We start from the raw sequence: 48,977 nt of genomic DNA, 5'->3' as shown, positions 1-48,977 counted from the left end.
TTATGGGGAGTAACCACACTTTATAGGCTCCGCCTTGCCTAAAAACCAAACACACTGCTGCAAATTCAACCATCAAGGATCAACACGCCCTATTATATTGATTAAAGACCGTTTTTAATAATCTCTTGTGCTAACTCATCGGCAATTAAATGCGTTGATTTTTGCTCTTTTTCGCTTCGAGCAAAAATTTCAGTCAAAGTATCAAAAATCACCTCAACATGCTTATTAGATGCAGCTTTACTGTAACCTTCAGGTGCTGTTTCGTAATAAACATTAATAATACCGCCAGCGTTAATTACGTAATCTGGTGCATATAGAATGCCTTTTTCACGAATAACTTCACCGTGGCGAGACTCTGCCAGCTGATTATTAGCACAGCCTGCAATAATCGTCGCTTTTAAACGCGGAATCGTTAAGTCGTTAATCGTTGCACCTAACGCACAAGGCGCATATACATCAACATCTAAGTCGTAAATTTCATCAATACCAACCGCTGTTGCATTAAAGTCATTGACTACTCTTTCAATAGCGTCTTGGTTTATATCAGTAACAAACAACTCTGCACCTGCATCAGATAAATACTTACACAGCGCATAAGCAACTGAACCTAAACCTTGTACAGCCACTTTAATACCTGCAAAGTTTTGATGACCGCGTTGATGCTGTAATGCGGCTTTAATTCCTAAAAATGTACCGTAAGCAGTAAATGGCGATGGGTTACCACTTTTACCTTCAAGACCCAAAACGTAGTTTGTCTCTTTATTCATCAGGGCAACATCGTCGCAAGTGATATTTACATCTTCTGCACAGTAATAGCTACCACCTAACCCTTCTAGCTTTCGGCCAAAAGCACGAAATAACTGCTCTGATTTAATTTCTTTAGCGTTACCAATAATAACTGACTTACCACCACCAAATGGTAGGCGTGCAACTGCATTTTTATATGTCATGCCTTTAGCTAAACGCAACACATCGTAAACTGCATCGTCGTCATTTGCATAATCCCACATTCTACAGCCGCCAACAGCAGGGCCTAAATTGGTATTATGTACAGCAATAATTGCTTTTAAGCCTGACTCTTCATCAGAACAAAAAACCACTTGTTCGTGGTTATCAAATTCAGCTTGGTTAAATACAGCCACTTTAAATACTCCGAAAAATGAACCCGTGAGAGGGTATACGCGCTGGAAATTCACGAGACTTTACCACTTCATATTCAGGTTCGCCACACTAATGGATGATAAACCCAATGAAAACATCAAGCTTAAATTAAACAACCCAACAAAAGCCGTTTTAAAGATAAAAAAACCCGAATAAACAACTATTTTAATTTTAAAAACTAAATCAATAAAAACCACAACAACTTACGCTTACGTAAACGAGAGGAAACTAATAGATGTAAAGTTTAAAGTACAAGTGCCAATTATACTGCAATGCGCACAGTGTATAGGTTTATGAAAATTAGAGGGGTGTAATCAAAACTGGTCTGAGGTGTTAAATTAGTTGATAAGAGAATTTATAATACTAAAAAGCGAGCCTAAACTCGCTTTTTAAAATTAACGGCTTATTTTAATTTACCGTCTAACTCTTCAATTTTAGCTTTCCAAATTGCTGGGCCTTGCGTATGTGCATTTGCACCTTCGCTATCTACAGCAACTGTTACTGGCATATCTTCTACTTCAAATTCGTAGATTGCTTCCATACCTAAATCTTCAAAAGCGACAACACGTGCTTTTTTAATCGCTTTAGATACTAAGTAAGCTGCGCCGCCTACAGCCATTAAGTAAACTGATTTATGCTCTTTAATAGACTCAACTGTAGCAGGGCCACGTTCGGCTTTACCAATCATGCCTACAATGCCAGTTTTTTCTAGCATCATATCGGTAAATTTATCCATACGTGTTGCTGTAGTTGGGCCTGCTGGGCCTACGGCTTCATCACCAACGGCATCAACTGGCCCTACGTAGTAAATAAACTTGTTATCAAAATCTACGCCCTCAGGTAAACCTTCACCTGAATTGATCATGTCTTGCAAACGTTTATGCGCAGCATCACGGCCTGTTAAAATAGTGCCTGAAAGTAAAACGGTTTCACCCATTTTCCATTCTTGAACATCTGCTTTTGTTAATGTATTTAGATCAACACGGCGAGTACCCTCACCTACTTCAAATGTTACTTGTGGCCAATCTTCAAGTTTAGGTGCTTTCAAGTCAGCAGGACCTGAACCATCTAAAGTAAAGTGTACATGGCGAGTTGCAGCACAGTTAGGGATCATTACCACAGGTTTTGATGCAGCATGCGTAGGTGCTGTTTTAATTTTAATATCAACAACCGTAGTTAAACCACCTAAGCCTTGCGCGCCAATACCTAATTTATTAGCACGTTCAAAAATTTCTAAACGCAGTTTTTCTTCCGTAGTTTCTGCGCCGCGCTCCATAAGCTCATGAATATCAACCGGGTCCATTAACGACTCTTTTGCCATTACCGCTGCTTTTTCAGCAGTGCCACCTATACCTATTCCTAGCATGCCTGGCGGACACCAACCAGCACCCATTGTAGGTAATGTTTTTTCAACCCATGCAGCAACGTCATCTGATGGGTTTAGCATTACCATTTTACTTTTGTTTTCAGAGCCGCCGCCTTTAGCCGCAACCATTACTTCTACTTCACCACCAGCGACTAAATCAATGTGTACAACTGAAGGTGTATTGTCTTTCGTGTTTTTACGTGTGCCTGCAGGGTCTGCAACAATAGAAGCACGTAGTGGGTTATCTGGGTTCAAATACGCACGGCGAGTACCTTCATCAACCATTTGCTGAACTGTTAAATCTGTTTTATCCCACTTAACATCCATACCTACTTTTACAAAACACGTAATAATACCCGTGTCTTGACACAGTGGACGTTTGCCCTCAGCCGACATACGCGAGTTAATTAAGATTTGAGCTATTGCATCTTTTGCCGCTTTGCTTTGTTCTTTGTTGTAAGCTTTTTCTAAGGCTTGAACAAAATCAAGTGGGTGATAAAAAGAGATATATTGCAACGCATCTTCAATGCTATCAATAAAGTCTTGCTGACGGATTGTACTCATTAGTGGTTCCTTAAGTTACCGTTACGCATAGTCGCGTAATCTATATCAAACCGGTGACGGTGGTTTGCACTGTTTAATTACAGCGCTTTTACTTAAACGCTGCCAAAAAAATTTGACTTATGATACCCTCCCAGCCCGTTTCGAGCCAGTTCTTAAAGGGGCAGTAAATGCTAAACAATAAAAAAAATTGTACTAAATTAGCCATAACGCAAAACTGCATTGACGTTTTTGCGCATTTTTCGCATTTGCCTTACGCAATTCTTTTAGACTCAGCTAATAGTAATCATATTAATAGCCGTTTTGATATCATTGCTATTGAGCCGCAAAGTACCCTTGAAGTAAAAAATAACCAAAGTTATTTTAATAATATTGAAAGTAATCAATCATGCTTTGAAATTATGAACAGTGAGCTTTTAAAGCTCGATTGCACAAAAGCAGATTACGACTTGCCTTTTAATGGTGGCTGGCTTGGTTATTTTGGTTACGACCTAGGTCGTACAATTGAGAGTATGCCAAGTAAAGCTATTAATGATATTAACTTACCCCAAATGGCTATTGGCCTTTATTTAGATGCCCTAATTTACGATAAGCTTCAGCAAAGTTGGTTTTATGTATCTCAGCCAAACGTTGATCGCTTAGCCTTGTATCAGCAATATTTAGATAAAAGCGTGACAAGTAAAAATTTTGCTCTTAACAGCCAGTGGCAATCTAATATGAGCCAAGCAGACTACGCTTCTAAATTTGCAAAAATCGAAGATTATTTAAAAAGTGGTGACTGCTATCAAATTAATTTAGCACAGCGCTTTAGCGCTCACTACAAAGGCTCACCATGGAGCGCTTATATAAAATTGCGCGAGGCTAACAAAGCCCCTTTTTCAAGCTTTATTAATCATCCGCAAGGGGCCGTATTATCCATCTCCCCTGAGCGTTTTATTTGGGTAAATAATAACAAAGTTGAAACCAAACCCATTAAAGGCACCCTACCACGCAAAGCCGATGCGCTTGAGGACCAACATCAAGCTAATTTACTGGCCAACTCAGCAAAAGATCGTGCAGAAAATGTGATGATTGTCGATTTACTGCGTAACGATTTAGGTAAAGTTGCAAAACCAGGCTCTGTAAACGTGCCGTCTTTATTTGCTATTGAAAGCTTTCCGGCAGTACATCATTTAGTAAGCACCGTTACCTCAGAGCTCGATGAAGGTAAAACAGCGGTTGATCAGTTAAAAGCGGCCTTTCCGGGCGGCTCAATTACTGGCGCTCCTAAAATTAGGGCTATGGAAATAATTGAAGAACTCGAGCCACATCGACGCAGTATTTACTGTGGCTCTATAGGGTATTTAAGTGCCTGCGGTAATATGGATACCAGTATTACTATTCGTACTTTAGTCTGCCATAACCAACAAATTTACTGTTGGGCCGGCGGAGGGATAGTGGCTGATTCTAAAGTCGAATTGGAATATCAAGAAACATACGATAAAGTGAATAAAATCCTTCCTTTATTAACACAGTAGGTGGCTTTGAATAGTGAACATATTAGAGCGCGGTTTCAATTAAGCCCAATTACTGCGCCTAACCAGCTAAAAGATACACGTAAAAAACGCGCCAGTGCGGTCATGCTGCCGATTATCGATATAGACAATCATGCGCATATTTTGTTGTGTAAACGCCCTACTTATTTGCACCATCACCCTGGGGAAATTTGCTTGCCCGGTGGAAAGTATGAACAAAGCGATATTAAACTTCGTACGACTGCACTTCGTGAGCTTAAAGAGGAGCTTAATATTGCGCCAAGTAATGTAACTGTGCTTGGGCAACTACCTGAATACTCTACTTTAACTGGTTTTAGTATTAGCCCCTTTGTTGGTTTACTTAATAAAGCAACTAAATGGGAGAACGATCATAATGAAGTTCAAGCTAGTTTTTTACTTTCACTTAGCGATTTAAGTAACGACGCAAATTGGCAGCCTTTGCCTTTTCAACGCTTTGGTAAAACAATTACCTTACAAGGCTTTGCAACTCAACACGGACTACTTTGGGGTGCAACGGCAAGCATTATAAAAAACTTTACAAAACAGCTTGCCCTACCAGTTTAAATGTTCACTATTGTTGGTTACATGCTAACAATTCCACGTTATTATACTCGACCGTTCAAAGAACAGCCCCGTGCTGAGAAAACAAAGTAGAGACACACATTATGATCAGTGCATTTGATATGTTTAGCATTGGTATTGGCCCTTCTTCATCACACACTGTTGGCCCAATGCGCGCATCACGCTTATTTGTTAATGACTTACAAGAACAACAATTATTAGCAAATGTTACCGATATAAAAGTAGAGTTATACGGCTCATTAGGGCAAACAGGCGTAGGCCACGGCTCTGGTAAAGCGGTAATTTTAGGCCTTGCAGGCTACGACCCAGAAACAATAGATGCTGATTTAGTTGACGATATTTTGGCCACTATTGAAAATGAGCAAGTTATTTATCTAAACCAAACACATAAAGCTAAATTCCCTAAGCAAGGTGCAATTGTTTTTCACCGTCGAAAAACACTGCCTAAGCACTCAAATGCAATGGAAATTATTGCCTCAAACAATGGCGAAAAAATTTATAGTAAAGTTTATTACTCAATTGGTGGCGGCTTTATTGTTACCGATGAAGAGTTTGAAAACGAAAAACAAGCTGCGCTTGATATTAGAGAAGAAAACCCTGCCCCCTTTCCATTTGGCAGTGCCAAAGATTTGCTAGAAATGTGTAAAGAGTCAGGCTTGAGTGTATCTAGCTTGATGATGAAAAATGAAAAAACACTACGCAGTGAAGATGCAATTAAAGATGAGCTTTTTAATATTTGGCAAGTAATGAAAGCCTGCATTGAGCGCGGTATGCGCACCGAAGGTATTTTACCCGGTGGCCTAAAAGTTAAACGCCGTGCCCCTAGTTTATATTTAAAGCTTAATGTTGAAGTAAGTAACGACCCTCTTCGCGCAATGGATTGGGTTGATTTATTTGCCCTTGCTGTAAATGAAGAAAACGCAGCCGGCGGCCGTGTTGTTACCGCGCCAACTAACGGCGCTGCTGGTATATTGCCCGCTGTACTTATGTACTATCACACATTTATTAAAGAAGTGGATCGCGATATAGCAACACGCTACTTATTAACAGCTGCGGCTATTGGTATTTTATACAAAAAGAATGCTTCGATCTCAGGCGCTGAAGTAGGCTGTCAAGGTGAAGTAGGTGTTGCGTGTTCAATGGCTGCGGGTGCACTTACTGAAATAGTAGGCGGTAATGTTGTACAAGTTGAAAACGCTGCTGAAATTGGCATGGAACATAACCTAGGCCTTACCTGCGACCCTGTTGGTGGCTTAGTGCAAGTACCCTGTATTGAACGCAATGCAATGGGCTCTATTAAGGCAATAAACGCATCACGCCTTGCTATTCGTGGCAGTGGTGAGCAAAAGGTATCGCTTGATAAAGTAATTAAAACGATGCTTGATACCGGTAATGACATGAAAACTAAATACAAAGAAACCGCACGTGGTGGATTGGCTGTAAATATTATTGAATGTTAAATGCGATAAAATCAAAAAGCCGCCTATTGTAAAATAGGCGGCTTTTTATTATTCGTTCAATTTAATTATCCAGAGCTTGGGTTAATTAGGCTATTTAACGGGTAACTCTATGTCTTCAAAAAGTTTATCTACGTCTTCTTGATTGCGCAGTAAACTTGCTCGCTCTACTCGCTCTTTCGTTAAGTGCGGGGCAAAACGTTCAATAAAATCATACATATAAGTACGTAAAAAGCTGCCCTTTCTAAAGCCAATTTTAGTCGTACTTGCTTCAAACAAGTGACTAGCATCTATACACACTAAATCTGTATCGCTTAACTGATCAATAGCCATAGACGCAACAACGCCTACACCGAGCCCTAGCCGTACATAGGTTTTAATAACATCTGCATCGGTTGCGGTAAATACAATGTGTGGTTCAAGACCATGAGCACTAAATGCCTTATCAAGCTCCGAACGACCCGTAAAACCAAATACATAAGTAATTAGAGGGTATTGTGCAATATCAGAAACCGTTAAATTATCTGCTTTTTTGGCAAGTGGGTGATCTTTAGCCACCACTATACTGCGATTCCAATGATAACAAGGCAGCATAACTAAATCTGAATATAAATGCAGTGCTTCAGTGGCAATTGCAAAATCTGCATCACCACGTGCTGCAGCATCAGAGATTTGCTGAGGTGTGCCTTGATGCATATGCAGTGATACCGCAGGGTATTTTTTCATAAACCCTTGAATAACATTTGGTAAAGCATAACGAGCTTGAGTGTGTGTGGTTGCAATGTTTAACTTACCTTGATCAGGTAATGTGTGTTCGTTTGCTACCGCTTTAATCCCTTCAACTTTAGATAATATTTCACGAGAAATATTAATAATATCTTCGCCAGCACCTGTTACATGCGTTAAATGCTTTCCGCTACGACCAAAAATTTGTACACCTAACTCATCTTCAAGCATTCGTACTTGTTTAGAAATACCCGGCTGTGAGGTAAATAAGCTCTCAGCGGTCGCTGAAACATTTAATTTATGATTTTGTACTTCTACTATGTATCTGAGTTGTTGTAATTTCATGGCTGCAAATTTTAACGTTGTTATTCATATTATTTATAAAGGCAATACCTGTTAAAACCAAGTGTTATTTGAATAAAAAGCCACATTAGTGCTTAAGGTATGCAATTATCTGATTAGTACTCAAGGCTAGCATAATAAATATGCTTGAGGTAGCGATGTTTATTCAGGTTAATCTTATAATCCCTTCGTCTTACAACACTTTAAGAAAGCTAAACCCTAATTAACTGGGTATTTTTAAGTTTATCAACGCAAAGCTACACAGTTAACGTATAATTAATGTAAGATTAAGCAAATTAGATTATGAATCAGAGAATTAAAAGATGATTGTTTCTATCATAATAATACTTATAGTAGCGCTTATAGTAATAGCACTATGGGTAAGTGCTGTGCAGCAACATAAAGAAAAACAAGAAGCTGAACGCCGCAAAGAGTTAACAAAGCAAAAAGCAATTATTGAAGAAACCGAAGAAGCACTTATGAATAGTGCAAATATTCCTTTATCCGAAAATATAATTCGCGCATTACAACGCCGCGTATATGAAGCATTAAATACAATGGTTTCAAACTCGCCAAATTCTAAAGCGCTTAAAAGTAGATTAAGCGAGTCAAAAACTCACTTATCAAACCCTGTACAAGGTAATAATAGCGAGTCTTTAGCATTACCAAGTAATGATAAACAGCTAGTAAGTTTGATTCAAGGTATAAAAAAGCTGCGTGCAATTTTACGCTCTGAGCACAGTAAAGGTCGTATTGATAGTCAGGTTTTTTCTGTAGAGGACAAACGTCTTGAAAAATTACAATTACGCATAAATATTGAAAGCCAAATAAAACGAGGTCTATCGGCTCGCTCAGCAAGCATGGTTGGCTCAGCAAGACAGTATTTTGAAAAAGCATATGCAACGTTAAGTGCTATTACCTACTCTGATGAATATGTAACATCAAAACGCCAAGAAGTTGAAGGCTACCTAGAAGCAATTAGTGTTGAATTAAGAGCCTCTAATGCAAGTGCCCTTAAAAAGAAAGCCGAAGCCGAACAAGACGACCTGGATGTTTTATTTGCCCCTAAAAAGAAATGGTAAATTAGATTTGCCAGATAATATATGGTGTTAATAAAAGCGATAACTTAGCGACTATTTATATCCATGCTACAAATATTAAAAAACCCATACAAAGCAATTTGTATGGGTTTTTTATCACTACCGTTTTATTCTATTATGATAAGAACGCAAATTTAATGACAAATAATGCCGTTAAAATCCAAACGCTAATGCTAATTTGATCTTGCTTACCACACAGTACTTTAACCGCAGTGTAAGATATAAAGCCAAGCGCTATACCATGTGCAATAGAAAAAGTAAGTGGAGTCATTAACAATACAACAGTAACAGGAATTGCATCAGTCATATCATCCCAATTTACAAACTTTAGGTTTTGTAGCATTAATACAGCAACGTAAAGAATTGCGCCTGCTGTTGCATACGCCGGTACCATTTGTGCAAGGGGTGCAAAAAACATCATTAATAAAAAGCATATGCCAACAACTACAGCCGTTAAGCCTGTACGTCCACCAACAGATACACCCGCTACTGACTCAATATAAGACGTTGTAGTTGAAGTACCAAGCATTGCTCCGGCAATTGTTGCAGAGCTATCTGCACTTAAAGCACGACCCAAACGCGGCATATTCCCTTTCTCGTCTGCGAGTCCTGCTTTTTGAGTAACAGCAACTAAAGTGCCTGAGGTATCAAATAAATCAACAAATAAAAATGCAAAAATGACACTTAGCATCGAAAGCTCAAAAGCCGCGGCAAAATCTAGTTGCATAAAAGTAGGCATAATTGAAGGCGGCATAGCTATCACACCATGATATTCAACAAGCCCTAAACTTAAAGCAATGCCAGTCACTAATAAAATACTAATGAGTACACCACTTTTAAAATCGCGGTATAAAAGTGCTGCGATAACAAAAAAGCTTAATATTGCTAATAATGGACCTGCCGATGTGATATCACCCAATTGAACAAGAGTTGCAGGACTTGCGACAATAATACCTGCATTTTTTAATGCAATTAACGCTAAAAAAGCACCAATACCAGTTGCAATGGCTCTTTTTAATACCAAAGGTATAGCGTTAATAATCCACTCTCTGACTTTAAATAAGCTCAAAAATAAAAATATACACCCCGACATAAATACAGCTCCTAACGCAGCTTGCCAGGTATAACCCATCCCCAATACAACACCATAAGTAAAAAAGGCGTTTAATCCCATGCCAGGAGCCAGCGCTAATGGGTAATTTGCCCATAATCCCATAATAAAACAGCCTATTGCGGCAGCAATACAGGTAGCAACAAATGCAGCTCCTTGATCCATTCCAGCCTCTGCAAGCATGGCTGGGTTTACAAATACAATGTAAACCATAGTGATAAAGGTAGTAAGGCCAGCCACGCATTCGCGTTTAACTGTTGAGTTATTTTCGCTAAGTTTAAATAAGGCTTCGAACATAATAAGCTTGTAATAGTAAAAAGTAGTGAGATTTTATCATAAAAATCATCTTTAACAGGACATTTTACCTTGCGATATACTAAACTATTGAAGCAGTTAAAATAACAAATGAATCAATATGCTTAAAACAACACCCAGCGGGCACGACTTAGAACAACAATTAGATAATATTTTAGGCTTTGTTACTCAACCCGATAACAACCCTGCAGTAGCTAACGCTAAAAATGATGAGCAAAGCACACTAAATAAAGCACTGTATTATTTAAAAAATAAACAAGCTCCATTAGCTGCAAAGTGGATGCGCCTAGCGGCAATGGCAGGTAATCAAAGAGCACAGTTTTATTTAGGTCTGTTTTTTGTAAAAGGTGAAGGCGTGCCACAAAGTGTATTTCATGCTGCGGCTTGGTTAAGCCTTGCTAGCAGCCAGGGTTATGAACCCGCTACCGCTGCAGTTAACGACCTAAGAAAGCATATAGAAACTAAACGATTTAAAGATGCTCAATGCTATGCCGCCAGTCTATACGAACAAATTCATCAGCTGCAGTACGCACACCTTATTCCTAATACTCCTCAAATCGATTAATTAATCATTTGCTTAATACTGTATAGAGCATAAAACACTGTATAAAAATATCTATCTCTACCCGCCATCGCATTTTTGACAAAAATATCAGCGAATATAAATATTATGACTCACTTCAAATTAAGCACTAAGCAATTGATTTAAAGTGATTTATTTTTAAATTGTTAATTCCACTAGTTTTAAACTGAATAACTGTACAAATAAATAGCAAATATCTCTTGCACGAAAGCACTGTATAAACTACTGTATACATGTACTGTATAAAAACCCAGTGAGTGAGATATTTATGTTACAGCCTATTACCGTAAGAACAGTTAAAAGTTATAAGCAAGATGATAAACGTGATTGTGTAAACTTAATTCAAATTGAAGATGAGATATCAGCAACGTTTGAGCTTTTAAAAGTGCTACACCATTATAATAGTTCTAACGCATGGACGTTATTGATTGCTCCTGATCATGTTCCTAGTAGAGCATTACTCGACTCGTGCTCTATTGATACAAGTAAATTGCTAGTGATCAGACAAAAACACCTAGTAAACTTAGAGTATGTTTTAAGTTCTGCGTTGAATAATGGTAATTTTGCAGCTGTAATAACGTGGACCGATATAGTAAATAATCAATTGCTTACCAGCCTTTCTTTAGATTTAAGTAAAACTGCAACGAAGCTTTATTGCTTTACAAAAAACTCGACAATTACAGAGATACCACTCGCTCAATAAGCTTGATAAACTAATGTTTTAAACTCTGTATTGTTATTATGATTTTACCAAATACCACTCAATGTTTTTGCGGTAGCGGGCTGAGTTATGCTCATTGCTGCGAGCCTCTTCATATAGGGGCACAACAAGCCGCTAACCCTGAGCAATTAATGCGTTCTCGCTACAGTGCTTATGTTACAAAAAATGCAAAGTATGTTTATCATACTTATGCTTCTGAAAAAAAAGCGGAAAACCCTATTAAAGAAATTAAAGATTTTGCAGATAGTTGCCGGTTTGTAGGTTTAGACGTAGTAAGTACAAAGCACGATGACTCTCAAGGAAGTGTTGAATTTAAAGCGCATTATTTTTATCAACATTTATATTGTGAGCTTCACGAACACTCACGATTTATAAAAGAGGATGATAATTGGCGTTATATCGATGGGACTATATTTCCTGTAGCTGATATTAAGGTAAGTAGAAATGATAACTGCCCTTGTGGCAGTGGTAAAAAATACAAAAAGTGCCACAGCATATGACTCTTTCATAACAAAAATCATAATTTTAGAGGGGGCTAAAAACTAACTTGGTTACGCCCTTGAAACTTAGATTGATACATTCTTTCATCTGCTAACTGTAATGTATTTTTACTATTGTCGCGCGTTTGTAATGTTGCGCCACCAATACTAATTGTTACAAACTCATGCTCTGAGTGCTTATGTAATATACCGAGTTGCATTACATTATTTTTTATTTTGTTTGCTACGTAATTAGCCCCTTTACTGCCTGTGTGGGGAAGTACAACAACAAATTCCTCCCCTCCAAATCTTGATACAAAATCTGCAGGGCGTTGTAAGCTTTTAGTAATTGTTTGGGCAACTAAGTTTAAAACAGTATCTCCCTGTAGGTGGCCATAAGTGTCATTGTATTGCTTAAAGTAATCTATATCGATTAATAGCAGTGCACAGTCTGCATTTTCACGTAGTGCACTTTGTTCTATTTTTATAAAATGGGTATCAAAGTAGCGTCGGTTATAAATTTGAGTTAAGTCGTCAATAAACACCTTTTGATTTAGTAAATCATGTTGAGCCTTAATCATTAAGTGGGCCCTCACTCTTTTAAATAGTGTTTCTGGATTTGTCGGTTTTTTTATAAAGTCTACGGCACCGGCTTCCCAACACGCCGCCTCTTCGCTTTCGAGTGACGTAATAAATATAACTGGGATATCTCGGGTTTCGTAGGTATTTTTTAGTTTTAAACAGGTTTCTATCCCATTAATACCTTCTAAATTGATATCTAAAAGTATTAGGTCGGGCGGATCTAACTTACATAAATCAATAGCTTCTTCACCACGTCTAGAAGTCATTACATTAAAACGATCCGACAATGCCTTTCTAAGTATAATTAATGTTAGTAATTGGTCTTCCACAATAAGTACCTTAGAACTTTTTAAACTTAGTTGTAGTGCATGATCTGAGTAATTTATTGGCATAATCTGCGATACTTATTTTTATTATTTTACACACACTATAATACTGCTTTATGTTATGCAAATGTTAACAGAGATATAAGAGGCTAAGCTTATGTAGTGTAGTGAAGCTAAGGTGGTAATAAAATATAAATAAATGCATTGTTACTTTGCTAGCGAGTTGAATAAAGTTACAGTTAAAAGGTATGTAGGAAAATTCGACTCACTGTGTTTATTTTTAAAAATAAAAGCTATAACTAAGGCACATATCTAGTTGACTAGATATTCAATGAAAGTAAATTCTATGCAGTTAGCGCTTAAAATAGCTGCTAGAGATAGGTTTATTATCCAGATTTCAGATTTGTTACCTTACCTTCCAGGTAATCACGTAACGAATGCTAGGTATAGCACTTCAAAATGATTGAGGGTTATTTAGATTGGCATAAACAAAGAGCGGTTCATAAAAACAAAAAATGGGCCACTTAGGCCCATTTCATAATTTACAAATTAGTTTCAAACTAACTTTTTACTCGTCATCATCAAGGTCTAACTGTTGACGCTGTGCAGGTCGAGCTAAAATCTCTACATAGAAAGAAGTTAAACCTTGCTTTTCAATTTCGCCAATTTGGTTGTTTAATTCAGCAACATGCACAACCTGTGCTTCTTCTGCTGTATTACCAAACTTACAGTCAAATGCCCAATAATCAGCATCTTCAGGAAGCGTCTTGTTACGCTCTCTTTTCAAATATTTTTTCACTTCGTGCTTTGCAGCATCAACCATACGAGGGTATTTGATTTTCTCGTGATTTAGCGTGAATGTTTTCTTCATTACGTTCCTAATTACCTTGGTTTAATGATAACGGCATTTAATGTCATACCATTTGTCGCCATTATAGCAATTGCATTTAATTTTTGGATGCTTTTTTTACATTAAATCAATTATTATACCAATCTGCTTATATATGGGGTCTATTTAACGTAAAAAAAATTACGCTAGAACTAGGCAAAAATTTTTATATCTAGTTGTTCTAAATAAAAAATTTTTAACGACGTTATAGTGCAATTTAATTCGTTAAATTGATCAAAGATTTATGCAGGTTGGTATTAGACATTATATAAAGCAAAGCTTGAATAAAATGTATTCTACAGACTTTTTATTACAAGAAAACTATAGAGAGGATGCATGTTTTCATGCAAGGTGATTACAAGTTAAACCGCTATCAAATGAAGTGGTTGATGAAGTGAATCGTCGTTTAAACTATCGTAAAAAGCACCTGCGTCAATAGGTGGGTTTGCCAACTGAGTATATTCACTTTTAATCCGTCGTCTAACCGCTATCTCGCAGTTATCTAACACATTAAGTGGAATATGCTTGTCATCGTCTCTAATTGTGAGTGGCTCGGGCTTTAGGTATTGATTAAGCTTAATGCTTTTCATACCCATTTGCGCACCATGCTCTGAGATTAAAGCTGCATTAAACCGCCCTATAAGCATATCAAACTCATCGGGGGCTAGCGATTGTTTAGGCCCAGCACCAAATTTTTTTCTCAAAAAGTCTTCAGACTCAGCCGTATTGTTAATTTCTGTTTTTGGCAGATGAAATTGACTGAAGTCTAATGCATCATGCGAAAGCATCGCTAATAGAAGTGCAAACTCGCCTCGGCGATTTTCATGCACACTATTATTAAGTTTGCTATTTAGCTGACCCTCTGTGATTAACAAATCATCGATTTGCATAGTCTTTAGCCGATTGTGGTAACTGATAGATATTTATCGGCTTTATTTCAATTTTCTTTAGCTTTTTTCTTTACTTAAATACGCAGTTTGCTATTATCAGCGCCGTTGCATTGGAGGGGTTCCCGAGCGGCCAAAGGGATCAGACTGTAAATCTGACGGCTCAGCCTTCGCTGGTTCGAATCCAGCTCCCTCCACCACTTTTCTTACCGCTAAGTTAAGTGGGGCCAAATGTAACAAAAATAGTGTGGAGGGGTTCCCGAGCGGCCAAAGGGATCAGACTGTAAATCTGACGGCTCAGCCTTCGCTGGTTCGAATCCAGCTCCCTCCACCACTTCTTTTTTATTCCTATATTCCTATATTCCTATATTCCTATATTCCTATATTCCTATATTCAAATTAACTTAAAAAACCCATTGTAAACCCATACTATTTTGCTTTAGCCATTTTGATGATGCTTTATAATCAGAAAAAAAACACTCAACATGCTGCCAAAATGCTTTGCTGTGGTTTAGGTGACGTAAGTGCGCTAACTCGTGAACAATCACATAATCAATAGCATGATAAGGCGCTCCGATTAAATGCAAATTAAAGGTTAACTCGCGTTTGCTATTACAACTTCCCCACTTTCGCTTATAAATGGCGATTTTTAAACGCATTGGTAACTCTTCGCCCATTTTTTCGCAAAAGTACGCTAAACGCATTTCTATATATGCCGTTAACTGCTCTTTTAGGTATTCTTCAAGAAGTTGCTGATATTTTTGTCCAAGATTTTTAACGCGTGAAGAATGAGTAATAAGCAAATTGTTATCACACTTTATGACCTCTGACTTAGCACCCTGCTTAAATTCAATATTTACAACTCTATCAAAAATTAAAACTTGCTTATCTCTTAGAGGGTTCTGTCTGGTATCAGCAATATAAAGCTGTTTAGTTAATTGGGCTCTTACCCACGTCTGCTTATCAAAAAGCCATTCTTCTATTTGTTTATTGCTAACAAACTGAGGGGCATACACTGTCACTTTTTTATTATGTACTTTAATTGCAACCGTTTTTCGTCTGGTGCTTTTTTTTAACTGATACTCAAACACTGTCATTCTCATACACTATTTGCGATCGACAAATCCATTCGCAATTAATAAAACATCGTAAAATGCGCTCTTATCTTAATTAAATATACTAACCCATTATTTTAATAAGAATTACCCAATAAAAAATTTAAATAAGCCCAAGTTTAACTAATTTGGTGAAATAAAAGGGCGACACTTAAATAGTTATCACAGACTAAAAAACTATATTCTGATAAATAAAAGAAAACAAAAAGTAATAAATTCGTTGTTTTAACCAGTTCATTGAATTAACAGTTTATTTATTAATTAATTAGATTAAACTAAAAAAATAAAGATTATATTTTGAGCCATTATGTTATCAGCTTTTTTTATCACAGACCAAGACCCTAGCTTAATCATTAATGGCGTTTACGATCCTCTTTTAGTAACTATGTCGTTACTAATTGCTATTTTTGCAGCCTTTTTCACCACTCGGCTGATAGATCTCGCAAAAGAAACTCAATTTCCTAGCTACCAACGTTTAGCTAATATAACTGCTGCAGCTGTTTTTTCGGCTGGCATTTGGAGCATGCACTTTATTGGTATGTTAGCATTTTCGCTGTGTACTAATATTGATTATGACCCAACAATTACACTACTGTCTTTTATCCCTGCGTTTGTAGCGTGTCAGTACGCAGTATCAATGCTTGTTAATAGTAGGGGTAATTTAAGAGTATTATCAATTTGTTCTATTTTACTGGGGGCTGGTATTGGCACAATGCATTATAGCGGCATGGCTGCAATGGAACTTGCGCCTTTACTTAGGTATGACCCACTCACTTTTGGGCTATCGATTATTGTTGCTGTAGGCCTTTCTTTTATCGCTTTGTACAGCCGCTTTAACCTTGAACGCGTATTCCCTTCGTTATCTTCTCTTCAAAATAATTTAGTTAGCGCTATTATTTTAGGCTTTGCAGTAGCGGGGATGCATTATATGGGAATGGCAGCCACCCGATTTGTAGCAACATCCCCACTCATATACGACGATGCTAACGCAAGCGCGGGATTAACTTTTATTGCTATTGCCGTAGCCACTGCAACTATAGCTATTACAAGCGTGGTTGGTGTGATCAATGGGATGGTTCGCTATCGCATGTTACTTGAAGAAAAATCAGCAGATGAATCGCGATTAAATGCAATTTTAGGTACTGCTATTGATGGCATTGTTACTATTGACCATGCCGGTATTATTTTAAGTTTTAATGAGTCAGCCAGTAAAATTTTTGGCTGGCGAGAAAATCAAGTCCAAGGCAAAAACGTTAAAATGTTGATGGACGACAATATTGCAAAGCACCACGACGACTACCTATCAAACGCGCATAATGTCGATTTAGGTAAAGTAATTGGTGTTAATAGAGATGTATATGCAAAGCATATGAACGGACAGGTATTCCCTATTCGTTTAGGTATTGGCGAGGTAAACCAGCCAGGTCACAACCCGCTTTACGTTGGCTTTATTACCGACTTAACTGAGCAGCGCGCCTTACAAAAAAGCTTAGAAGAAAAAGAGCAAAAATACCGTTCATTAATGGATAACATGCCGGGAGTAGCGTTTAGGTGCAGATTTGATGATAACTGGACTATGTTATTTGTTAGCCCAAATATAAGTGAGCTTACGGGCTATAACCCTAATGAATTTACTGAGCACTGTATTGAGTTTAATGACTTAATATTAAAAGCTGACCAACAACCTATTGTTGAAGCAGTAACAAAAGCAATAGAAGAAAAACATCAATATTCTGTTGAATATAGAATTCGTCACCGTAACGGTAAGATTTTATGGCTACTGGATAAAGGCAGTTTTACGTTTGATAAAAATAATAAACCACAATGGATTGATGGTGTATTGGTCGATATCACTGAGCGCAAAGAGTATGAAGAAAACCTAGAACAAGCTAAATTTAAAGCTGAAGAAGCAGCTCATGCTAAGCAGTCTTTTATGGCTAATATGAGCCATGAAATTAGAACGCCTATGAATTCAATAATAGGCTTTAGTGACTTATTAATGGATACGCCGCTAGATCAAGAGCAGCAAAAGCATTTAGTAACAGTAAATAATGCTGCCCGCTCATTACTCAGATTACTAAACGAAATTTTAGATTCTGCTAAATTAGAACGCGGAAAACTAACCATAGAGCCTGTGCATTTTAGTTTAAAGCCTGTCATAGACAGTATTATTTCTACCTTTTGGCTTGAGGCTAAAAAGAAAGATTTAAACTTAACGCTTAAGATAAAAGACTCTGTAAGTAGCACTTATTACGGCGACCCCGATCGATTGAGGCAGGTACTCACTAATTTGATTGGCAACGCTATTAAATTTACAGAAAAAGGCTCTGTAACCGTTACGGTTGGAACAACACAAAATCAGCATTTATTTTTTGAAGTTCAAGACACGGGTATCGGTATAGCAAAAGATCGTGTTCAAGCCGTTTTTCAGCCTTTTGAGCAAGCCGATGGAACCACAACACGCCGATTTGGAGGCACGGGGCTTGGAACAACAATAAGCAAACAATTAGTTGAGCTTATGGGCGGCAGTATTAACCTTGTAAGTGAGTTAGGTAAAGGAACATGTTTTTACTTTTCGCTACCACTGAACGTAGGTGATGAAACTAAAATAGACTTTTTTGATGGCCTGCATACACAACTACCTGCACTAAGAGTGCTTGTTGTAGACGATATAGAGCAAAATACAGAGCTACTTTCAATATTACTATCGCGCGATCAACACCTCGTTACCAAAGCATCTAATGGCCTTGAAGCGGTTGAAGTATTCGAGCAGCAAGATTTTGATGTAATATTAATGGATATACATATGCCTGAGTGTGATGGCATTCAAGCAACACAAAAAATTAGAATAATTGAAAAGCAAAGGCAGCTAAAATATACCCCTATTATTGCGCTTACAGCCAGTGTGTTACAGCAAGATAAATTAACGGCTAAAAAAGCAGGTATGAATGGCTTTGCTAATAAGCCAGTTGACATAAATCAGCTAAATCAAGAAATAGCCCAAGTGCTTGGCTTGGGTATAGCAAAAGAAATGGTAATTTCACAAAATGATCCTGAATCTCAACACATTGATTTTGACAAAGGTTTAACGCTTTGGGGTTCAAAGTGTAAACAACTTACTGAAATTAAGAAATTTATTAACGATAACAATAAACGTTTTGAAGTGCTGTTCACCGAGAAGCTATCAAATATAAAAGATGTACACAGCCTGATACACACACTTAAAGGGGTTGCAGGTAATTTAGGTTTAACAACTTTAATGAAGTTATTAGCGTCCCTAGAGCAACAACAAACTGATGAGCTACTAATTAGTACCCTCGAAAATATTAAAAATGAACTCGCTGTTATTTCTAAGCTGCTTGATAATAACGATTGCCCAGAGCCTGAAAAACCTCAAAGCAACACAGATGAAAATACACTCAGCACCGCTGAAATAGAAACTTTGTGTAAAACATTGAGCCAAGATGCACAAAATGCTGAACTAAATGATGATCTGCTGGCCAAACTACAACGTAACGTATCGGCAAACTTGCAAGATGAAGTTAATGAAATCGTTGATGCATTTGACGATTTTGATTTTGATAGTGCACAAACAATGCTTGAAAACTTACTTAAAAACCTAACATAAAAATGAGTATTTAATTAATGGATTTTTCTACAGATAGGCCTCGTATATTAATTGTTGACGATGAACCTGCAAATCTAAAAGTAATGCGTGAAGTGTTAGGTAATCAGTACAGAATGTCGTTTGCTAAATCTGGCGATGCTGCGCTCGCTTTACTTGAAAAAGAACTCCCTAAACTCATATTGCTCGATATTATGATGCCAGATATGAATGGTTTTGAAGTATGTCAAAAAGTTAAAGCAAACCCAAAAACATCACACATCCCTATTATTTTTGTAACTGCTCTTGGCGATGAAAGTGATGAGTTTAAAGGTTTTGAATTAGGCGCTGTAGATTACATAACAAAACCTATAAGCCCCGCAATTGTAAGAGCCCGCGTTAAAACACATTTATCACTCGTTCAAGCTGAGCAGCTTAAACAAGCACATATTGATTTAGTTCATCGCCTAGGCCGTGCTGCAGAGTACAAAGACACAGATACCGGCGAGCATATCGCCCGTATGAGCCAGTACAGTAAAGTACTTGCTTTAGCATTAGGTATGGACGAGTCTGAGGCCGAACTGTTACGCCAAGCAGCCCCTATGCATGATGTAGGTAAAATTGGCATACCCGACGCTATTTTATTAAAGCCTGGGCGTTTAACTAGCGATGAGTTTGACCACATGAAGCAGCATGCTGTAATAGGTGCACAAATTCTTGCCAATTCGTCATCTCCACTTTTACAACTCGCGCACACCCTTGCTATAGAGCACCACGAAAAATGGGATGGAACAGGTTACCCTAATGGGATAAAGGGAGAGGAAATATCAGTTGAAGGGCGTATTGTAGCAATCGCAGATGTATTTGACGCCCTTACATCAAAGCGCCCTTATAAAGAAGCATGGAGCGTAGAAGAAACTGTTGAGCATTTGCAGTCCCAAGCTGGCAGTCACTTCGATCCTAATTTGATCAATTTATTTATTGAAAAGCTCGATGATATTATTGCCATTAAAGAGGCAAACCAAGAGTTAGTTTAATTAGCCTTAGCAGTATGAGAGCCTAACTCAACATTTTTATAAATACGCTTGATATACTTATAGTCATGAGAGGTAATTTCATGGCTATTATTACTGTCGTCTTTAAAATACATCGAAAAAGTAACACCGTGGTCAGCCAGTACCGTTTTTATCTTTAATTGCTCTAAATGCTTCAACCACATTACAAATTGCTCACCCGTAGCTGCAAACGCAATACCTTTGCTGTCCCCCTCTCGTTCAAACAATGCTAAACGCGCGGTTTTGTTTTCATCTTCGAGCGTTAAGGGCCCTTTGCCATCTTCATTCCAAAACGCCAGCTCTGGTACAACATAAAAGCCTAGTACATGTTCATACCATTTTATTGCTGCTTGTAAATTATTTACATTTAAATGGCAATGATCAATCCCTTCAAGTAGAGGTGTAGCCATGTTATTGGCCTACCTCAGACTTTAATTGCTCTAAAAAAGCATGCATGTATTGTGTACGCCTTTGTGCCTCGGCTTTTGCAGAAGGTGTGTTCATACTTTCTGCAATATGCAGTAGTTTTATAAAAAAGTGATCAAGCGTATATTTTTTATCATCGGCTTCACGTTCAATACAAAAAGGATCATTTGGGTTATACAGTAATCGGTTAATCGAGCCGCCTACTTTCATACATCGGCTCACTCCAATAGCACCCAATGCATCCATTCTGTCGGCATCTTGTACTATTTGTGCCTCAACTGTCTTAATTTTTATATTTGCACTGAAGCTATGCGCCGCAATAGCATGGTGAATCTCATCAAACAGCGACTCGTCATAATTAATTGATTTTAAAAACTCAATCGCCTTATCGGCAGCCATTGTAGAGGCTTTTGCGCGATCCGGATGATTTTTAGCAACTGCCACGCAATCGTGCATCCAAGCTGCAGGTAACACAACGTGCATATTTGCCTGTTCGGCATTACATAGCTGCACAGCAACACGCACAACCCGTTCAATATGTGTAATATCGTGAGCAACATCAGCATGAATTAATGATGTTATAAACGTCCTACATTTTGAATTAAGTATTTCTAAATCGGGGCTTAAAGCTACATCGGGCACGTTAACATTCCAAAAACTAATTAATATCTGATTTATCCGTACTTTACCGTGCTTTATGCCCCCCTTGCAAAACATTCATTGTATGTTGAGCCCTGCTTGACTAAAATACAGCGCTTATTTATTACTACTGAGAAGCCTTATGTCATCTGCCGTTTACCTACAAGCTGGTCGCGAAAAATCATTAAAAAGAAAGCACCCTTGGTTATTTTCAAAAGCCATCAAAAAAATTAAAGGTAAACCGGGTCTAGGCGACACAGTTACTATTCACGATAATGAAGGTAAGTTTTTAGCAACCGCAGCTTATAGCCCTCACTCTCAAATAAGAGCGCGTGTATGGAGTTTTGACGAAAAAGAAGTAATCGACCAACACTTTTTTGAACGCCGCTTACGCAGAGCACTTGATGCACGCGAACACGTTATTTCTGAAGGCGGTTTAACAGGTTTTAGGTTGTGTGCCGCAGAGTCTGACTATTTACCAGGTGTAACTATAGATAAGTTTGATAACGTATTAGTATGCCAATTACTTAGCGCAGGAGCTGAGCGCCATAAAGGTGAAATAGTCGGGGCACTTATGGCTATTTTCCCAGGCGCTAGTATTTATGAGCGCTCAGATGTAGATGTACGTACCAAAGAAGGCCTTGAGCCAATCAAAGGCGTACTTTGGGGCAGCGAGCCTAAAGAGCCCGTACTTATTGAAGAAAACGGTTTAAAACTTGAAGTTGATATTATCGAAGGTCATAAAACCGGTTTTTATTTAGATCAACGCGATAGCCGTGCCGCCCTTGAGCGTTTTTCAAAAGATAAAACCGTGCTTAACTGTTTTAGCTACACAGGTACATTTTCGTTATACGCGCTACGTGGTGGCTGTACTCACGTTACAAATGTTGATGTATCTCAGCCAGCGCTTGATACAGCAAAGCGTAATGTAGAACATAACAATTTAGACTTAAATAAAGTCGACTTTGTGAAACAAGATGTATTTAAGCTATTGCGCCAATACCGCGATGAAGGCAAGCAGTTTGATACTATTGTGATGGATCCGCCAAAATTTGCAGACAACAAAGCGCAGCTAACCGGTGCGTGCCGTGGTTATAAAGATATAAACATGATTGCTATGCAAATATTAAAACCGGGCGGCACGTTATTAACGTTCTCGTGCTCGGGCTTAATGGAGCAGAATTTGTTTCAAAAGGTAGTGGCTGACGCAGCGCTTGATGCAGGAAAGGAGCTATTAATTATGGAGCGATTAAATCAAGCAGCCGACCACCCTATCGCTGGTAGTTACCCTGAAGGCTTTTACTTAAAAGGCTTAATTTGTAAGGTGTATTAAATACCGCTTTAAAACAGCGTTAGTGGATTACTTAAATCCACTAACGTTTTTTGTTTAGGCGCCCAGTTTAGTTAATTAAACTGAACAATCTTCAAACCGGCAGTAATCGTGCCATCATCTTCCTTACTGGCGCGAATAACTTTTGCAGTGGCATTAAGCGAAGCAATACTAGGATGGGGAGATTCAATATTTACTTGTAGTAAAGTGTCTAACTCAAGCAAGTCATCTAAATGTAGCGATAACCCCGTTGCACTCAAATCTACACACTCTGCGGTATAATTTAATCCTGCTATAGGCTCTATAGTAGTTAAATTTGCAGGCGTGTTGACCTGCATACGTCTAAAATCTCGCTTATCGTCAGTAAACATAGGTTACCTCTAAACAACCGTGTTAATTTCTTCCAACAAAGCACCCATTGAAAACGGCTTTACAACATACGCGTCGCAGCCAGCATCAAAGCCAGCTTGTTTTTCAGATGGGGACTCAAGGCCCGATACCATAACAACAGGAATATTTTTTGTCTCAGGTGTGTGCTTAAGCATTCGACAAGTATCATAGCCATCAAGGCCTGGCATACATACATCTAGCAAAATTATATCTGGCGGATTAGCAATAGCTGATGCAAGACAGCTTTGCCCTGAATCTGCGTAGCTTACGTCAAATTTCGAACTCAGTGCTGTTTTAAGCATTTCATAATTGAAATACTCGTCATCTACCACTAATAATCGCTTTGTTTTATGTTCAACCGATGAGGACATAACTATGTCGCTTCCTTCTCAAAACAAAAATAAATCCCTCTATTAAGGTACTAAGCTTAATAGAAAATGCAAGTTTTATTCTATCTCTTTTATCGCATTTATAACCCGCTTCGCAGATATTGGGTAAGGCGTGCCTAGCGTTTGTGCAAACAACGAGACCCGTAACTCTTGTTGCATCCAAAAGATAGCCGTTACCTCATCAGGTATTGGCAGCCCTTTAGGTGTTTTATTTACTAACTTTTTGTATTCTTGAGCTACTTTTTCTAGTTCTAAAACACATAAGCGATCTCTGTTAGGATCTACCGGAAGTTTTTCTAAACGCTTTTGAATCGCTTTTAAATACCGTATTAAGTCTGTTATTTTGTCTGCGCCATGAGCACTTACAAATCCTTTAAAAATAAGCGACTCAAGCTGAGATTTAATATCACCGTGCGCTGTGATCATCGTTAAATCTACACGGCCTTTCATTTTTTTATGAAGGCTATGTGCAATACTCAATACTTGCTCTACTTGTGTGGCAATTAATACCACTGTATCACCGAGCTCACCGCGTATTTGTTCTTTTACCGCTTCAAACGCTTGTTCGTCACGTATATCGCCATGCTTAACAAGCAAGCTATCAACCCCTGCGGCAATACAGTCATCAATTAAATCTGCAATTTTACCAAATGGATTAAAGTACAAACCAAGTTTGGCTTTATTGGGTAAGTTTTGTTGTAAATACTTAATTGGCGAAGGCACGTTTAATAAAACTAACCGGCGCAGGCCTTTTTGATGAGCCTGTTGCGCTTTTACTTCACTATCAAATAACTCAACTGCAGCAGCTGATTTTTTATCCACCAGCGCTGGGTATGCTTTTATCTCGTATTGGCCTTGCTTTTTAACGTACGAGGCGGGTAACTTGCCAAAATCCCATTTCGTTAAGTCTGTTTTTTCAATACCTTTGTCAGCTACTTTTGATAGGGTATCGGTTACTTTACCTTGCAGCTGCGCTTTTAGTTTGGCTAAATCAAGACCACGCGCAAGTAGCTTGTCGTGCTCATCGCGCACTTCAAACTGCAATCGTAAGTGCGCAGCAAGTGCGCTTAAGTCCCACGCATCAGCATCTACTCTTACGCCCGTCATTCTGAGTAATCGGGTAGTAAGCGCCTCTATTAGGCTGCCTTGTAGTGGCTCGATTGCCGCAAGCACTGCATCAGCATAATTAGGTGCAGGTACAAAATTACGACGCAGCGATTTAGGAAGGGATTTAATTAAACCGCTAATTAATTCGTGTCTAAAAGCGGGTATATGCCAATCAAAGCCACTCTCTTGTACTTGGTTTAATAGCGCAACAGGTATTTGCACTGCAACACCATCAACGGCTTGGCCCGGGTCAAAATGATAAGTAAGCGGTAAAATAATGTTGTCTTGTTGCCATGTATCAGGGTAATCAAACTCAGTAATGTTACTTGCACCGTGCTGCATAAGCTCTTCACGGCTCATATGTAAGTAGTGTTTATTTTGCTGTTTTTGAGTTTTATACCACTTTAAAAACGCCGCACGGTTATTGATTTCTTTCGGTATTTTTTTATCGTAAAACTCATACAGAGTTTGCTCATCAACTAAAATGTCACGGCGTCGAGATTTATGCTCAAGTACTTGTATGTCTTCTATCAGCTCACGGTTAAATGCTAAAAACTGCTCATTTAAACCCAGCTCTTGCTCAACAAGTGCAGTACGTATAAATAGCTCACGACTCACTTTAGAGTCTATATTGCTATAAACACAGCGGCGTTTATTAACAACTAATAAACCATAAAGAGTTTGCTGCTCAAACGCGATAACCGCACCTGGCTTTTTCTCCCAATGTGGCTCTGTATAACTTCGCTTAACTAAGTGCTGAGCAAGTGGCTCTACCCAATTAATGTCTATTTTTGCATTAATACGCGCGTATAATTTACTGGTTTCTACAAGTTCTGCCGACATCATCCATTTAGGACTCTTTTTAAATAAACCCGAGCCCGGAAAGATATGAAACTGGCTATTACGCGCGCCTTTGTAAATTTGTTTTTCGTCTTTAAAACCAATATGGCTTAACATACCGCTTAATAACGCTTTATGCACTAACTCGCCATCAGCCGCTTGGCTGGTTGCTTTCATGCCCATTTCGTTACATACAGTGCTAATTTGATAAACAATGTCCTGCCACTCACGAAGACGCATATAGGCTAAAAAGTCTTTTTGGCATAACTTTCTAAATTGACTATTGGTCAGCTCGCTTTGCTGCGCTTCTAGGTAATTCCACAGGTTTAAAAATGCAATAAAGTCAGAATCTGGATCGTCAAAGCGGCCATGTTTCTCATTTGCTGCTGCGCGTTTTTCTTGTGGGCGTTCTCGAGGATCTTGTATAGATAACGCCGCAACAATAATTATCACTTCGCGAAGTGCACCAAGCTTATGCGCGGTCAGTACCATTTTTGCTAAACGAGGGTCCACGGGTAAGCGGCTGAGCTCTCGACCAGATTGTGTGAGACTCGTTTTATCACGATTTTTTGCAGGTTTTATCGCTTGTAGCTCTTCAAGTAGCGTTAAACCATCGTTGATATTACGGCTATCGGGTGCTTGAACAAATGGGAATTCGCTCATATCACCGAGACCAAGTGCTAACATTTGCAAAATAACAGACGCTAGATTAGTACGAAGTATTTCAGGGTCGGTAAACTCTGGGCGCGATAAAAAATCATCCTCAGAGTACAAACGAATACAAATACCTGCCTCAACACGTCCACAACGACCCATACGCTGATTTGCACTCGCTTGTGAAACTGGTTCAATAGGTAAGCGCTGTACTTTAGTACGGTAGCTATAACGGCTAATTCGCGCAGTACCTGGGTCTATTACATAACGAATACCCGGCACGGTTAACGAAGTTTCGGCAACGTTAGTGGCTAAAATAATATGACGGCGTGAATGCGGTGCAAAAATACGGTTTTGTTCAGCGTTAGACAAACGCGAATAAAGCGGTAAAACATCGGTGTGTTTTAAATTGCGCTTACTAAGCGCATCGGCGGTATCACGTATTTCACGCTCACCGTTTAAAAATATGAGTATGTCACCGGGGCCTTCTGCGCAAAGTTCATCAACCGCATCAAAAATACCTTGCAGCTGATCGCCCTCGGCTTCCATGTCATCTTTTTTAATATCAGAGATTGGGTTATAACGCACATCAACAGGGAAAGTACGACCAGATACTTCAATAATAGGCGCATCATTAAAGTGCTTTGAAAAGCGCTCAGGATCGATGGTTGCAGAAGTAATAATAACTTTTAAATCAGGGCGTTTTGGCAGTAAGTTTTTTAAATACCCTAAAATAAAGTCGATGTTTAAACTGCGCTCATGCGCTTCATCAATAATAATGGTGTCGTATTGATTTAAAAAACGGTCTTGTTGTATTTCAGCAAGCAAAATACCGTCGGTCATCAGTTTTACATAGGTGTTGTTAGAAACCTGATCGCTAAAACGAATTTTAAAACCAACTTGTTGGCCAAGTTCGCATTTCATCTCCTCAGCAATTCGATTAGCAACACTTCGAGCAGCTAAACGCCTTGGTTGAGTATGACCAATAAAGCCATCAACCCCACGGCCAAGCTCCAAACACATTTTTGGTATTTGTGTTGTTTTACCTGAACCGGTTTCACCAGCAATAATAACAACTTGGTTGTTTGCTATGGCGTCTTTAATTACATCCTTTTTCTGACTTACTGGTAATTGCTCTGGGTAAGTCACTTTAGGCAAACCAGCAAGACGTTTTTCGCGGTTTTCTTGGCTACGGGTAATATCGGCCGCTATTTTTTCAATGGCATTGGCTTGTTTGTTTTCATCACTTATTTTTTTTACGCCGTGTAGGCGCTTTTTAAAAATAAATTGATCTTTTTTTAAGCACGTTTTTAGCTCGCCAAACAACTGACCTAGGTTTACCACCCGCACACCTTATAAAATTAATAAAAGAGCGTTAATTGTATCAAACTAAACGCGCTGGGTTAATGCTACAAAGTGCATAACTATAGACTTAATAAGCTATTCGTCGTTAAAAATACCCACGTAAGTTGCTTGGGTGTTCGATTTACTGGCGCGATACATACCTGAGGTATTAAATGGCAAACTAATATTGCCTTTCGCATCTACAATAATTACTCCTCCCGTACCACCTATGGGTGCAAGCACTTGATTAATAACTTCATCACCTGCTTGTGCAATGGTTTTATTTTGGTATTTAACCCGCGCACAGATATCACTCGCTACGTTGTATCGAATAAAGTATTCCCCATGCCCCGTTGCCGATACTGCACACGACTCGTTTTCAGCAAATGTACCTGCACCAATTACGGGGGCATCACCTATACGGCCAAAGCGTTTAGCTGTCATGCCGCCCGTAGATGTTCCCGCAGCTAAATTACCATTTTTATCAAGTGCAACAGCGCCAACAGTGCCCATTTTATATTCAGTAGGAAGTGCTTTATGTGCCGCTTGGTAATTTTTGCTAGTTGCCTTGGCTTTATCTAGTTTTTGTTTGGCTTTTAAAAGTGCCTCATAGCGGTGCTCGGTATCAAATATATTATTTTCGATAAGCTCAATACCCTGCTCTTTAGCAAATTCTTCAGCACCTTGACCGCTAAGCATTACATGTACTGAGTTATCCATTACTAAACGCGCTAACTGAATCGGACTCTCTATGTGCTTAATACCCGCAACAGCGCCCGCTTCACGGTTTCGTCCATCCATTATTGACGCATCTAGTTCGTGGCTACCATCGTAAGTATAAACAGCGCCTCGCCCTGCATTAAAATAAGGTGATTGCTCGAGTACTTGTATCGCAGTGGTTATTGCATCTAAGCTCTCACCGCCCTTTTCAAGTACCGCATAACCGGCTTCTACTGCTTCACTTAATTTAGCTCTGTAGGCTTTTTCTTGCGAGGGCGTAAATTTTGCTTTTTCAATTGTCCCCGCACCACCATGAATCGCAATAGCAAATGGCGCTTGCTCGCTCAAAGCGCTATTACTTAGCGTTAAACACGCACTGGCTATAATTGATAATACTAATGTTTTTTTCATGGTGATCTCTTTTTGTATTAAGTGTTAAAAACAATGTGAATGGTTACAACGAAGATTTCAACTAATGTACGTTTAATGGCATAAAAAAAGCGCCTTAAGGCGCTTTTTAAAATTTAACGTGTTTGTAATACCAATTTTATTAAAAACATGGTCATTCTAGCGCATTAAATAGCTCACTAACTACGTTGAAAATTATTTATATAGAACAACTATGTATCATAATTTTAGCCTTGTTATTGAGCCATTTTCTTATCGCTATAATAGATCACTAATTTAATGCAATTGGTATAATTAAGCTTGTTTAGCTTTTAAACGCGCTAAACGTGCTACTTGGTGAGTAGACGTTAAGAAAGAGTAGATAGGTGCTAGGTAACCGCGCTTACGAAGCTCTAAGAAGTCAGCATCGCTTAACTCGTTTAGCTTTTTCTCGTCGATAAGGTAAATACCGTTGATGTCTTTTTTCTCGCCTTTAATATCTACTGTTAGCGTTTGCGCTATTAGTAGTTCTTTGTCAGCAAGGAATTTAGTGAACGCTTCAGTTACTTGAGAAAACTCAATAAACGATACTAGCGCTTCTTTACGACGTTTTAGGTAATCAGTTTCTTCACCATTTTCAAATAAAGCATTACCCTCTTCTTCACCAACCAGTGAGCTTGCTTCGTCAATTACGATACCGTATTGATCTTGATCTGGGTGTTTAACTAAGCCTAGTGGGTAACGAGTAGACGCCATTGGTGCAAATGCTGCAGTCCATTTACCGTCTTCTACAAAAAGGTTTTCGCCTGGCTCTAGGCCAAACATAGCAACGGCTTGAAAAGTGCCAGCTTCGTTATTTTTAACGAATGACATAGGGAACTCATTTGCTACGCGTGCAAACTCATGTGCAACTACAGGCACTAAATGTTGAGTTTTCATAAATTCTACGTTGATGCCGTTTTGAATTTTAGTGTTGGCATGTTTTTCGTTGTGTAAAGGCTGTACTTGTTGCTCCGCCATGTTACTGCTCCGTTATTTTTAATTTATATGTTTCATTGTTAATGCCTTTAGGCTAATGCTTTTGAAGTAAAAAAGGAAGGGAAACTTTTATGACAACCGTCATGAAAAAATAAAATATAACTAAATCTGTGCGTTGCTAAAAAACGTACAGCAAAAACTTATAAAATACGATTAAAAACAACACACTGAACGAGCGTTTTTTATACACCAAAAGTAAAGCCATTAACATTGGTTAACAGTAATATGGCAGTTTATGCTTTGCGCTGTATTAAATTTAGGCAAATAAAAAGGCAGCTTAAATAAGCTGCCTTTCCTGGGTAGTTTAAAGCACTTAAATTAAGGTGCCCAATATACCTCAATATTAATGCTTGGGTGGTTAAGTACAGCGCGAAGAGGCATATCATTTACCTCCCCCCCTGCTTTTGCTTGCTTATAAACAGCGAGTTTTTCTTCACCGCTTATCAGTAGCTTAACCACTTTAGAATTTGCTATTGCATTTAACGTAAGAGTCATACGCTCGGTAATACTACCGGTTACGTCACTTTGTATTGCGTTAATTGCACATACTGTTTGCTCAGTTATTAAACCGTGCTCTAAACCTTCTGCGTGTGGAAATAAAGACGCAGTGTGACCATCAGGGCCCATACCTAATATAGTTACATCGTATGGCGCTTTTAAAGCACTATAGGCGGCTTCACATACTTGTGTGCCCTCTTTTGCAGTAGCGGCATCGTTTTTCATTGTAATGAAGTTTGCTGCACTGCCGTAGTTTTGAAGTAACGTGCTATTAATAAACGCTTCGTTACTTTTTTCATGGCTTGACTCAACCCAGCGCTCATCAACCATGGCAACATCAACGTTTTGCCAATCTAAATCAAGAGTCGATAAATGCTTATACGCAGGTGCAGGCGACGAACCGCCAGAAACCATGAGCACTGCACGGCCATCATTTTTAATACCATCACGTAATGATTGCTCAAGTGTTGCTGATAACTCAGCCGTTAACGCGTCTTTATTATCAAAAAACTTTTCAACAATAGTTGCCATAACTTATACCTTATCGCCGGTGTTAAACCATACATGGTTGTTTTCAGCCAATAATTCATCAGCATCATCAGGACCCCAGCTACCAGCACGGTAAAGCGCAGGTTTGCCTTTGTCTTGCCAGCGATCGATAATTGGATCAATCCACTTCCAGGCTTGACGAACTTCATCTCGGTGAATAAATAACGACGGGTTATTTGCAGCCGCATCAAGCATTAAACGCTTGTATGCATCTGAGTGGAAACCATTACTGTAAGCTTGAGAAAGCTCAATGTTCATTGTTACCGGCTCTAGTTGCATTTCAAGATTATCAAGGCGCTTAGACATAAGCGTTAATTGAATCGTCTCTTCAGGTTGCAAGCGAATAACAAGGCGGTTTGGCTCAATATTACCTACGTTATCTTCGTAAATATTGTGAGATACTTTTTTGTATTCAACCACAATCTCAGCACAGCGTTTAGCCATACGTTTACCTGTACGAAGGTAAAAAGGAACACCAGCCCAACGCCAGTTATCAATGTGAGCACGAATAGCAACAAAGGTTTCTGTTTTACTTGAACCTTCATTTAGCTCTTCTAAGTAACCCGGTACAATTTTACCGTTTAGGTCGCCCGGAACGTATTGACCGCGTACAATATTGCTATCAACATCGCCATCTAATAGCGGACGAAGTGCTTCTAACACTTTTAGTTTTTCGTTACGAATACTATTAGCGTTAAGCTTATTAGGCGATTCCATTGCGACTAAACAAAGTAGCTGTAACAAGTGGTTTTGTACCATGTCACGCAATGCACCGGCTTTATCGTAAAAACCAGCACGGCTTTCAAGGCCTACAGTTTCAGATAAACTAATTTGAATATTATCAATAGATTTAGCATCCCACATATTTTCAAACAATGAGTTTGAGAAGCGTAATGCCATTAAATTTTGAACCGTTTCTTTACCTAAGTAATGGTCAATACGGAAGATTTGTTCTTCGTCAAAAAACTCTGCAATTTTACCATTAATAGCTTCAGCTGAATCGCCGCAGTAACCAATTGGCTTTTCAACAACGACACGAGACGTTGGTGTAATTAAGCCTTTAGTTGATAAGATTTCACAACATGTGCCGTATACAGCAGGCGGAAGTGATAAGTAAAATACGCGAGATTTAGTGCTATCGTGCTCATCTAAAATACCTTTTAGAACGTCCCAGTTATCGTCTGCTTCAGTTACGTTACTGACTACTGGCACTAAAAATGTAGAAAATGCTTTCCAGTCTTTAGCGTTAAATTCGCCTTTGCTTAAAAATTCTTGTAGTGCTTTATGCGCTGTTTCTACGTATTCAGCACGTTTAGCTTCTTCACGAACTGTTGGTAGGATACGTGAGCCTTCAGGTAAGTTACCTTCTTGATATGCTCTGTACATTGCAGGTAGCAATTTGCGTAACGCAAGGTCACCACCGCCCCCAAAAATTATAATATCAAAAGGATTAAGCATAGTTACTCTCTACGTTGTGATACCCAATGCATTTGTCTGCGCGGGTATGCCTATTTATTGCTAGATTAGGTGGCTCTTATAGCGTGATTGTATAATAGCCTGCTGAATTGTTGTGTTGTACGGACTTTTTATTATTTTAATTTGCGCTTGTTAAATGAGCCTTAGGGGTCCTGTATTTCCTCTCACAAAAATACAGACCCTAAGAACTCCAGCGCTACCCGTTCAAAGGTACTCGGTTTGCTTATTTTTCAATAAGCTAAATTGTTACTGCGTACGGTGTTGTTTGTAGTACGCCATTAATCCGTTTGTTGAGCTATCGTGTGCGTGCTTAACGCTATCATCGGTAAGCTCACTTTCAATTTTAGATGCTAAACCTTTACCTAGTTCAACACCCCATTGATCAAACGAACAAATTTCTAAAATTATGCCTTGGCAAAATATCTTGTGCTCATACAGAGCTATTAATCTACCCACTGCTTTTGCATCTACAGTGTCTAACAGCATAGACGTAGTTGGGCGATTACCCTTATGAATTTTATGATTTAATAATTCATCAATTTGCGCTTGCGATTTACCCTTAGCGGTTAAATCTGCTGTAACTTGTTTTGCATCTACACCACTCATCATCGCTTCTGTTTGTGCAAAGAAGTTTGATAATAAAATATCGTGATGCTTATCAACATTCACTTGTGGTTTAACTGATGCAATAAAATCAGCAGGTACAATTACATTACCTTGGTGTAAACACTGATAAAATGCATGCTGACCATTAATACCCGTCATGCCCCAAATAATTGGAACTGTAGTATAAGGTACCGTTTCGCCTGCAAAGTTAACGTGTTTACCGTTACTTTCCATTTCGCCTTGCTGTAAATACGCAGGCAACATGTGCAGTGCTTGGTCGTACGGTAAAATAGCTTGCGCTGTATAGCCCAAAAAGCTGGTATTCCATACACTAAGCAACGCCATAATTAATGGTATATTTTGCTCAAACGGCGCAGATTTAAAGTGCTCGTCTACTTCAAAAGCACCTTCTAAAATGGCTTCAAAAGCGTCATAACCTAAATATAAAGCAATGGGTAAGCCTATCGCACTCCAAAGTGAAAAGCGACCACCTACCCAATCCCACATAGTGAATACGTTTTCATCCGCGATACCAAAAGCGGCTGTTTTTTCTAAATTAGTACTTACCGCAACAAAATGCTTAGCAATAGTGCTGTCATCTTTTGCTGTTTGTAAAAACCAATCAACGGCTGTTTTAGCGTTTGTCATGGTTTCTGAGGTAGTAAATGTTTTTGACGAAATAACAAATAATGTTGTTTCAGGATCAATTGCCTTTAATACCGATGAAATTTGTACGCCATCTGCGTTTGATACGTAATGTACGTTTAGAGTATCGTCAGCAAGCGCTTTTAGCGCCTCTGTTGCCATTTGAGGACCCAAGTTTGAGCCGCCAACGCCAATACTTACCACGTCTTTTACTGCTTTACCTGTGTAACCTAACCACTGGCCACTACGAACTTTTCCAACAAATACTTTAATTTTTGCTAATTCGTCATCTACTGCTTGTGTTACGTTTTCGCCATCAACCACTAACGGTGTATGCGCACGATTACGTAATGCAGTGTGAAGCACTGAGCGATCTTCAGTAATATTTATTTTTTCGCCGCTGAACATTTTATCGCGCCATGAAGCAATATCACACTCTTTAGCAAGTGACATTAAGTTGGCAAAAACGTCGTTATCAATAAGTTGTTTAGAGTAATCGAATAATACGCCTGGTATTTGAGTCGAAAATTGAGAAAAGCGTGTGTCATCTTGTGCAAATAACGTTTTAAGATGTGTTTGTTTCATCTTTGCAGCATTTAGCGCTAATGCTTGCCAACTTGCTAATTGCGTTCGGTTAGACATGTAAGTACCCTCTAATTCTTTCAATCAATTGATTTTAAAATGCTTTTTATAAAAGCAAAACTCTTATTACTGCTTTTTCATACTAAAATTAAACGTCAATAGTATAACTAAAAATGCAAAAAAAGTGCTGTTTTTATAATTTAAGGTGCAGATGATAACGCAATTTTTAGCTTTTGACACCGGTATCATAAAAATTTTATAAATTAATTTTCCCTTAATTTAAAGGCACGGATATAGCTTAAACCTAAAAAATGAAATATCGAGTCCCTTAATTTTTGCTTATATAATTATTTACTAAGCTTGCATAAATAAAAAAAGTCGGCCCCAAAGCCGACTTATTAATTATTATAACAACTGTTAATTACTTAAAGCTAAGCCGCCATTTAAGTTATAAACGGTTTTGTAGCCTAACTGCATTAAGTTAGTTGCCGCAATTTTTGAACGGTTTCCGCTTCGGCACAATAATATGTAAGTATCGTTTTTATTGAGCTGGCCTTCAAATACCGCATTGGCCATTCTGCTAAGAGGTATATTTAATGTGCTTGCATTAGGAGTGTTAAACAAGTGAGCGACGTTGGTAGCACCGTGTTCGTATGGTTCTCGTGTATCAATTAAATAGGTGCTATCTGTGCTAAGCATTGCTTTTGCATCTTCAAAACTCAGTTGTTGCGTGTCAATTTCTGGCAGCGCGTTTACATAACCACATAACTGAGTGTTATTAACTTGTTTTAGTGCATCGTATTGCTGCTTTTGCAATGCAAACTCTTCAATTGAAATGTCGTTATTTTTTAAAGCACTTAATAAAGGTGTTTGCTTTTGCTGTACAGCCCAGTTCATAGCAAAACACTGTTGATAGTCGTGCCCTGAACAAATAATACTCTTATTAGTTAGCTGCTTGCTTAATGTTAAAATAGACTGCGCCATAGCTTTTGCATCGCCCCCTTTAAGCGATGTGTTGCCAAGCCCCGCAGGTAAAATTAAATCGCCACAAAAACAGTACCGCGTTTCACCCGCGCTATTTTTTAATAAATAACTGACGCTGTCTTTGCTGTGCCCTGGTGTCGCTACTTTTTCAAGCACGTCATTTGTTAGTGTTATTGTTGCTAGGTTTACAGGCCAACCAAGCGCATCAACCTCACCCTTTACAATTCTATGCGCTAATACACTCGTTAGTAGCGGTGTTGCAGACTCACGATCTTGATGCTTATGAGTATTAAGTACCGCCGCCACCTTTAAGTTTTGAGTATTCGCTATTTTTTCAAATCGAGGAATTAGCTCAATAATTGGGTCGATAATAACTGCGTGCTTATCGTCGCTCACATACAACCAACTACACGCGCCCTGATGCCTAAATTGAGTTAATCCCAGTGCGCACACTTCTTGTTGTGGTGTAGTGCTGTCAGACACGATTAAACAGTTTGCTTGCAGTATTTGTTTTAAAGCACGAATACGCTCACAAGCATAAGTTATATCTTGCTGCGTGGCAGCTGGGCCAAACGAGAGCCTAATTGCATTTTCGCTTTGCCATTTACTTGCGCCCATTGCATCAAGTACAAAGCTTTGCGCAGCACCTGTACTACACGCAGACCCCCCACTGACACGAATACTAGCCGCGTCAAACAAATCAATCACTTCTTTTGACGTTAAATCGTTTACAGCAAAGTTTAATGTTGTTGGCACTGAATGCTCAAAACTATGGTTAAACGTTATATCGCCAAATGTATTTTTTAATGCTTCGTGTAACTCACTACGATAGCTATTTAATGTATCTAATGATTTAAAAGTATCGTCGGTTTTATCAAGTAATAAGCTAAAAAGCTTATTTAACCCAGCAATACCTGGCAGGTTTTCGGTGCCTGACCGCATACCGCTTTCTTGCCCGCCACCGGCTATAAATGGCGTATAGGCACTGCCACTTTTAATGTAAAGTAGGCCAATTCCTTTAGGTGCATAAAGTTTATGCCCAGAAAACGGTGCGTAATCTATCGTTGTATCGCTAAGCGCAAGCGCTTGCTTACCAAGTGCTTGAACGCAATCAACCATCCACGATACATTGTTGTTACGGCTGCGAATTGTTTGCTCAATTGCCGCTAAATCTTGATACACGCCAGTTTCGTTATTAACCGCCATTGTGCAGATCATCAATGCGTTATTGATATGCTTTGCAATAAAATCTAAATCTAAAATACCGTTACTATCCACCGGAATAGCAAGCACTTGGGCGTTTATTTCAAGTACGTTATTCCAGTGTTTTAATGTATTTGGTACGGCTTTGTGCTCTGTAGCACCATATAGCAATACTGGGTTTTTAATAGTGTGTTTTTTAGCATTGATAAGCGTAGAGACTACCGCTGTTTGAATGCCTTCTGTAGCACCTGAGGTAAACAAAATATCACCATTTTTAGCACCAATGACGGTGCGAGCTTTATCGCGTGTTTGCTCTAATAAGTGTTTAGCTTGAATACCACTAATATGCGGGCTAGAAGGATTACCAAAACATATTTGCATAGTATGGGACACCACATCGGCAATGCATGGCAACACTGGGGTCGTTGCATTTGCATCAAGGTAAACTTGTTTTAGTGGTTCATCGGGCAATAAAAACTCAGACATTAAAAAACGCACCTTTATTACTAAAAAATATATCTTATACCCAATAGTACATAAATTTATGGGTAATGAGTAATAACTCTTTAGCAACTTAGGTGCGTTTACTATTCTTTTTTATGCTAAAAATCTGTTTGTAGCGTTACTCTGCCAGCTCTTTGGTTATTTCTTCATGTGTTGATGACCACGCATTTATTAACGCTTTTACAAGCGATGCTAATGGAATGGCAAAAAATACGCCCCAAAAACCCCACAAGCCACCAAAAAATAACACTGCAACAATTATAAACACCGGGTTTAAGTCAACCGCTTCCGAAAACAACAGCGGCACTAATACATTGCCATCGAGTGCCTGGATGATCCCGTAAATTATTAAAATGGTCCAAAACTGCGTTTCAAGGCCAAATTGAAACAATGCCACAGCGGCAACCGGGATCGTTACAAGTGCGGCACCAATAAATGGAATTAATACCGAAAAGCCAACTAGCACACCTAAAAGCGCTGCATAACGTAAATCTAAAACAGTAAACGCTATGAAAGACACACCACCAACAATTAAAATTTCAAACACTTTACCGCGAATGTAGTTCATTATTTGCTGATTCATTTCATTCCAAACCTGCAAAATTAAACGCCGTTGCTGTGGTATAAGTTTAGCGGCGCTACCTGTTAGCTCTAACTTATCTTTAAGCATAAAAAACACAAGTAGCGGCACAAGTACCAAATAGATAAGCCAAGCCACAACATCTTTTAATGACGTAAGCGAAAACGATAAAACCACTTGGCCAAACTCAATTATTTTGTCTTCAACGGTTGCCACAATAGCCTGTACTTGTTCAATATTAATTAAACTTGGGTATTGCTCAGGTAATGCAATTAAGTACGACTTACCTTGCTCTAGCATGTGCGGGGTTTCTTGCACTAGGTTACTGGTTTGTTTCCAAAGCACTGGGCCAATAACTAAAATAAGAGTCAGCATAATGCTTATAAAAATTAGCATTACTATAACTGTAGCGCCAAAGCGCTTTACACCAAAGCGCTCTAAATGCACTACCGGCCAATCAAGTAAATAAGCAATTACCAGTGCCACTAATACCGGCACAATTAACGAACCAAAAAAGTAAAGTAAAGCAACTGAGGCTAATAATAAAAATAATAAGGTAACCGAATGAGGATCCGAGAACTTCCTTTCGTACCATGCTTTTACGTATTCAAACATGTAATGGCTCCACTAATAACAACCCACGTTGTTTATCAAAATTGTAACGGTAAGCATTTTTTTGCAAAAAACGTTCTATGTCGTTCGCACTTTCGCCTTTATTTATACTAAAACTAATGCACTGTTTTGATGACTGCGCACTTTTTAGGGCAAGTTTAAACTGCACAAATTGCTGCGGACATTTAAACTTTGTTAAATCGCGCTCTAACATAACGCCTCTACTCGCGTAGTAAATGAATAATAAGTCGCATATTGTCGGTCAATATACTTATAAAGCATGAACAGCAGTAACTTTTTCTTAAAACAATTCATGCAATAGTTTATCCTTATGAAATAGTTAGCAGTAAGGATAAGTTAATGTCTGGAACGCATAATAAAGCGCATCTACCAAGTAATCCAACACTCAAAGAGATTAATTGGTTTAAAAAACAGATTAATTGGGGGGAGCTACCGCCTTTTTATCATTTAGTTGCGTCTTCTGTTAGTGAATCAGAGGGAGTGTTAGAACACGGATTTGATAACGCAGTAAAAAGCTTACTCGATAAACGCAACTGGAACTTAGACTTACTAGATGGCTACGAAGATAACTTTGGTGAAATACACACAAAACACAAACCACGCATAGCACTGCACCAAGTATTTACCGACAGAGGTTTTGAGCTATGGGCTCAGCCTTATGCAAAAGATGTTATTGTTGATCAATACATTAAAGATAACCGTTTTATGGAATTTAGAGTGTGGGACCCACATTCAATGAAAAACCTAATAAGAATAAACCAACTCCATAAATTTATAGGTTTTTATTTTGAACGCGGTGATAAAGCCGATAAAGCACTTATTTTACATGCACATAAAGTAGTACATAAAATTATTACTTTTTTACAGCGCGAATTGAACGTTGTAAAGCTTGATGGAGTCACAATAAAAGAACTCTACCAATTGTGCGAAAAAGACAGCCGCGCAAGCAGTGACGAAATAGATATTGCCAAAATTGCCATTGGCGAACCAATAAACAAGGAATAAAATGCAGCTAAAATCAGCATTTATCACTTTATGTAGCGCCGCACTCACATTTAGTTTATTAGTGAGCGAGCCTTTAAAGGCACAAACTAACTTTACGCTTCCTGATTTAGGAACGTCTGCATTACAAGCACTGCCACTTGAAAAAGAACAAGCCATTGGCGAAGTTATGATGATGCAGATACGCGGCTCATCGCCAGTTATAAACGACCCCGTGCTTGACGAATACTTAACAACTATTGGCCGAAAGCTAGTCGCTAATGCTAACGATGTACGTTTTCCGTTTTCGTTTTTTTGGATTAATAACTCAGAAATAAACGCTTTTGCATTTTATGGTGGGCATGTAGGTGTGCACACAGGGTTAATAGCGCAAGCCGATAACGAAAGCCAATTTGCATCAGTACTTGGGCACGAGATTGCTCACGTGACACAGCGCCATTTAGCACGCAGAATTCAACAACAACAAGATAATAGCGCAATGACAATTGCCGGAATGATCGCCGGTATATTAGCAACCGTTGTTGCTCCGGATGCAGGTATTGCTATTATTTCAGCAAGCCAAACACAATCTGCGTTTAGCCAACTAACGCATAGCCGCTCGGCCGAGCAAGAAGCCGACCGTATTGGTATGCAAACACTTAACAACGCAGGCTTTGATGCACGCGCATCAAGTGAATTTTTAACAAAGCTCGCCGCACAAATTCGTTACAAATATAAGCCACCTGCATTTTTGCTGACTCACCCGTTGCCTGAAAGCCGTGTATCAGATGTGCGTTTACGCGCCGAGCAATACCCTAAGCGTCAAATAAACCCAAGTCTTGAGTTTAATTTAGCCAAAAGCCGCGTGCTTGCACGTTACGATAACAAACCAGAAAAAGCTGAAGACTTATTTAGAAAACTACTACGCGAAAATAACTACAGTAATACAGCCCTTAAGTACGGTTTAGCTATTAGCTTACTCGATCAAGATAAGTTAGACGAAGCGGCGCCAATCCTTGATGAGTTATTAAAAAACGATCCTAAAAATTTATTTTATATCGACACCCATACAGATTTACTAATAGCGCAAAAAAAGCCTGATGAAGCCGTTAAGTTTTTAGCCGATTTAAATCAATACCGCCCTAATAACCAAGTTATTACGCTTAACTACGCAAATGCAGCGCTTGAAGCTGAGCAATATGAACTTGCCGAAAACACGCTTAAAAGCTTTTTACTAGAAAAACCAAACCATAACTTGGGTAAACAATTACTTGCTGATGCGTATAAAAAGCAAGACAAACTTGCTGCCTACCACGAAGCAAACGCCGATGTACTCTCGCAATATGGCGCATATATTAAAGCCGCAGACGAAGTACAAAAAGCACTTAACTTTGTAGAGCCTACAGAACTGGTTAAGCAACAACGCTTAAAAGCACTACTTACCCAATACCGACGTTTACAAAAAGAGCTTGCAAGACTTTAAGTCTGCAAGCGCTTGCCCTAAAATAGAGGCAATTCACACTTTGGATACATTTTATGTCTGTTACTATTTATCATAACCCGCGTTGTTCTAAATCACGCGAAACGCTAGCCCTATTACAAAATAACAATGTAGAGCCAAGTATTGTCGAGTATTTAAAAACACCTCTTTCGCATGAGCAAATTACAACACTTGTAAGCCAGCTTGGTTTTGATTCAGTTCGCCAGCTTATGCGCACTAAAGAAGACGCTTACAAAACGCTTAACTTAAAAGATGAAAACAGCGAGCAAGTTCTAACCGACGCCATGGTACAAAATCCAAAGCTAATTGAGCGCCCTATTGTGGTTAATAACAATAAAGCAGCTATTGGTCGTCCACCAGAAAACGTACTAAGCGTTTTATAATGAGCGAAACCATTGTGGTGCTTTACCACTCAAGCCATGGCTCTGTAGAGGCTATGGCTCATGAAATAGCTGAGTCCATTGAGCAACAAGGCGCAACGGCCTTACTGCGTACTTTTGTAGCTAGAAATCCGCACGACATTGTTATTTCAAAAGATGAGCTAATAAATTGTGATGGCCTTGCCTTTGGCACGCCCACACGATTTGGCATGATGGCCTCTCAAGCTAAAAGTTTTTGGGAAACCACCAGCGACTTGTGGCTAAAAGGGCAATTAATAGATAAGCCAGCTTGTGTGTTTTCGTCATCAAGCAGTATGCATGGCGGCAATGAAGCCACATTACTTAATTTATCTTTACCACTTTTACACCACGGTATGATGCTACTTGGCGTACCGTATGATGTACCTGAGTTACTTGCCACGCAAACGGGTGGCACACCTTATGGCGCAAGCCATGTGGCAGGTAGTAGTAATTCAAATACGCTCAGTAAAGACGAAATTAAAATATGCCAAAGCGTTGGTAAACGCCTTACTCACATTGCGAGAAAACTTAAATGAATACCGCTGACAACCCAGCTAAAAAGCCTATTACTATAAAATTTCAGCGCGCCGCACTCTTTGGTTATGTCGGCTTGCTAATTTTAATTCCAGTGTGGATGTATTGCCTTCCACCTTTAAACGGTAATGCAAGCTTAGCATCAATCTTTGTGCCTATTATTCCGTTATTGCTGCCGTTAAGAGGCATAATTAAAGACAACACCTACACCTATGCGTGGGCTAACTTTATTGTAATGCTTTACTTTATTCACGGGTTAACCATGCTTTGGGCTGCTCCTGATGAGCTTATATGGGTATTGTTAGAACTTATATTTGCATCTTCTATGTTTATTGGTTGTACGTATTATGCAAGGCATCGCGGACAAGAACAGGGGTTAAAAATTCGTAAACTTAAAGAAGAGCTTGCTGAAGAAAAAGCCGCAAACGAGCACGGTAAATAACGCCTAAATATCAATCAAGCACCATAAATTAAAAAACGCGCTTAAATTACTTTAAGCGCGTTTTTTATTAACTTTTTAAAAGTGACTAAACCAAATCACTCAAAGCCGCTAGCGCCACTATACTCGCAAGCCCAATTTGAGCCACTAAGCTTAATAACGAAAATCCCCTGAGTACAAACAAACCCCACGGGTGCTTAATGTGCGGATATAACGCGCAGCGTTTTAAACTGGCCGCAAAGAAAAAACAAATCACGGCTATCATGGTTAAACCAAGCGTTAATTCACTTTTAATTGTAATTGCTTCATCAAAAAAGAAAAACAACTGTAATGGAAATAGCAACGTAACCACAGCGTGCAACACGTGAACTTTTTTAATTCGGTCAAACTGCCCTTCTGGGGAAAGCTCTTTAATACCAAAATCGCGCTCTAAGCATTTAACTAAGTTATTAGCTTTAATACTTACCGCGAGCCTGTAGCAGCTTAAGCCTTCTTTATTACGCGCTCTAAAATCGTATCCAGCTTTAATTAAAAGCACCATCAACGACTCATTTTTAGCGAGTACAGCGTAATGTAATGCTGTGTTTCCTAAGTTATCGACTGCTTTTTTATCTTGCTTTGCGAGTAAGGTTTCTACTACGTTTACAAAACCTTTTTCAGCTGCCCACATAAAAGCCGTTTTATTGTTTTCATCAGCCAGCACACCGGTTGCGCCTTGCTCAATAAAGCGCATAGCCATAGTTTGTTTAGCTGTTTTTTTACGTAAATGAGTAAGTAATGCTTTTTCAAGCAGCACAACCGAGTCAACATCCGGCGATACTTGAGTTAGTAAGGTAAAGTAGTCTTTCCCAGATGCTACCTTCTCGCTGGCAAGTTCAGAAAGCTTATCTAAATCAGCAATTGATTCTGGAATAAAGGCGCTTAAGCGCTCTCTAAAATCAACTTCCTTCCAAAGTGCTAAAGCATCCTCAGCAGAGAGTTTACTTTTATTATTTAACGCATGCTCAATGAGCGTAAAGTAGCGTTTGCTAAATAATAAATCAACTAAGGATAACGGTGTTTTTATGGTGCTTTGCGCGGCAACACTTGCATATTTTTCGAGGCGCTGACATAGCATAAGCACTAAGCTTTCTGGGGTGTATTCATTATCGTAATAATGGCTTTTAACCGCACCAATATAAGCTTGAGCGTCTTCGTCATATTCGCAAATATGTTGAAAATAACATTCTTCAAATGGTTCTAGCGGAGTTAACCATGCTAAATAATAAATAGGCGGCAACACGGTGGTGCATACACCATCATCTTCATTTGTAGAACGACAAGCAGGCCAAGCTTCCAAAGCATCTAAAATAAAGGCACCGTTTTGTTCTACAAGTCCTTTAATAAGTAATGGGTATTCCTTTGGCCAAATCAGTACATTTTCCATTAAAACAACACAACTCCAGTGTGGCTTGGGGGTGGTAAGTTATATCAGTTTTTAGCTGACACCACGCTTAATCAAAGTGTCGATATTCTAGCACACCTTTATTTAGCTGCGAGCCTAAAGTTGCTCAATAACATCAATCCTTTACTTACAAATATAAAAACGGCCAAGTACATAAGTAATTGGCCGTTTTTGAGGTTGGAGTTGGGCTTAATCAGAGCCAGACACACATGTTATTTGCTTTTCAATTCGCTAATAACTTGCTCCAAACCTACTTCAGAAATACGTTGGATAATCTCTTTTTGTTTAGCACTTAATAACGAGATACCTTCGGCTACAATATCGTAAACTTTCCACTCGTTATTTTTACCTAAACGAAGCTTAAAACTTAAATCGATAGTTGGCGCATTTGGCTCAATAATTTGTGTATTTACCGTAGCATATTCAGAATCGCTTTTAGCATTGTTATGCTCAAATACAACCTGTTGCCCTGTGTATTTCATTAATGCACCAGCGTAAGTGCCTGTTAAATAATGCTCCACTGCATCAATAAAGCGCACTGCTTGTTCGCGCTCTATACCTTTAATGTGCTTCCCAAGTAATTTAAACGACACGAATTTAACATCAATATGCGGCATTAAACGCGTTTCAACAATTTTCGACATTGCTGCCTTGCTTGCATTACCTTGCGAGTTTACTTTACCAATGTCTGCAAATAATGAATTAGCAACAGATTCAAGGAGTCGATCAGGTGCTTCTTGTTGCTGTGCAAAAATCGAACTGCTTATAAATGCAGTAGCAATAAGTAAAAGTTTAATTAGTTTCATGAGTGTCATGTCTGTGTGATTAAGATGACTGTAATTTACGTGATCTACCTCAGTATAAAAAGCATTAAATAGGCAACTTATTAATGCCTAATCAGCACCAATAGAGTAAAGCATTTAAATTCAGTATGTTAACTAATACTGGTTAACAGCCCATAAACAACCGGCATTTTGTCCTCATTGTAATTGTTTACAGGTCGCCCTTATCATTTATTTAATATTTTCAAACAGACAAACATTTGGCACCTATGAAAACGTCACTTAAAACATTTTTTATCTCTTTTGTATTAGTAATATCACTCTTTGGGAAGTCTGCTTTTGCACAATCAGATCATGGTTATGCTGTTGATTTTCTTAAAGGCGAAGGGAACGTTAACGGCGTTAAGCTGGCCTACCAATACCACGCCCCTGGTATGCAAAACCTAATTGGTGACGCACGCTTTTATTTTGAAACCAGTGTAAACATGTGGGAATACCGTCACGGCGATAAAACACAATCTAATGTTGTGTTGGCTATGTCGCCAGTGTTGCAGTTTCCGGCGTTTAGCTTTAACAACACCCCGTTTTATGTGGAGGCAGGTATTGGTGTATCACTTATTGATGAAACTAAATTTGCGGGTAAAAACATTAGCACCCATTACCAGTTTGAAGACCGTATAGGGCTTGTCGCCGACTTTGGTGAAACCAATGTAGCACTGAGAGTCATTCACTATTCAAATGCCGGTTTTAAAGAGCCAAATCCAGGCCTTAATTTTTTAACGTTTTCGGTAGCTAAGCACTTTTAAGGCTCAAATTGGTATGAGTATTTAGATAACGCTACATCTAAAATTTATATCAAAAAGTAATAAATACAAAAAAGCCCTGAATAATCAGGGCTTTTCAATATTAAAACTTGTATTGCGGTATTAACCAACTAACCAGTGTGCCATTAAAGCAATAACAGGCAATGTGATCAGCGTTCGTAAAATAAAGATGATAAACAGCTCTAAAATGTTTACCGGTATTTTACTACCTAATAAAAGTGCACCTACTTCAGACATATAAATAAGCTGAGTGACACTCATAGCAGCAATAATAAAGCGCGTTACGTCGCTTTCAATTGTACCAGCCGCCAATATTGACGGAATAAACATATCAGCAAAGCCAACCATAATAGTTTGCGAGGCAGCAGCGGCTTCGGGTACTTGTAGTAGCTCTAAAAATGGCACAAACGGCATACCAAGGTACTGAAATATTGGCGTATGCTCAGCAATAATTAAAGCAAATGTACCTACAGCCATAACCACAGGTAACACACCAAACACCATATCAAGTGCGTTATGTACGCCCTCTTTAATTGTGCCTTTAACGCCTGTTGAGTTATCTGCTTTGGCAAGTGCTACATCAAGTGAATGGCCAAATAAGGTTTTATTACTAGGAATTGTTTCTGCATCTCGGTCGGGCTCACTGCCATCAATAAGTACATCTTTTTTAAAGCGCAGCGGCGGTAAGCGCGGCACAATAATAGCGGCAACTATACCCGCTAAACACACAGTGGCGTAAAACGGCGCAAATAAGTACTCAAGCTTTACTTGCCCAAGCACCACTAAACTGAACGTAATTGATACCGCTGAAAACGTAGTACCAATAATTGCAGCTTCACGTTGTGTGTAGTGTTTTTGATCGTACTGCCTAGCCGTCATCAAAATACCTACACTGCCATCACCTAACCACGAAGCGGTACAGTCAACAGCACTTCTACCTGGTACACCAAATACAGGGCGCATCACTTTAGTCATTAAGGTGCCGGCAAGCTCTAATAAGCCAAAATTAATTAATAACGGTAATAATAACCCCGCTAAAATAAACACCGAAAACAACACAGGGAGTAAATCATTTAATACAAGCGCACCTGTATTAGCAGAAGTAATCATTTCGCTACCCACACTTAAGTGAGTCATTAAAACAAATGCCATACCAAATAAGCGCACCACTAGCCAGGTCCAGCTCACATCAAACAAATGTTTTAACAAAGGCGAGTTACAAATAGCTGCGGGTTTAAACGCTTTGGTAATTACAGAAATAACCCCTGTAATACAAATAATTAAGGTAATAATAGCTTGAGCAGAACCAAACATCATGGTTTGCACAGCTTTAGCCATTACGGCAATAGGAATGGTCATTCCCTGAGAGGTAGAAATCGGTGTCATAAATAAAAACACACCAATTAACGACGGTACTAAAAAAGTAAACCAAGTGCGCCACGTGTAATGTGAACGATGAGGTAACTGAGACATATTTTTTAACCTATAAAAACTACAAAAAGAGCTTAGCGCTCTTTTTGTAGTAAAAATTTATTATTATTTAAATTTTAATGCCGCGCTGAACGAGTGCTGCTTCTAATGCTTGTTGTAAACCATTCATAGTACCTGGCTCAAGCGTTTCACCTTTGTCATCCATCCACGTTAAGCTAGTACCGCCTTCTTTAGTTTTGCTAACTAAAATTTGGTACTGACCTTCATCTATAGGTAACTGAGCAACTTCGTCGCCCCAAATAGAATCCCATACACTGCTTTCTGGTGCTTTATAATCGGCTGTAATTAAACCTGTATCTTGGTTAATTTCAACAATTGTGAACGATAGACGTTCTAAAAACCCTGAGAACCTGTCAAATACAGCGTCGTACGATTGCTCAGTAACAAGTGCTGCATTGCCTTTATTATCAAAGCCCATTTCTAGTGAAATAATACCTTGGCGTTTACGCATATCAACTTCAAGTTGGCGGTAACGATAGTCAAACTCGCTCACTACTTGGTTAAGTGCACGCACTTCTAACTGCTGTTTTAATAAGTCAGTTAACGTGTGATCACCTTTAAAGTCTATAAGCTCTACACGTAAAGAGGCAGTACGTTGGTGCGATTTTTCTTCAATAGTAAATCTGAATTTTTCTAAATCATCATTTACTTCATCGCCCCACCACCAAAAGCTCTCTTCGGTTTTTATAATTGAGTACCAATCGGTTTCAATTGTACCTAGTAGTTTGTCTTCTTTAGTAGCTACTGCGTTGTTCTCAGCAAGTACTGATTTAATTGTATCCCAAAGAAATTCGTCTAAATCAACAATGCCGTCGTTTTTATCAAAGTAAATACGTGCTTTTTTATCACCTTCTTCAACCCAGCTACCTTTAGCGATAGTAAGCACTTGTGCTGGTGGACGATAATTTGTTGCTTCTGGATTGTTGTCGTATTGACCTACATCCATTTTATAAACTGGGTCTTGAGCTGGTTGAGATAACGACTCAGGTGCTTTTACTGGCTCATGAGTACGGTAATTACGCTCATTATGTGCTTCATTAATAAATACACTACACCCTGATAAACTTACCAATACACTTACTGCAAGTGCTTTTGGGATCCAATACTGCACAGATATTTCTCCTTAGCATACCCTTTAATTGTTTTAACAAGTATATGAGTGGGTGATGCTGATTTGGTTCAGTGTAAAATCAATATTAACTTTACATTTATTATTTGGCTGCCTAATTGCAATAAAGTTCAGCACTTTGAATTAGAAAAAATCTAAGCGCAATTAAGCAAATTTTAGCTATGGTACTTTCCCATGCCAGTAAAAACAAGAAACACCGCACTTTAAAAGCGCTTAATTAGCCCGCATTGTAGTTTAGAGCACTTTTTGTGTTAAACTTCGCCGCCGTGCAACGTATTGTATGTGCATCGGGCTATATCAACTCGGTTGTTATATTTCAAAAAACGTAGGTATTAAACTTCATGACTGCATTTTCAAATCATCAAATTGTTTTAACCGCTATTGGCGAAGATAGGCCGGGAATTGTAAGTGAACTTACGCAACTTGTAAGTGATTGTCATTGCAACATAGTAGATAGCCGAATAGCCATTTTAGGTAGCGAGTTTACGTTTACCATGCTGCTAAGCGGCGATATGTCGGCCATTAGCCGCATAGAGCACACCTTGCCAACTAAAGGCATGGAGCTGGGTCTACTGACCATGATGAAGCGCAGCACAACTCGCCACACCGAAAGTGAATTTTGCGCCGGTTACACGCTCGAATACACAGGTATAGACACCCCTGGCACATTGAGTAAAGTAACGCGCTACTTTGCCGACAACAACATTAGCATTTGCTCTTTAAAGTCAGATACATACGATGAAGAAGTAGATACTAAAATGCGCTGTGAAATTGAATTTAATATTCCGGTTGATGTAGACATTGACCAATTTAAAATTAGTTTTGAAAACCTTTCTCACACACTTAACGTAGATTATATTTTTAAACGTATTCGCTAAGGAGCAAAGCATGAACAAAATTAGCCCACTACAAGCCGGTGATACCGCACCCACTTTTAGTCTACAAAACCAAAACGACGAAACAGTCACATTAAGCGAGCTGCTAAAAGAGCAACAGGTACTTGTGTACTTTTACCCTAAAGCATCAACACCGGGTTGTACGGTTCAAGCCGAAAACTTACGTGACCAACAAGCAGAGCTTGCTAAATTTAACACCCGCGTTGTAGGTATTAGCCCAGATCCAATTAAGCGCCTTAAAAACTTTGAAACTAAAAAAGAGCTTAACTTTGATTTACTAGCCGATGAAGATCACGCAATTGCTGAAGCATTTGGTGTATGGGGCTACAAAAAGTTCATGGGTAAAGAATACGATGGTATTCACCGCCTTACATTTTTAGTAGGCCAAGACGGTAAAATTAAACACTTATTTGATAAGTTTAAAACCAAAGATCATCATCAAGTGGTGTTGGATTTCTTAGCGGCTGAATAAGTTATCAGCTATCAGCTATCAGCTATCAGCTATCAGAAAAGTGATCTGACCCCGATAAAGTA

Annotated in this window: 43 protein-coding genes and 2 tRNA genes; 20 read left to right on the top strand and 25 right to left on the bottom strand. The window is 38.8% G+C overall.

Features of this window, described 5'->3' with window-relative positions; all coding sequences use genetic code 11:
• Nucleotides 1–101 precede the first annotated feature (101 nt).
• Nucleotides 102–1,142, bottom strand: coding sequence for a Leu/Phe/Val dehydrogenase (locus CWC11_RS14145; protein WP_138683214.1), 1,041 nt, complete (start codon nt 1,140–1,142; stop codon nt 102–104).
• Nucleotides 1,143–1,564: 422 nt separating this feature from the next.
• A complete protein-coding gene (locus tag CWC11_RS14140; RefSeq protein ID WP_104642383.1) occupies nt 1,565–3,091 on the bottom strand; it encodes a fumarate hydratase in 1,527 nt (508 codons plus the stop codon).
• Nucleotides 3,092–3,258: 167 nt separating this feature from the next.
• On the opposite strand from CWC11_RS14140, the gene pabB reads away from it, so the two are divergent.
• From pabB to CWC11_RS14125, 3 genes are all read left to right on the top strand, one after another.
• The gene (gene pabB, locus CWC11_RS14135; protein WP_138683213.1) at nt 3,259–4,605 is read left to right on the top strand and encodes an aminodeoxychorismate synthase component I; all 1,347 of its coding nucleotides are present in this window, start codon (nt 3,259–3,261) and stop codon (nt 4,603–4,605) included.
• 6 nt (nt 4,606–4,611) lie between these two features.
• Nucleotides 4,612–5,187 carry an NUDIX hydrolase gene (locus CWC11_RS14130; RefSeq protein ID WP_138683212.1) on the top strand — a complete coding sequence of 192 codons (576 nt, stop codon included), beginning with the start codon at nt 4,612–4,614 and terminating at the stop codon, nt 5,185–5,187.
• Nucleotides 5,188–5,288: 101 nt separating this feature from the next.
• Nucleotides 5,289–6,665, top strand: a complete 1,377-nt coding sequence (locus CWC11_RS14125) for an L-serine ammonia-lyase (RefSeq protein WP_138683211.1) — start codon at nt 5,289–5,291, stop codon at nt 6,663–6,665.
• A 90-nt stretch (nt 6,666–6,755) separates the two neighbouring features.
• Here CWC11_RS14125 and cysB read toward each other — a convergent pair whose 3' ends face one another.
• Nucleotides 6,756–7,733: an HTH-type transcriptional regulator CysB gene (gene cysB / locus CWC11_RS14120; protein WP_058548835.1), complete on the bottom strand. Its 978-nt coding sequence runs from the start codon at nt 7,731–7,733 to the stop codon at nt 6,756–6,758.
• Between the two features lie 320 nt (nt 7,734–8,053).
• On the opposite strand from cysB, the gene CWC11_RS14115 reads away from it, so the two are divergent.
• Nucleotides 8,054–8,812, top strand: coding sequence for a hypothetical protein (locus CWC11_RS14115; RefSeq protein ID WP_138683210.1), 759 nt, complete (start codon nt 8,054–8,056; stop codon nt 8,810–8,812).
• 133 nt (nt 8,813–8,945) lie between these two features.
• Here CWC11_RS14115 and CWC11_RS14110 read toward each other — a convergent pair whose 3' ends face one another.
• A complete protein-coding gene (locus CWC11_RS14110; RefSeq protein ID WP_138683209.1) occupies nt 8,946–10,238 on the bottom strand; it encodes an NCS2 family permease in 1,293 nt (430 codons plus the stop codon).
• A gap of 118 nt (nt 10,239–10,356) precedes the next feature.
• Between CWC11_RS14110 and CWC11_RS14105 the strand changes: the two genes are divergently transcribed.
• The 3 genes from CWC11_RS14105 (at nt 10,357) to CWC11_RS14095 (ending at nt 12,060) form a co-directional block, all read left to right on the top strand.
• Entirely contained in the window at nt 10,357–10,821 is a 465-nt protein-coding gene (locus CWC11_RS14105; protein WP_138683208.1) for an SEL1-like repeat protein, read from the top strand.
• A 286-nt stretch (nt 10,822–11,107) separates the two neighbouring features.
• On the top strand, nt 11,108–11,542 hold the full coding sequence (locus CWC11_RS14100) for a SulA-like leucine-rich domain-containing protein (protein ID WP_138683207.1): 435 nt from the start codon (nt 11,108–11,110) through the stop codon (nt 11,540–11,542).
• A 38-nt stretch (nt 11,543–11,580) separates the two neighbouring features.
• Nucleotides 11,581–12,060, top strand: a complete 480-nt coding sequence (locus CWC11_RS14095; protein WP_138683206.1) for a YchJ family protein — start codon at nt 11,581–11,583, stop codon at nt 12,058–12,060.
• Nucleotides 12,061–12,095: 35 nt separating this feature from the next.
• On the opposite strand, the gene CWC11_RS14090 is transcribed toward CWC11_RS14095, so the two are convergent.
• The 3 genes from CWC11_RS14090 to CWC11_RS14080 form a co-directional block, all read right to left on the bottom strand.
• Nucleotides 12,096–13,013 carry a GGDEF domain-containing response regulator gene (locus CWC11_RS14090; RefSeq protein ID WP_138683205.1) on the bottom strand — a complete coding sequence of 306 codons (918 nt, stop codon included), beginning with the start codon at nt 13,011–13,013 and terminating at the stop codon, nt 12,096–12,098.
• A 502-nt stretch (nt 13,014–13,515) separates the two neighbouring features.
• A complete protein-coding gene (locus CWC11_RS14085; protein ID WP_058548828.1) occupies nt 13,516–13,818 on the bottom strand; it encodes a DUF6172 family protein in 303 nt (100 codons plus the stop codon).
• A 380-nt stretch (nt 13,819–14,198) separates the two neighbouring features.
• Nucleotides 14,199–14,726, bottom strand: coding sequence for a VC2046/SO_2500 family protein (locus tag CWC11_RS14080; RefSeq protein WP_138683204.1), 528 nt, complete (start codon nt 14,724–14,726; stop codon nt 14,199–14,201).
• Nucleotides 14,727–14,838: 112 nt separating this feature from the next.
• Between CWC11_RS14080 and CWC11_RS14075 the strand changes: the two genes are divergently transcribed.
• Together CWC11_RS14075 and CWC11_RS14070 are read left to right on the top strand one after the other, a co-directional pair.
• Nucleotides 14,839–14,923: transfer RNA gene (locus CWC11_RS14075), tRNA-Tyr, on the top strand.
• A 49-nt stretch (nt 14,924–14,972) separates the two neighbouring features.
• Nucleotides 14,973–15,057 (top strand) — tRNA-Tyr (locus tag CWC11_RS14070).
• Nucleotides 15,058–15,127: 70 nt separating this feature from the next.
• Here the strand turns inward: CWC11_RS14070 and CWC11_RS14065 are convergent.
• Nucleotides 15,128–15,826 (bottom strand): M48 family metallopeptidase, encoded by a 699-nt coding sequence (locus CWC11_RS14065; RefSeq protein WP_138683203.1) that lies wholly within the window; start codon nt 15,824–15,826, stop codon nt 15,128–15,130.
• Nucleotides 15,827–16,145: 319 nt separating this feature from the next.
• Here CWC11_RS14065 and CWC11_RS14060 point away from each other — a divergent pair, with 319 nt between their 5' ends.
• Together CWC11_RS14060 and CWC11_RS14055 are read left to right on the top strand one after the other, a co-directional pair.
• On the top strand, nt 16,146–19,466 hold the full coding sequence (locus tag CWC11_RS14060; RefSeq protein ID WP_138683202.1) for an MHYT domain-containing protein: 3,321 nt from the start codon (nt 16,146–16,148) through the stop codon (nt 19,464–19,466).
• A 17-nt stretch (nt 19,467–19,483) separates the two neighbouring features.
• Entirely contained in the window at nt 19,484–20,479 is a 996-nt protein-coding gene (locus CWC11_RS14055) for a response regulator (RefSeq protein WP_138683201.1), read from the top strand.
• Here the strand turns inward: CWC11_RS14055 and CWC11_RS14050 are convergent.
• Nucleotides 20,476–20,907, bottom strand: coding sequence for a VOC family protein (locus tag CWC11_RS14050; RefSeq protein WP_138683200.1), 432 nt, complete (start codon nt 20,905–20,907; stop codon nt 20,476–20,478). The two genes, CWC11_RS14055 and CWC11_RS14050, sit on opposite strands and share 4 nt — an antisense overlap.
• A 1-nt stretch (nt 20,908) precedes the next feature.
• Nucleotides 20,909–21,565 (bottom strand): HD domain-containing protein, encoded by a 657-nt coding sequence (locus CWC11_RS14045; protein WP_138683199.1) that lies wholly within the window; start codon nt 21,563–21,565, stop codon nt 20,909–20,911.
• 139 nt (nt 21,566–21,704) lie between these two features.
• Here CWC11_RS14045 and CWC11_RS14040 point away from each other — a divergent pair, with 139 nt between their 5' ends.
• Entirely contained in the window at nt 21,705–22,895 is a 1,191-nt protein-coding gene (locus tag CWC11_RS14040; protein ID WP_104642369.1) for a class I SAM-dependent methyltransferase, read from the top strand.
• A gap of 71 nt (nt 22,896–22,966) precedes the next feature.
• Here CWC11_RS14040 and CWC11_RS14035 read toward each other — a convergent pair whose 3' ends face one another.
• The 11 genes from CWC11_RS14035 to CWC11_RS13985 all read right to left on the bottom strand — a co-directional run bounded on the left by CWC11_RS14035 (nt 22,967) and on the right by CWC11_RS13985 (nt 38,214).
• Nucleotides 22,967–23,263, bottom strand: a complete 297-nt coding sequence (locus tag CWC11_RS14035) for a PilZ domain-containing protein (RefSeq protein ID WP_138683198.1) — start codon at nt 23,261–23,263, stop codon at nt 22,967–22,969.
• A 9-nt stretch (nt 23,264–23,272) separates the two neighbouring features.
• The gene (locus CWC11_RS14030; RefSeq protein WP_138683197.1) at nt 23,273–23,653 is read right to left on the bottom strand and encodes a response regulator; all 381 of its coding nucleotides are present in this window, start codon (nt 23,651–23,653) and stop codon (nt 23,273–23,275) included.
• Between the two features lie 75 nt (nt 23,654–23,728).
• Nucleotides 23,729–27,616, bottom strand: a complete 3,888-nt coding sequence (hrpA, locus tag CWC11_RS14025; protein ID WP_138683196.1) for an ATP-dependent RNA helicase HrpA — start codon at nt 27,614–27,616, stop codon at nt 23,729–23,731.
• Between the two features lie 96 nt (nt 27,617–27,712).
• Entirely contained in the window at nt 27,713–28,747 is a 1,035-nt protein-coding gene (locus CWC11_RS14020) for an isoaspartyl peptidase/L-asparaginase family protein (protein ID WP_138683195.1), read from the bottom strand.
• A gap of 291 nt (nt 28,748–29,038) precedes the next feature.
• Nucleotides 29,039–29,743, bottom strand: a complete 705-nt coding sequence (locus CWC11_RS14015) for a SapC family protein (protein ID WP_058548145.1) — start codon at nt 29,741–29,743, stop codon at nt 29,039–29,041.
• A 336-nt stretch (nt 29,744–30,079) separates the two neighbouring features.
• A complete protein-coding gene (gene pgl / locus CWC11_RS14010) occupies nt 30,080–30,790 on the bottom strand; it encodes a 6-phosphogluconolactonase (protein WP_138683194.1) in 711 nt (236 codons plus the stop codon).
• 3 nt (nt 30,791–30,793) lie between these two features.
• Complete coding sequence (gene zwf / locus CWC11_RS14005) at nt 30,794–32,266, bottom strand: glucose-6-phosphate dehydrogenase (RefSeq protein ID WP_058548143.1); 1,473 nt, start codon at nt 32,264–32,266, stop codon at nt 30,794–30,796.
• 264 nt (nt 32,267–32,530) lie between these two features.
• Entirely contained in the window at nt 32,531–34,177 is a 1,647-nt protein-coding gene (gene pgi, locus CWC11_RS14000) for a glucose-6-phosphate isomerase (protein ID WP_138683193.1), read from the bottom strand.
• A 357-nt stretch (nt 34,178–34,534) separates the two neighbouring features.
• A complete protein-coding gene (locus tag CWC11_RS13995; protein ID WP_138683192.1) occupies nt 34,535–36,790 on the bottom strand; it encodes an aminotransferase class V-fold PLP-dependent enzyme in 2,256 nt (751 codons plus the stop codon).
• 136 nt (nt 36,791–36,926) lie between these two features.
• On the bottom strand, nt 36,927–38,003 hold the full coding sequence (locus tag CWC11_RS13990; protein ID WP_138683191.1) for an AI-2E family transporter: 1,077 nt from the start codon (nt 38,001–38,003) through the stop codon (nt 36,927–36,929).
• Nucleotides 37,996–38,214, bottom strand: coding sequence for a hypothetical protein (locus tag CWC11_RS13985; RefSeq protein WP_138683190.1), 219 nt, complete (start codon nt 38,212–38,214; stop codon nt 37,996–37,998). The genes CWC11_RS13990 and CWC11_RS13985 overlap by 8 nt, the downstream gene beginning before the upstream one ends.
• A 146-nt stretch (nt 38,215–38,360) precedes the next feature.
• On the opposite strand from CWC11_RS13985, the gene CWC11_RS13980 reads away from it, so the two are divergent.
• From CWC11_RS13980 to CWC11_RS13960, 5 genes are read left to right on the top strand one after another with little or no spacing between them, the layout of a single operon-like run.
• Nucleotides 38,361–39,026 (top strand): hypothetical protein, encoded by a 666-nt coding sequence (locus CWC11_RS13980; RefSeq protein ID WP_138683189.1) that lies wholly within the window; start codon nt 38,361–38,363, stop codon nt 39,024–39,026.
• A 1-nt stretch (nt 39,027) separates the two neighbouring features.
• Nucleotides 39,028–40,485: a beta-barrel assembly-enhancing protease gene (bepA, locus tag CWC11_RS13975; RefSeq protein WP_138683188.1), complete on the top strand. Its 1,458-nt coding sequence runs from the start codon at nt 39,028–39,030 to the stop codon at nt 40,483–40,485.
• A gap of 53 nt (nt 40,486–40,538) precedes the next feature.
• Nucleotides 40,539–40,886 (top strand): arsenate reductase (glutaredoxin), encoded by a 348-nt coding sequence (arsC, locus tag CWC11_RS13970; protein WP_138683187.1) that lies wholly within the window; start codon nt 40,539–40,541, stop codon nt 40,884–40,886.
• The gene (wrbA, locus tag CWC11_RS13965; RefSeq protein WP_138683186.1) at nt 40,886–41,440 is read left to right on the top strand and encodes an NAD(P)H:quinone oxidoreductase; all 555 of its coding nucleotides are present in this window, start codon (nt 40,886–40,888) and stop codon (nt 41,438–41,440) included. The genes arsC and wrbA overlap by 1 nt, the downstream gene beginning before the upstream one ends.
• Nucleotides 41,437–41,880 carry a DUF2069 domain-containing protein gene (locus CWC11_RS13960; RefSeq protein WP_138683185.1) on the top strand — a complete coding sequence of 148 codons (444 nt, stop codon included), beginning with the start codon at nt 41,437–41,439 and terminating at the stop codon, nt 41,878–41,880. The genes wrbA and CWC11_RS13960 overlap by 4 nt, the downstream gene beginning before the upstream one ends.
• 85 nt (nt 41,881–41,965) lie before the next feature.
• On the opposite strand, the gene CWC11_RS13955 is transcribed toward CWC11_RS13960, so the two are convergent.
• A complete protein-coding gene (locus CWC11_RS13955; RefSeq protein WP_058548133.1) occupies nt 41,966–43,303 on the bottom strand; it encodes an ankyrin repeat domain-containing protein in 1,338 nt (445 codons plus the stop codon).
• 230 nt (nt 43,304–43,533) lie between these two features.
• On the bottom strand, nt 43,534–44,127 hold the full coding sequence (locus CWC11_RS13950) for an MlaC/ttg2D family ABC transporter substrate-binding protein (RefSeq protein ID WP_138683184.1): 594 nt from the start codon (nt 44,125–44,127) through the stop codon (nt 43,534–43,536).
• Between the two features lie 245 nt (nt 44,128–44,372).
• Here CWC11_RS13950 and CWC11_RS13945 point away from each other — a divergent pair, with 245 nt between their 5' ends.
• On the top strand, nt 44,373–44,909 hold the full coding sequence (locus tag CWC11_RS13945) for an acyloxyacyl hydrolase (protein ID WP_138683183.1): 537 nt from the start codon (nt 44,373–44,375) through the stop codon (nt 44,907–44,909).
• 120 nt (nt 44,910–45,029) lie between these two features.
• Here the strand turns inward: CWC11_RS13945 and CWC11_RS13940 are convergent, their stop codons facing one another.
• Both CWC11_RS13940 and bamC read right to left on the bottom strand, forming a co-directional pair.
• A complete protein-coding gene (locus CWC11_RS13940; RefSeq protein WP_138683182.1) occupies nt 45,030–46,400 on the bottom strand; it encodes a YjiH family protein in 1,371 nt (456 codons plus the stop codon).
• Between the two features lie 67 nt (nt 46,401–46,467).
• Entirely contained in the window at nt 46,468–47,529 is a 1,062-nt protein-coding gene (gene bamC / locus CWC11_RS13935; protein ID WP_138683181.1) for an NlpB/DapX family lipoprotein, read from the bottom strand.
• Nucleotides 47,530–47,888: 359 nt separating this feature from the next.
• Here bamC and CWC11_RS13925 point away from each other — a divergent pair, with 359 nt between their 5' ends.
• Complete coding sequence (locus CWC11_RS13925; protein ID WP_058548128.1) at nt 47,889–48,425, top strand: glycine cleavage system transcriptional repressor; 537 nt, start codon at nt 47,889–47,891, stop codon at nt 48,423–48,425.
• Nucleotides 48,426–48,435: 10 nt separating this feature from the next.
• Complete coding sequence (bcp, locus tag CWC11_RS13920) at nt 48,436–48,915, top strand: thioredoxin-dependent thiol peroxidase (protein WP_138683180.1); 480 nt, start codon at nt 48,436–48,438, stop codon at nt 48,913–48,915.
• Nucleotides 48,916–48,977 lie beyond the last annotated feature (62 nt).

It is taken from the genome of Pseudoalteromonas sp. S3178, from assembly GCF_005886985.1.
GTDB classification, from domain to species: Bacteria; Pseudomonadota; Gammaproteobacteria; order Enterobacterales; family Alteromonadaceae; genus Pseudoalteromonas; species Pseudoalteromonas carrageenovora.
This window is presented reverse-complemented; position numbering and strand designations above follow the sequence as displayed.

Coding starts and splice junctions, on each gene's coding strand:
- CWC11_RS14140 (WP_104642383.1), bottom strand. CDS start 3,091: ATGAGTACAATCCGTCAGCAAGACTTTATTGATAGCATTGAAGATGCG.
- pabB (WP_138683213.1), top strand. CDS start 3,259: ATGCTAAACAATAAAAAAAATTGTACTAAATTAGCCATAACGCAAAAC.
- CWC11_RS14125 (WP_138683211.1), top strand. CDS start 5,289: ATGATCAGTGCATTTGATATGTTTAGCATTGGTATTGGCCCTTCTTCA.
- cysB (WP_058548835.1), bottom strand. CDS start 7,733: ATGAAATTACAACAACTCAGATACATAGTAGAAGTACAAAATCATAAA.
- CWC11_RS14115 (WP_138683210.1), top strand. CDS start 8,054: ATGATTGTTTCTATCATAATAATACTTATAGTAGCGCTTATAGTAATA.
- CWC11_RS14110 (WP_138683209.1), bottom strand. CDS start 10,238: ATGTTCGAAGCCTTATTTAAACTTAGCGAAAATAACTCAACAGTTAAA.
- CWC11_RS14105 (WP_138683208.1), top strand. CDS start 10,357: ATGCTTAAAACAACACCCAGCGGGCACGACTTAGAACAACAATTAGAT.
- CWC11_RS14100 (WP_138683207.1), top strand. CDS start 11,108: ATGTTACAGCCTATTACCGTAAGAACAGTTAAAAGTTATAAGCAAGAT.
- CWC11_RS14095 (WP_138683206.1), top strand. CDS start 11,581: ATGATTTTACCAAATACCACTCAATGTTTTTGCGGTAGCGGGCTGAGT.
- CWC11_RS14090 (WP_138683205.1), bottom strand. CDS start 13,013: ATGCCAATAAATTACTCAGATCATGCACTACAACTAAGTTTAAAAAGT.
- CWC11_RS14085 (WP_058548828.1), bottom strand. CDS start 13,818: ATGAAGAAAACATTCACGCTAAATCACGAGAAAATCAAATACCCTCGT.
- CWC11_RS14080 (WP_138683204.1), bottom strand. CDS start 14,726: ATGCAAATCGATGATTTGTTAATCACAGAGGGTCAGCTAAATAGCAAA.
- CWC11_RS14065 (WP_138683203.1), bottom strand. CDS start 15,826: ATGAGAATGACAGTGTTTGAGTATCAGTTAAAAAAAAGCACCAGACGA.
- CWC11_RS14060 (WP_138683202.1), top strand. CDS start 16,146: ATGTTATCAGCTTTTTTTATCACAGACCAAGACCCTAGCTTAATCATT.
- CWC11_RS14055 (WP_138683201.1), top strand. CDS start 19,484: ATGGATTTTTCTACAGATAGGCCTCGTATATTAATTGTTGACGATGAA.
- CWC11_RS14050 (WP_138683200.1), bottom strand. CDS start 20,907: ATGGCTACACCTCTACTTGAAGGGATTGATCATTGCCATTTAAATGTA.
- CWC11_RS14040 (WP_104642369.1), top strand. CDS start 21,705: ATGTCATCTGCCGTTTACCTACAAGCTGGTCGCGAAAAATCATTAAAA.
- CWC11_RS14035 (WP_138683198.1), bottom strand. CDS start 23,263: ATGTTTACTGACGATAAGCGAGATTTTAGACGTATGCAGGTCAACACG.
- CWC11_RS14030 (WP_138683197.1), bottom strand. CDS start 23,653: ATGTCCTCATCGGTTGAACATAAAACAAAGCGATTATTAGTGGTAGAT.
- CWC11_RS14020 (WP_138683195.1), bottom strand. CDS start 28,747: ATGAAAAAAACATTAGTATTATCAATTATAGCCAGTGCGTGTTTAACG.
- CWC11_RS14015 (WP_058548145.1), bottom strand. CDS start 29,743: ATGGCGGAGCAACAAGTACAGCCTTTACACAACGAAAAACATGCCAAC.
- pgl (WP_138683194.1), bottom strand. CDS start 30,790: ATGGCAACTATTGTTGAAAAGTTTTTTGATAATAAAGACGCGTTAACG.
- zwf (WP_058548143.1), bottom strand. CDS start 32,266: ATGCTTAATCCTTTTGATATTATAATTTTTGGGGGCGGTGGTGACCTT.
- pgi (WP_138683193.1), bottom strand. CDS start 34,177: ATGTCTAACCGAACGCAATTAGCAAGTTGGCAAGCATTAGCGCTAAAT.
- CWC11_RS13995 (WP_138683192.1), bottom strand. CDS start 36,790: ATGTCTGAGTTTTTATTGCCCGATGAACCACTAAAACAAGTTTACCTT.
- CWC11_RS13990 (WP_138683191.1), bottom strand. CDS start 38,003: ATGTTTGAATACGTAAAAGCATGGTACGAAAGGAAGTTCTCGGATCCT.
- CWC11_RS13985 (WP_138683190.1), bottom strand. CDS start 38,214: ATGTTAGAGCGCGATTTAACAAAGTTTAAATGTCCGCAGCAATTTGTG.
- CWC11_RS13980 (WP_138683189.1), top strand. CDS start 38,361: ATGTCTGGAACGCATAATAAAGCGCATCTACCAAGTAATCCAACACTC.
- bepA (WP_138683188.1), top strand. CDS start 39,028: ATGCAGCTAAAATCAGCATTTATCACTTTATGTAGCGCCGCACTCACA.
- arsC (WP_138683187.1), top strand. CDS start 40,539: ATGTCTGTTACTATTTATCATAACCCGCGTTGTTCTAAATCACGCGAA.
- wrbA (WP_138683186.1), top strand. CDS start 40,886: ATGAGCGAAACCATTGTGGTGCTTTACCACTCAAGCCATGGCTCTGTA.
- CWC11_RS13960 (WP_138683185.1), top strand. CDS start 41,437: ATGAATACCGCTGACAACCCAGCTAAAAAGCCTATTACTATAAAATTT.
- CWC11_RS13955 (WP_058548133.1), bottom strand. CDS start 43,303: ATGGAAAATGTACTGATTTGGCCAAAGGAATACCCATTACTTATTAAA.
- CWC11_RS13950 (WP_138683184.1), bottom strand. CDS start 44,127: ATGAAACTAATTAAACTTTTACTTATTGCTACTGCATTTATAAGCAGT.
- CWC11_RS13945 (WP_138683183.1), top strand. CDS start 44,373: ATGAAAACGTCACTTAAAACATTTTTTATCTCTTTTGTATTAGTAATA.
- CWC11_RS13940 (WP_138683182.1), bottom strand. CDS start 46,400: ATGTCTCAGTTACCTCATCGTTCACATTACACGTGGCGCACTTGGTTT.
- CWC11_RS13925 (WP_058548128.1), top strand. CDS start 47,889: ATGACTGCATTTTCAAATCATCAAATTGTTTTAACCGCTATTGGCGAA.
- bcp (WP_138683180.1), top strand. CDS start 48,436: ATGAACAAAATTAGCCCACTACAAGCCGGTGATACCGCACCCACTTTT.